We start from the raw sequence: 57,671 nt of genomic DNA, 5'->3' as shown, positions 1-57,671 counted from the left end.
TTCATGCAGTCCGGCAACCTTCGGTTCTAACTCGTCGAGTCTTGCCTGAAGCTTGTTCCTCACCTGTACTAATCTTTCCTCTTCCAACTTCCAATCGTTTGTTTTATCCATGAATAAGTCCACTCCCTTTTCCATTTATTAGGACCAAAAAAAGAGCATTGACAAATCGGAATGTCGGATGTAAAATTAAATTAGGAGAAATAATGATTCACCCTTTATATTCAATAGAAATGTCAATTGCGCTATAGATTATATCATGGCTTTTTTTCACGTTCAATGCTTTTTTCTGTTCTGTCTGAGTTGAAAAATAATTTATATTAAATAGATGTCCCTCGAGCTACACTGGGGGCATCTTTTTTTATGTCCTCTATCTAACAGATTCTAGGATTGGATTCTGATAGGATTAGGCAAAAGTTTGATAGAAATGTGGTACAGGTTGTTACATTTGTTATGACATAATAATGTGTAAATAGATCACCATACAGGTGGCAATAATAAACATTAGAAAGGATTTGAACATAACATGGAATATACGAAACTTGGTAACACAGGCTTGGACGTATCTCGATTTTGCCTGGGATGTATGGGATTTGGGGATGCCAGTAAATGGGTTCATGAATGGGTATTGAATGAAGAAAATTCTCGCCCCGTGATCAAAAAAGCGTTGGATCTAGGCATTAATTTCTTTGATACAGCGAATATATATTCTCTGGGTACAAGCGAGGAGTATCTTGGTCGGGCGTTAAAAGATTATGCAAATCGGGATGAGGTTGTCATTGCTACCAAAGTACACGGACAAATGCATAAAGGACCCAACGGTTCTGGCCTTTCCAGAAAAGCCATCCTGAGTGAGATTGATAAAAGCCTTAAACGATTGGAAACCGATTATGTGGATCTCTATATCATTCATCGTTGGGACTACAATACGCCTATTGAAGAAACCATGGAAGCCTTACATGATGTGGTGAAGTCGGGTAAAGTGAGATATATTGGCGCTTCAGCCATGTTTGCATGGCAGTTCCAAAAAGCATTACATGTAGCAGAGAAACACGGTTGGACCAAGTTTGTCTCCATGCAAAACCACTTGAACCTCATCTACCGTGAAGAGGAACGTGAAATGTTGCCTTTATGCAAGGAAGAAAAGATTGGTGTAACTCCCTACAGTCCTCTTGCTTCAGGCAGATTAACCCGTGACTGGTCCGTATCCACGCTTCGATCCGAGACAGACCAAATTCAGAAATCCAAGTACAATGCGACCAGTGATGCAGATCGACTTGTTGTTGAACGAGTTGCATCCATTGCAGAAAAATACGGTGTCCCTCGCACACACATTGCACTTGCGTGGTTGCTACAAAAAGACACTGTAGCGGCTCCAATTATCGGTGCCACCAAAATATCGCATTTGGAAGATGCGGTAGGCGCTCTTTCCGTTAAGTTGACCTCAGAAGATGTTACGTTCCTTGAAGAGCCCTATGTACCTCACCCTGTTGTAGGTGCTCAATAATCGCTTTTGTTTAAAATATAGAAGACCTCCTCTTTCCGTATCCGGAAGTTGGGGTCTTCTTTTTATATCGCGATTTATTTACGCCAAAATGTTGAACATTCTGCCTTATCCGCTATATTGAACTCAATCATTCGCTCAAGTAATGAATAATCAATCTCCTGTTTCCACTTCATCCGCACCAACTCTTTGGTATGATCATACCCCGCCTGAGTGATCTCTTCCGAAAAACGATTAATTCCTGCCTTCTCGGGAGCAACAGCCAAGTGTTGCTTGGATACACTAAAACCAATGATAAAGGTATCATGGTCGGTAAACATCGGTTGGTTCCAGGCTATTTTTTGTTTTAATTTCGGGAATTTTTCAGTAATCCAGTTCAAGACTTCTTCCGTTCGTGCCTGGTGTTCCGGGTTATCGATGCGTGCTATAAATTCTGCAAAGGTCTCCATTAGTTTCCCCCTATAACAAGAAATCTACTATTTAATTTGCCCCATTCAAACTCATTCTATCATGAATATCAAATTCAAACCCCCTTATCTGCCGATAACTCAACAAAAAATGAGCAGCCTGCTAGACTTTAGATATTTTCCTTTATCCAAGATCGCAACTGATCCGCATAGAAAGCGCGTTCATCTGGATCGGACTGAGAACCATTTGACAGATACAGTTGATCATTCACGTATCTAGGGTAAACATGCTGATGGTAATGCCACACGTCTTGATTGCCAGCAGGTTCATTATGTTGCCGTGTCGAAATCCCATCACATCCATATGTACTTTTCATTGCAAATGCTGTAAGCTGAGCCGCGCGGTGAATTTCAACAGCGTAATCCGCAGGGAGTTCAAAGATGTTTTCGAAATGTTGATTCGGAATAATAAGAACATGTCCTTTATTGTTTGGCCACCATTTGCCTGCTATAAATGCCGTTACCTTTTCATTCTGATAGATGATATCCATTTGTTTAGTTCCCTGATCAGGTCGCTCGATACCCCAAATACGACAAAATGGACATTCGTACCCTTCAGGCTGATGTGAAAATGATGCTGTCATCTTTCTCATTCCACTCCTTTCAAATTTTTCCAACTTGTTATTAGACGCAGATATCTTCTGTTCGTTGCGATATTCTGCCCGTTAGTTTAACGTCCTGTTTTAAACATGTATAACTTACTTGGTAAATTGTACAGATGGATCTATTCCCTTTTTTTATGATAATATTTCTAATGTTGTTTACATAACAAAACATTATGGGGGTTTATTTTAATTGCAGAAAAAGACAGTTTTAATTTCATTGAAAGAACTATTAATTCTCGTAGCTGCAGAATTTCACTTCACTGTTGCAAACGAAAATCAAATCAACGTTGCACGATGAAGAAAAAAGATTCTAAAATCGTCGTTATCGTTATCGTTGTCGTTTTATTGATTATTGCTTCAACTTTTGTTTTAATTGAGAACTCAATCATCAAGAAAGAAAATGAGGTTAATTCGAATTATTATACTGGTTTTGTTTCGAGAGTTCAGAAATTGTATGATACACTTTCTCAAACCAGTGAGGTAGAGTCTAATGGAGAAATTGAGCAAATGTTTGATGTTTATGCTTCCATTATTTTAGTGAATGACCGATTAACTCTTCTAAAAGAAAATGCTAAAAACTTCTCTGAACTAAATCTTCTTATCAATGACTTTTTAATATTTAGAAATGAATATGGTTATCTTGTAAAGGATCAATTAAAAGGTAATCGTGCAGATTCTGAAGTACTTATAAAAGTGGTCAAACAGATCAAATTATTCCTGAATGACTTGCCAATAGAGTACCAGAATTCCAAGGAATTTTCTGATAAATTTAATGCAGCTACTGATCATATTAAGCCTTTATTACATCTTAATTTTTAATCTATTTGAGCCGCCGTTGCGGCTCTTTTTCTGCTTATAAATATAATTTTAAAAGAATTGTTAAGATTAAATATGAACTTTCACCAAGAAGGCGAGCTATAAAGCGCCCCTACAATTAACAAAACAGAAAAGCAGCTGACCTTATCGGCAGCTGCTTACTTCTATCTTTTAACTAGCACACTCACACTTAGATTGTGCTGTTATCAATAACAAAGCGATATTTCACGTCGGAAGCCAATACACGTTTGTATGCTTCGTCAATCTGATCGGCGGAGATGACCTCAATATTAGGTACAATATCATGTTCTGCACAAAAATCGAGCATTTCCTGCGTCTCACGAATGCCACCAATCATGGAACCAGCGAATGAACGGCGATGACCGATAAGAGAAAAAACGTTAACAGCTAAAGGTTCTGCAGGAGCACCTACGTTCACAAGTGTACCATCCAGCGTGAGCAGTGAGAAATAAGCGTTAATATCAATATTAGCACTTACTGTGTTAATCATCAGATCGAAGGTGCCTGCAAGTTTCTCGAATGTTTCCGGTTCGCTTGTGGCAAAGTAGTGATCTGCACCAAATTGCAGTCCATCTTCTTTTTTGCTTAAGGATTGGGAGAGAACCGTTACTTCGGCACCCATCGCATGTGCAATTTTGACAGCCATATGACCAAGACCACCCATACCTACAACGGCAACCTTCTTACCTGGGCCAGCTCCCCAGTGATGAAGTGGTGAATACGTCGTAATACCGGCACATAGCAAAGGTGCAGCAGCATCAAGTGCAATGTTATCAGGGATGCGAACGACGAAATCCTCTACGACAACAATATGAGTTGAATATCCACCTTGCGTAGGCTCACCGTATTTGTCTACTCCAGCGTAAGTTTGAATATTTCCTTTGAGACAGTATTGCTCTTCACCTTTGCGACAGTTAACACATTCACCACAAGAGTCCACCATACATCCGACCCCTACTCGGTCACCAACCTTATATTTGGAGACTCCAGTTCCTACATCGGTTACAATCCCGGCAATCTCGTGTCCAGGAACGAGTGGATAATTCACAGGACCCCATTCACCGTGGGCAGTATGGATGTCAGAATGGCAGATACCGGCATATTTAATCTCGATTAATACATCATTGGTATCCAGATCACGTCGTTTAATTTCAGCACTTCTGAATTGTTGGTCTGGTCCGTCAACGGCTCTGGCTTTAGCTATAATCAATGGGATAACCTCCTAGTAATTTAAAGTTCAAAGTTATCTTACCCCCTCTAGTTAACTCTAGGTCAAATGTTTATCTTATTTTTTTATCTCCAACGTACTTTGACATCCAGTTATCCAACATGTTAGAATTCACTCGGATCAATCCTAGAGTTAACTCGAGGTCTACCCCAAGTAGAAAGGAATTCATTCTAAATGCCCTATTCAATCGGTGAAGTTGCCAAAAAATTAGACCTTACGGTATATACATTGCGTTACTATGATAAGGAAGGACTCATGCCTTTTGTAGAACGTACTACGAGCGGAACACGGTTGTTCAAAGATTCAGACATCGACTTTCTAAAGATCATTCAATGTCTGAAGCTGACCGGGATGCCTATTAAAGACATTAAGGACTTCATTGTATGGTGCTCTGAAGGGGACTCCACACTGAAGCAAAGATATGACATGTTTACGGAGCGAAAAGCTATTGTGGAAGCACAAATGGAGGAACTAAGAAGAACCATGGAAGTCATCGAGCACAAACGCTCCTACTATGAAACAGCTTTGGAAGCTGGGACCGAAGAGATTCATAAAATTAAACCGATAGAAAATGCCATCAACAATTGATGGTTTAAGCTTTCTCTTTTCTAAAATTAGCGACAAAAAAAGTAGCTTGAAGTCCTCTAACGGATTTCAAGCTACTTTTATGGGTACGTCTCTGCTCATCATTTCTCCAAAAGTTTCATCGATACATCGATAATCCGGTTTAATTTTTCCTTATCGGTCGAGGTTCTCGCCATGGCTCTGATGCCAACGGAAATATTGTGCAGGTACTCTGCCATTTCCTTCGCATCATGATCAGAGGAGAATTCTCCCTCTCGCTGTCCCCATTGAATAATCTGCTCGAACATTCGCTCAGCTTCGCTAAACGATTCAAGAGATCGGGTGTCCACGTCCGGATCACGTGTGCCTAACTCTACCGCCGAGTTCACGATCAAGCAACCCGATGGTGTATCCTCTGCTTCACTGATCATAACATCGAAAATTTTATGCAGTGCTTCCACTGCCGTCTTGGATGCCTTGATTTCTGCAAGTAATGTGGTGCTGACCTTACCGCTGTAACGATCCATTGCCTGCAAGAACAGCGAATGTTTGTCGTCAAATGTATCATATATACTTCTGCGATGAATTCCCATATGCTCAACCAGGTCACTCATCGACGTTTTCTCGTAACCTTGTTCCCAGAAGATCTTCATTGCTTTATCCAACACTTCGTTCACTTCAAACTCTTTACTTCTAGCCATTCGACTTCCCTCCTAAAATCAATCTAACACATCGGGAACGATCAGTAAATAAAAGATGCAGATACCTCTTTTCATTCTCATCTGATCATGTATTAGCTGATCCGTAAGTGTATATCTTCTGTACTTGTTGTATATCATGACCTGTGTACTTGTGAATATGTAACCAACAATCAGGTGTCTTATCCATTCACATCAAATGTTTGCCTATTCCTATCCGTTTTCTACCGCCCAGGGTCTATATACGATAGAATGTAACTTATTATGTTGTGTCGAAAAAGGAGAACTATGTATGTCTGATCAAATACATGAACAACAAAACGAATTAGCCACACTCATTGACCGTTTGTCTGACAAGGACGGGGTGCACCCTACGGCTATCCCCTCATTATTTTTAATCCGCGAATCCGTTGTTACTGAACCTATATTTAGAGTGAATGAACCATCCTTCTGCATTATCGTACAGGGTGAGAAAGAGGTCCTGCTGGGACAGGATCGTTTCCGATATGGTCCAGGAAGTTATATCGTGGCAACCGTTGACTTGCCGGTTAGTGGACAAGTGATTCAAGCCTCGTCTGAGGCTCCCTATCTGGCCCTGAAACTTGAATTCACATCCAGTGAGATTCTGGAAGTATTGAACCATTCTGATTTCCCGGCAAGACCGCGGAAAACGACGAGACGTGCGATGTTTGTCAGCCAAGCTGAGCCGTCTTTGCTGGATGCAGTCGTCAGGTTAGCCCGTTTGTTGGAAGATCATTCGGAAGATATCCCACTACTCGCTCCTTTGTTCAAAAAGGAGATTCTCTATAAAGTTCTGAAAGGCCCCCATGGGATTGCCCTGGAACAAGCTACCATGGAGGGAAGCCACACCTATCGAATCAGAGACGTTATTGAATATATTATGAATCACTCTGATAAGAATTTTCGGGTTGAGGATCTGGCGGATTTGGCGAATATGAGTACTGCTTCGCTGCACAGACACTTTAAAGAAGTGACTGCCATGAGCCCGATTCAGTTTCAAAAACAACTGAGGCTGCAAGAAGCTCGCCGCTTGTTATTATCTAAATCCACCGATGCAGCAGATGTAGCATTTCAGGTAGGTTACGAGAGTCCTTCCCAATTCAGTCGTGAATATTCTCGCATGTTCGGATTTCCGCCCAGAGAAGATATTAAACGCTTGAGAGGCAGAGCCGATGAAACGACTACACTCTATTGATGAAGACTGGCTATTATGTTTCTTTACCTTGTCTAGTTTAACCCAAAAAAGGACTCCTTCTGTTTTGTCAGAGGAGTCCTTTCTTATTCATGTATTAATGAAGATCATTAGATGATTAACATTAGATGATTAACATTAAATCATTAGTACATTAAAAGCCAGTTGTATATTGTTTTGGAACGTCCGTTGCCTTACGCAAAGCAGACGCTGCTTCCAAGGCCCAGTAAGGATTTCTTAACAGACCTCTGCCAACTGCAACAAGATCAGCTTCTTCATTGCCGATGACTGCATTTGCCAACGTAGGATCATCGAGTCTTCCAACAGCAATCACGGGCACATCAAGAGCCTCTTTGATTGCTTTAGCGAGAGGTACTTGATAAGCCGCGTGAGTTCCTGGTCTGCCCCATGCAGCGATAGGTCCTTCGCCACCAGATGAGATGTCAAATACGTCAACGCCTGCCTCTTTATATGCCTTGGCAAACTCGGAACTTTCGTTAATGCCATAGCCACCTTCTACATATTCTTTGGCTGAAATACGCATCATCAAGGGCATATCCTCGGGCATCTCTGCCTTCGCAGCCTGAATAATCTCCCGGCCGAATAAAGTTAAATCTTGACCATATTCATCTTCTCGCTTGTTTGTTAGTGGAGAATGGAATTGATGAATTAAGTAACCATGTGCACCATGAATCTCAATTGTATCAAAGCCCGCTTTTACAGCACGAGCTACAGCACTCCGGAATTTTTCAACCATTCCTTTAACTTCATCCGTTGTGAGCGCTCTAGGTTGCTTGGAATTCTCATCAAAGGCGATCGCGGATGGAGCAACTGGAACTTCGGCATCTTCTGCTTTGCGGCCCGCATGAGCAATCTGAATACCGACCTTGGCACCATAACTGTGACACGCATCGACGATTCGCTTCAGAGCTGGGATCTGTTCATCCGACCACAGTCCAAGATCATAATCTGAGATCCGGCCATCCGGTTCCACATCTGTCATTTCAATGATAATGAGACCTGTTCCTCCCACGGCACGACTAACGTAGTGCATATAATGCCAATCTGTTGCAATACCATCTTTTTGCTCAACTGAATATTGGCACATTGGAGCCATTACGACACGGTTTTTAAGCTCTAGGCTTTTAAAAGAATATGGACTAAACAAATCTGTCATCAAAATAAAACTCCCCTTTTCATGAATCACGTATAATAAAAATGCATGCGCAAGCATAGAATAAATGCCTACGATTAATAACTCCGTATGATTTAGAACTCACATGTATCTTTTACTTCATCACATAAAGACATGCAAATCCATGCTTTCGCAAAATACGGACAGCCTTTTTGGATTGAAGCATACCAGGTGACATTATAATTACGTTATCTTCTCGAAGAAGGTATTTTTCCCATGTGAAAGCAAGGCGTCCCAGTGAGATGTTAATCGTATCCGGAGTAGGATTAGCCATATAATCCGTCGCATCTCGAATATCGATCACTTTATACTGCCGAAAATCACGCTCATGTCTGAGAAATACATGATAATCTATATATTCAAGGTTGCGCAGTGGCCAAAATTGACGTACAACGATGAAGATACCTAATATGAAGGTCAAAAGCATCAACATAATCATTGTATAGCCCTCTCTTAACTCATCAGATATCGTCGAAAATTTTGTTTTGGATCAGAGCCCACTTAATGCCTCAGATATTGTATCCTCACCAGCGATTAGATCAAATGAACGCTTGTAGGTATTCTTCTCACTCAAACTGGCCAAAATCACATGAGCTACATCTTCACGAGCGATGTTACCGGATGTAATATTCTCAGAAGCAGAAACTTTACCTGACCCTGGTTCATTCGTTAGAATCCCTGGACGTATAATGGTATATGTTAATCCACTGATCTCTAACAATTTATCAGCATAGTGTTTCGCTACATAATACGGAAGGATGTTATCATGCCAGTTCTCACGATTATTGGCTTGAATCGCACTCACCATGATAAATCGATCAATACCCGCTTTTTGAGCCGCTTCAATAGTTTTCCCGGCACCATCCAGATCAATGAGGAGTGTTTTATCATATCCCGTTGTACCACCAGAGCCAGCTGCAAATACAATTGCGTCACAACCCGTTGCAGCAGCTACAAGTGAGTCAACCGTACCTTCCAAGTTGGCAAGCACCGTTTCCACACCCTGTGCTGCAAATGAATCTACCTGTTCTTGTTTTCGTACCATGGCAAGAACCGTGTGCTCTTCACTATTCTTCAAAAGATGAATAAGCTGTTGACCAATCTGTCCATTTGATCCAACGACGAATACCTTCATGTTCAATACCTCCTTTATACATGAATCACCGCATCCACATTAAATTCATGCGCGTGCATTTAATTTAATGGATATTTTATTGAGTGTCAAGTCTTCTTATAGGGTAAATGATTACATTACCCTATATTCACCCTAGCCTTAGAACAATTCTTTAGTGAGGTTCTCTAATCGAGTCTCAAATCCATCCTGTTCCAATTCAGTTTGCAAGACCTGATTAAACGTTTGAAGTGCTTTCTTGTATTTATTCTCTCCAAGCTCCGTAATACGAGTGTAAATGCCACGCCGGTCATCTTCACATGCATGTCTTTCCAGAGCCCCACAGTCTTTGGCTTCCATCCTAACGACGAGCCTGGAAGTAGCACTTTGGCTCAACCCCACTAGTTCTTGAAGTTGCTGTAGGCGTAATTCCTTACCCTCCGCATTATATATGAAGTTTAACACATAAAATTCCTTCAAAGATAAGTCATATTGTTGAAGCAGAGCTTGTTCCAGCTTCTCGTTCAGATGGGTATGAATGTTAGAGAAAGCCAACCAAACATTCAAACGTTCACTCTTTTGCTGCAATCTAGATCACCCCACTTGATATTTAATGTTCATCAGCTGTTATCCTATTGTATCAAGCTTAATTACATTGGTCAAAATCCATCCAAGATCGACGTATATAACATTCTAATCTCATAAGAAGAGCATTTCCCCATCTTGTAACGATGTTTGGAAATGCTCCAGTATTACCATTTATGCAGTAATCTTACTTCGCCGAAAGCAGGCTATCAGAAATAAATTGCAGCTGACCTTCCAACGTTAATGGATCGTTGTATGAGTCTGAGGTCGGGTCAAGCTGGAACACATGATTTGCCTTCACCGCAGGCAAGTTCTTCCATAATGTATTGTCATATACGATCTTGGGATCGGTTTTATCTCCTGACCACGGGCTGGTAAAGATGATATCACCTGCATACTCCGGTAATAGTTCCATGGAGATTGAAGCCCATCCAGTTCCGCTGTCAATCGCTTCAGCTTGGGCCTTGGCTGGTGCCTTGAGACCAAACTCCCCGTAAATAATTTCACCGCCTCGACCATAGTTATGACCAAATACAAATAATCCTTTGGCATACGGATTCAGGATGGAAACGGTGCGATCGCCTACAGCTTCCTGAACCTTGGGCTTCAGTTCGTTGATCTTCGCTTCCCATTTAGCATTCCAAGCTTTAGCAGCGTCTTCTCTATTGGTGAGCTTGCCCATTTCAAGCATTAGATCCTTGAAATTGCGCTTACCATAAGCAATCTGTACAACAGGCGCAATCTGCTCCAGCTTGTCGATGCCCTCTGTTCCAGTGTATACGATAAATAGGTCAGGTTTTAAACTGATTAGTTTCTCTGGTGTAGGCTCTTGACCCAGATCACTGGTGCCCGCTGCTGCAAGTTGATCCTTGATATATTTGTTGTTCATCGCTCCTGATAATGCGCCAACTACCGGTGCATCCAGGGCAACAAAGTACCCTGTCGAAAATGATGTCAAATCAATAATGCGCTTAGGATTCTTCGGTACCTGTACTTCGCCTGCATCCGATTGATATGTAACAAGTTCCTCTTCGGCAGTTGCCACTTTATCAGCGGAAGAAGCTGAATCCGAGTCCGTCTTGGTTTCTGTCTCCGCAGCTGCATTCGTGCTGTCCCCGGTTGTACTATTGGTCGTGGCAGACTGACCACATGCACTAAGTACAATCAGCAAGATGAGTGCCATCATGATCCATATTGATTTTATCTGTTTACGCAAAATAAACCCACCTTTTCGTTGATATTGATAATCGTTATCAACGATATCATGCTCTGCAGGATTTGACAAGCTATGTTTATTTCCCTCTCTCTATGAACTCTAACTTGCAAGTCACCAACTTAAACAGCTATCATCAATAGAGTAGACAAGTCATTTTTATTAAAAAGAGAGATCATTGGAAAGCCAATGAAACGTATTCAAGGAGGACAACATGGAAGAGATTATATTGTGGTTAAAGTATTTATTTTTAGGTATTGTTCAAGGTGCAACGGAGCCGATTCCCGTCTCCTCAAGCGGTCATCTGATCATCGCCCAGAAACTGATGGGCATCAAGCAGAATGGATTGTCATTTGAGATTTTAACAAACACAGCATCACTTATCGCTATTATTTTTATTTTCCGGGAAGATATCAAAAAATTGATTATTGGTGCATTAGGTTACCTGCGTACTCGTAAAGAAGAATATCGAGCAGACTTCATGTTTTGCTTATACATAATTATTGGTACGATCCCTGCTGCTGTCGTTGCGGTCCTGTTCAAGGACCGGATTGAAGAAATATTCTCGTCCGTATATACCGTTTCCATCGCGCTATTAATCACCGGGGTTGCCTTGTGGCTTATTCGTAATCTTCGTGGTCGCAAGCAAGATGGTGATCTGTCTACGAAAGATGCATTGTTGGTAGGACTGGCTCAGGCGGTCGCTCTTATTCCGGGCATAAGCCGCTCAGGGGCAACTGTAATTGCGTCCATCGCTGTCGGCATGAAACAGGAAACCGCTTTGAAGTTCTCCTTTATGCTGTACATTCCCATAAGTATTGGTGGACTCATTATGGGTGTATCCGACATTGCCAATGATCCGAATCGATCACAACTCGCTATCCCTTATCTGATCGCATTCATCACGACACTTTTTGTCACCTATTTCTCCATGAGATGGTTTATGGGCATTATGGCCAAAGGCAACCTGAAATACTTTTCGTATTACTGTTTTGCCGCAGGAACATTGTTGCTGATTTTCTTATAAAAAAAGTCCACACACCAAAAGGAGCAACCAGAGATGGTTGTTCCTTTTGTTATATAGTGGCAGAGCCTTAATGACCTGTAGCAAGAGCTACACCGTCAAGCGCGTAGCCTTGTTACTTCTGTTAACCAGCTCTGTAGCCACGAACATGACACTGAACAGAATCAGCAGGATCAGGGGTACCATTGACATTCCCCATTGGCTGGCTATGAGTCCCATACCTAACGGGATGAGTGTTGAACCTGTATAGGCACTGGCCATTTCAAGTCCAATTACACTTGGGGATGCCTTCTCGCCGAAGCGTTCCGGTGTCGCATGAACAATGCTCGGGTAGATCGGTGCTCCGCCCAATCCCACGATAAATAAAGCACCTGCGGCAACCCAGTACGGTACCGGCATAACCAGGATAACCAATCCGAAGCATCCAACGATTCCACCATATCTAATGAGATTTTTGCTGGATACATGAGTCGAAAGAAAACCTGAGATTACACGGCCCAAGATAATGCCAATGAAAAATAGAGAGGAAAGTGCTGCGGCAGTACCTGGAGAAACTCCTTTGCTAACAATGAAGAAAGAAGCCATCCACAGACCGGCAGCAGTTTCGGAACCATTGTAACAGAGCATCGCAAGCATCGACATTTTCACGCCGGGGATACGTATGGCCTCACGGTTGCTTACGCGTTTCTTCTCATCACCTGAACCATCTACTCTTCCCTTCTCAAAAATCTTCCATAGAGACAAAGTTGATAATAAGATCACCACGATCCCAAGCAAAATCAACCCCACAGTAACGTATCCTGCACGCCAGTTGTTTGCTTGATTCAGCCAATATGCCATAACGAGTGGGCCTGTCACTGCGCCAATTCCCCAGAAACAATGCAACCAGTTCATATGCTTGGCCTTGAAATGCAAGGCTACATAATTACTTAGTGCCGCATCCACCGAACCTGCACCTAAGCCGAGAGGGATCGCCAGAATCAGTAAAAACACAAAATTCTCAGAGAATGAGAATCCCAACAGCGCGATCGTTGTTGAGAGGATACTGAATAATGTGACTTTACCCGTTCCGAACCGGTGTAACAATCGGCTGGCGGACAGACTGGACACGACTGTACTAAATGAAATGATTAGCGATATGTAACCAGCCATTTCTGTTGTCGCATGTATATCGTTTTTCATAACGGACCAGGCACTGCCAAGTAAAGCATCAGGTAATCCCAGCCCTATAAATGCGAGATAAATAATGATTAACAATAACGTGACCATCTGGGTGTCTCTCCTCAGTTTGTTTAATTTCTGATTCTCGTCGAACCACCCATATAATAATATTGATATCTCTATCTGTAATCTTCCTATATTTTGACTCGTTATATCAGTATTCTGATATATTTTTGTTATCCTACATCACTGGTTCAAAATAGGAATTTCTCCAAGCAAATTCTTCAAGTTAATGGCATCCCACGGCATATGCTCAGTTATTCCTAATCCAACTACATCTGTTTCTTCAGACAGTTCTTTGATCAGATGAAGCAAGTGAGGTATTTGCATGGTTCCCGCTGGTGAAAACACATAAGGTTCCCCTGGTTTGGCAAATAACAATGAACGGAACATGTTAGGATCAAGCACATCCAGATCAAGATGAATTGCCAGATGTTTGAACCCAGTCTCTTTAATCCACTTCTTAATCGAATCCATGCCATGGGTTAATTCTTCAGTTCCAGCCGTTCGGATACCCAATCTTTGAATTACTTCGGTTTCCTGTTCCGTGGGGGTTGTCAACCCGGCCATGAAGACATGTTCAGGCTTCAAGGGGACACTCACATGTTTGGCAAACTCCGGATCTCCTTCCCCAAGAAGGTTCCCAAGCGGTAAAGTATGACCGTTATCATAGCCCTCGTATCTAACCAAATCACCATGTGCATCAATCCATATCAAACCAAGTTCTCCGCCATATCGTTCATTTAAATAAGCAAACGGGGCTTGTTCAACCAAACAGTCACCGCCAAACATGACAATGCGATCGGGCTGGTGAGCTTGAATAATATGCTGGGCAGCCTGCAATTGCTGAAGTAGCTGTGTTCTGCCTTTTATCCCGTTCTCGCTTACCAGAGATGTTCCATCATAAGCCTCAACAGGAACATGAATGAGAGGTTGATCATTGTCAGGTGCAAGCCATGCAAGCAGCTCCGCTCCAAAAGAGTAGTTAGGATTATCTCCACCTTGCCATTGTGGCATAAGTAAACGTATTGTTTTTTGAGTCATCGTAAATCCCCTTTACTTCAAAGTAAGGTTAGTATAAACTGAGCCCAAACAAATAAATAGTACGGTCTTTTAGGATAGGTACTACCCGGAAGGATAGTGTGAATGATGAGTATGGCTGAATACCACGGTAAAGTTAAAAATATTCAAGATACCCCTTTTGGATACACGTTGTCCGTTATTGGTGGCAAATGGAAAATGGTGATTATGTATCTTCTGGCTGATAACCAGCCTGTCCGCTTCAATGAACTTAAAAGACAGATCGGCGCCATCACGTATAAAACGCTGAGTTCACAGCTCAAAGAATTGGAAGCAGATGGTATGGTGGAGCGGAAAGAATATCCCCAAGTCCCTCCTAAAGTCGAGTACCGTCTGACAGCCAAAGCTGAAACGTTATTGCCCGTTTTGGAAGGACTATGCGAATGGGGTGTCCAACATCAGGAACCTTCGATCAATAATAGCGCAACGGATTAAACGCTTTTGTCTGTATTTTCAGATGAGATAATTGGAGTAAATGCAGTATGTTAAAATGCAAAAAGTCGCCAATCGGCGACTTTTTTACTTTTATCTTGTGTTCCTCTGTCCGTTCAGCAAATAAAAGCTGTAATTCGTAGAATTATACTTTTTCGTGTACCAGATCTTTCTGGTAGGCCAACACTCTGTCCCAATTGCCACTGAAAACAGGAATTCGGTAATACCCTACACGCTCATACAGCGCTGCAGCTTCTGGCTGCAAGGGCCCTGTTTGCAGTTTCAGATTGGTATAACCAAGTTCGTTCGCAAGACGCTCTGCCTCGGCCAATATCGCCTGGGCAATCCCCTTACGGCGGTAACCACTGCGTGTATACATGCGTTTAACTTCTACAGATGTATCATCAAGGGGTCTAAGTGCTCCGCAACCGACCGGATACCCGTCGATCCTGGCAACGATAAAAGCCGCACGTGGCACCTCAACGTCTGACAGTTGAAATCCCGCCGTTCCATCACCGCCATATAACAAACCGAGTTCTTCACTCAGTTCCTTGATCAATAACAGCGAATCTTCGCTCCGAATATCTTCAGCTGCTGCATGCACGATATGTGTCATCCCACATACCCCCTTTATCTTATTGGACTTATTGGTTTAAATGATATATCTAAATTATCATTCCCAACAGCAAGCGTCAATTCCCCAATTCATTGAATATTTCTATAAGTACACCCTATAAATACCCGAACGTATCTTATTGCCGTCTTTATTCGTTTACATAAGAAATATAACAAGCAACGATGTATATGAATTTCAACTCTCGGAGGTCTGATATTATGGAAATTTCAAAGGGAATAACGATGCTTCAGCTTAATTTCGAGGGGAATATAATTCACCCTGTTCTGATATGGGATGAAGAAATGGTTGTGTTAATTGATACCGGATTCCCTGGACAATATGACGATTTGCGTATCGCACTCGAAAAGATTGGTGTGCCGATCAGCCGACTTAAAGCAGTGATTTTGACGCATCAGGATGTGGACCATATCGGGTGTCTTCCCGAGATTTTGCAGGAGTGTGGCTCACAAGTCAAGATATATGCGCATGCGCTGGATAAGCCATATATTGAGGGACAGCTCCCTCTTCTCAAAGACGGTCACCTTGAGCATCCTCCAATGGGCAAAGTAGATGAAACGGTAACTGATGGTCAGGTACTGCCGTTTTGCGGCGGAATTCGTGTTATTCATACACCTGGTCATACGCCAGGTCATATCAGTCTATATTTGATGGGCAGCAAGACGCTCATCGCCGGAGATTCAATGTATAGTGTAGACGGCAGGCTTGGAGGCATTCATGAACCTACTACGCTGGATATCGAAACGGCTCGTTGCTCCTTGAAAAAGTATATGGAACTCGACATTTCATCTGTGATTTGTTACCACGGTGGACGAAGTCATGTGAATGTAAATGAACAGATCTCAGAACTTACTCAAGGGTTATAAATAGTAAATTTGCTGATCCGCGAATGGTTACCGTCTAAACCCAGAAACCATTCTTAGCATAGTCTTCCTATTGTTTTGCAAACTGTAAAATGGCTGTAGCCGCACGAATTCGCAGCTCTTCTTCTTCACTGTGTAACGCTTCTCTCAGCACCTGGAGAGCTATTTGAATCGTGGCTTCATCTACCCCTGTTGAGAGAGAGTTGGTTGCTTCGGCTGTTATACTGACTGCAAGACCTCGATCCAGCTGTGCTTGTGATATGGGATACTCAAACTTCGCAAGGATGGCTGAATCATTTTGCAGTGCCTGCACTTTGTCATTCAGCTCAGCGAGAGGAATACGACCCAACCATGTAACTCCCCGACGGTGACAGATCAAGTCGTTTTCTGTGCCAGCGGAATCGTCGTAATAATAATCCCCGATATCCCCAACATACGTCCATTCATCATCGCTAATTAATACATAATCTCCATCCTGCATGAGGTTAGCAAACATATGTAGTGTCGCGTGTGTGCTCGCCAATTCTGCTTCATCCAAGCTATAGTGTTGAACTAACTGTTCCTTCCATAACTCCGGGGGCGTTTGCTCCAGATCCCCTGTACCTGACCAAGCAATACCAATATAATTGTCTTCCAGAAATGATGCTACTCTGTTGATCCCATGCACAGTCGACTGGATATGATACAGGTTCATGCGTACCGCCTTCCTTTCAATCATTCGTATGAACGTAGTTAACCATTGTAACATTAGTGGTGTCTATTTCAAACGTAATGATCTCTTTCCCATATGGGGGGGTTATGTGGACCGTAGAAAGTTCTGACTTCCAGAACGGTTCGAAAGTTATAACCACCTTGTGTGCGCCTTTTAAGTTCCAATACGTGGATATCATATAGCCCGTAGCTAGGTACCGGCATATGATTTTCCTGATAATAGTTGGTAATCTCACAGGCAATTTACCATACTCATCCACCTTTTTACTTTCTATTATCCCGAGCGAATGCAAAAGCATACAAAATATGATTACGATCTATTATTTATCCTTAGCTGAGTTGGAAGGTTATTATGTCATCGGAGTGGCAAGTGTAAATACTCGTTAATTCAACTTATGTAGCATACTCCTTTGGATATAGCCTCAGGCTATAACTAGGTATAATTTAATGGAATTACATTATAACTCTGAATCTGTGATAAATTTTGTGTAACATAAAAGCAGAGGGGTTTTAAACGATGACAAAAAGCAGTGTATTGGGATATCCGCGTATTGGTGCTGATCGGGAATGGAAGAAAGCGTTGGAAGCGTTCTGGGCAGGTAAGCTGGAGGAAACAGAATTTCACGCACGTTTGCAGGAGATTCGTATCGATCATTTGCGCAAGCAACAAGCAAAAGGCATAGACATCATTCCGGTTAATGACTTTAGCTATTATGATCATATCCTGGATACGGCCGTGATGTTTGGCATTATTCCTAAACGTTTTGCTTATGATGGTGGTTCCGTTCCGTTGTCCGTATATTATGGCATTGCCCGGGGAACAAAAGATGCCGCAGCAAGTGAAATGACAAAATGGTTTAACACCAACTACCACTACATAGTACCTGAACTGGACGGGGCTTCCCCAACTCTGACGGAAAACAAACCACTTCTCGCTTATCGTGAAGCAAAAGAAAAACTCGGCATTGAAGGTAAACCGGTTATTGTTGGACCGCTAACCTTCCTGAAGCTCTCCAAAGGTTATGATAAATCCGAGACAGATGCTTGGTTGGACCGCTTGCTGCCACTTTACACTCAATTGCTTCAAGAACTTGCAAGCGAAGGCGTTCAGTGGGTGCAGATCGATGAACCTATCCTGGTAACCAAATTAAGCAATGAAGACGTACAGCGTCTGAATAAAATATATAAAACATTTGCCGCAGCCGTTCCAGGCCTGAATATTATGTTGCAAACGTACTTTGAATCTGTCGAAAACTACAACGATATTGTTGCACTGCCAGTTCAAGGTGTAGGACTTGATTTTGTACACGGACTCTCTGGTAACACACAATCCATTCGGACATCCGGTTTCCCGGCAGACAAAGTGCTCGGTGCAGGTATTATTGATGGACGTGGGATCTGGAAAGCTTCCCTTCAAGCAAAACTGAACTTGCTGAATGAATTAACTGAGTTCGTGACACCTGAACGTATCATCGTGCAATCATCTTGCAGCCTGCTGCATGTGCCAGTTACAACAGAACGTGAGGTAAAACTTACACCCGAACTGAAAAATGCTCTTGCATTCGCAGATGAAAAGCTGGATGAGATTGTTCTTTTGAGTGCAGCCTTATCTTCACCAAGTGCAGAGATTACCACCAAAATAGACGAAGCAGAGCTTCCTCTTCAGGCGCTTCAGCAATCCGAAGACCGAAATCGCACCGCTGTACAGAAAGCCGTTGCTTCCATCAGTGTCCAACAGCCAGAGCGCTCCCGTCCTTTTGCAGAGCGTCATGAAGCCCAACAGGCCAAATGGCAATTGCCACTCTTCCCGACAACAACGATTGGTAGTTTCCCACAATCTGCTGAAGTCAGAAAAGCACGTCAGTTGTGGCGCAAGGGTGAGTTGAACAACGAACAGTATGCTGCCTTCATCCGGGATCAGATTGATATCTGGATCAAGATTCAAGAAGAGATCGGAATTGACGTACTGGTGCATGGTGAGTTTGAGCGTACCGACATGGTTGAATTCTTTGGCGAGAAACTTGCCGGTTTTGCCTTTACACAGTTCGGCTGGGTACAATCATATGGTTCCCGTTGCGTGAAGCCACCTATCATCTTCGGAGATGTTGCGTTTACTGGTGAAATGACGGTTGAAGAAACGAAATATGCCCAATCGCAGACTGAGCGTCCTGTCAAAGGCATGTTGACTGGCCCGATTACCATCATGAACTGGTCATTCGTACGCGAAGACATTGCTCGTGAGCAGATTGCCTATCAATTGGCGTATGCGTTGAGACAGGAAGTCGAAGCACTTGAACAGGCAGGCATTGGTATGATCCAGGTTGACGAGCCGGCTGTTCGTGAAGGGCTTCCTTTGAAAGAAAATGAACAAGCTGATTACCTGGCTTGGGCAGTCAAAGCGTTTCGTATCTCCACGTGCACGGTGCATGAAACGACTCAAATTCATACGCATATGTGCTATTGCGAATTCCATGACATGATTGATTCCATTGAAGCTATGGATGCGGATGTTATCTCCATTGAGACATCCCGTAGTCACGGTGAACTGATTCATAGTTTTGAAGAAAATACGTATGAGCTCGGTATCGGTCTTGGCGTATATGATATCCATAGTCCACGTGTTCCGAGTGTAGATGAAATGAGCAGCATGATTGAACGTGCCCTGCGTGTTCTTGATCCGAAGCTGTTCTGGATTAACCCGGACTGCGGATTGAAAACCCGTGGACAAGAAGAAACGGTTGCTTCTCTGCGCAACATGGTTGATGCAACCAGAATCGCTCGTACCAATCACGCTTCAGCTGCTGTATTGTAATCGGCTGCGAAGCAGCATATCTTCAAAAGCAAAAGTAGCAAAGGCGGACACCCCTTCGTTAGATGGGTGTCCGCCTTTTTATGTTATATTTTTGTAGTTACTTTTAACATACATTCATCTACTCCAAATTTGGGCGATCTCGAGCGTTCCTGCCCCTTTTCTCACCATCCAACGCTTACAACTAGATACTCTCTTCCAGCCATTGCTGCAATGGGATATCCTCGGTCAGTTCGCCAAGCAATATATGACGGAACTCCCCTTCCTTATCAATTACCATCGTTGCGGGCAAACCCGTAATACGATACATACCTGATATATTGCCCGTCACATCAATGATTACCGGAAAATCAAACGCCTGCTTATCCATGAACTCACGAATCGTGCCCTTCGATTCCCCCACGTTAACAAACAGGGTTTCCACGTCGTTCTGATAGTCCTGAGCAATCTGGTGAACGAGTGGCATCTCCCTTACACAGGGTGTGCACCATGAAGCCCAAAAGTTAATCATGACGGCTTTGCCACGATAATCCGATAGCTTGACTTGTTCGCCTGCTGAATTAACCGCTGTAAACTCAGGAGCCACGGCACCAGCTTCAATGGCGTTACCTCGCCGAGATTCGGGTGTCGATACATTTTCGAAAATGGCCCATGTACCTGCTAACAATGCGATCACACCAATCAAAATTGTAAGTGTACGTCTGCTTTTAAAACTCTTTTTCTGCAATATACTCACCTTCACTTTAAACCAAGACTTTGATGAAATGCTGCTTGGAGCGAACCGAATTGATCACAAAAGTCATGAGTGGAGCCCTCTCCAACATTACGTCCATGGTTCATGAATATTACCTGATCCGCAATATCGTCTGCAATCTCCAGCTGATGAGTCGAGAACACGACCATGTGACCATCCTGTTTTATTCCCTTGAGCAGCTGAGCTAATTCCTGCATCCAAAATGGGTCCAATCCATTTGTTGGCTCATCCATGATGAGCAGTGGTGGTTTGGACAGTACAGCCTGGGCAAATAACACACGTTGGCGCATGCCTTTGGAGAAAGTCGTAACCCGGTTTTTCTTTTGATTTTCCAAACCTACCATGGTCAGTACTTCCTGTACTCTCTCCTTGGGAACTTTCCTCAGAGAAGCCCAGAACAGAAGCATTTCCTCCGCACTCAGTCCCTGATTAAATTGATAATCATCCGGCATATATCCAATCTGCTCTGAATAACGCTTGCGCTCGTTCAACCATCGCACATTGTTCACCGCAACCTCACCGGAGGTAGGCCGAAGAATTCCTGCGATCATTCGCAGAACCGTGCTTTTCCCTGCGCCATTCCCTCCACAGAGGGCAAGCACTTGGCCAGAATTCATGTGAAAGGAGATATCCTCAACAATCGGTTGCTTTTTAATGGATTTGCACAATCCCATCACTTCGAGCCCCGCTTTATCCATGAGAACGCCCCCTCTCCCAGATCGCGTATACCGCCAGGACAGAGCAGGTGATCCAGAACAGGCATATCCCGATGAAGATCCAACTGCCACTTGGTTGCTGCACCCACTCCACCCATCGATAATATTCTGGTCCCAGTATGGAGCCGCCTCCCAGTTTGATCACGACATACAAACGTACCAGCTCGGCCGGATTGATAAGTGTTAGTATAATCAACAGCGGTTTGACCCAAAGATAAGGCATTAATCCCAGCACAGAGAGCAATAACGTCGGCCATCCAATGACAGCGAAGAACCATACGGTCACGGATATGGTTAACGCCTGCCACCGATTGCGCGACAACGAACCGATAAATAGAGCCAGCGTCAGGAATAACAACACCAGTCCACAGGAAAAGGTCAGAAAGAGAAGATATGTCACGGCATCCAGTGGATTCCCGATTACTCCGCTAATGACCCCCATCAGGCCGTATCCAAACGCAACAATGGTGATCAAAACAATCGACAGCCCGAGATACTTGCCCACAATAAAAGACATCGTGTCGATGGGATACGTGGATAGCAGCTGCCAGCTGCCGTCTTCCTTTTCCGATGTTAATGAAAAGGAACCGAGGAATAGCGTCATTAATGGCAAAAGGTAGAGAATGAGATTTAACATCGAACCTGTGGTGCCCGAATATCCCTCAACCAGATTCTGTGAATTCAGAAGTAACAAGCTTAAGCTAAATGTGCAAAAAAGAATCAGAAACGAATATGCCCAAGGATTGCGAAATCCCATTTTCACTTCTCGTCTTGCAATCTGTATCATATCTGACATCATTGATCACCATTTTCTATTGTCATACCTAGTGGCCTGACTCTTCTTTCATCTCACCTTCCTGGTGTGTTCCTTCACTTTCAGCTTGGTCACCATGTCCCTCATCATGCCCATGTTCACCCATCATGTCCATATTTTCTGTATTCTGTTTCCAGTCATGCGAAGCAAGATCCTCAGCGGTCATAACCGTCCCCACACCTTGTTCTGCAACGAATGCTTCAGCTGAAGCCTTGTCCTTAAAGTTAAGAATTCCATAGGCCATAGGCGTCCGCAATGAAGCATCGTATACATACGTGGCTTTGCTGTATTCAATCCATTCTTTGTCATTATAATCACGCACATAGTCCATACCGATGTTATCTGTACCATTTTGTGTTTTCCACTGGTTCATGCAGCCGATATCATCGAACTTGTAATTTTGGCCGTCTTTCGTAGTGAGCTGTGTTGCATATGCATCGTCCTTCACCTGCATTTTACAGATCGCACAGATATCCACGTCTTCATTGATCGGCAATGCCGCGTATTTTGTTCCACAAGCGGTTAACAATAACATGCCAAACATAAGTACCATGAACATGGACCATCTTCTGGTCAAGCGTTTGTTCATTTTCGTAATACCCCCATATAGATGATTATAAAAGTTGCCATACCCAACAGAACTAGTCCTATTATCCAAACCACAGGGTTACCTGTAGCTATGTCCACTGGCATGTGCAGATCAGATCCCGTATCCATGCTCATTCGTGGCGACTTATCGGTAGTCCATTGTTCTCTGCCTTCTGTAAACAAGTCACTTAGAAAGACCATGCCCGGCGATTGGAAAAAGAGCTGATACGCAGAATTTCGACTGACCAGTTGCTCATAAAAAGGATTAATAGCATAGGAAATTTCACTGATCCCATCCTGATTCAAATCGAGCCCCTGAAAGGAGTCCCAGTAATTCTCCATCATGATATTATTCGGGCTATCCAGCGCTGAAGCTTCAATAACATTGGATACCAATTGGTTACCTGTAAACTTATTAGCTTCTGCCAGAACCAGCTGGATACCAACAAAATTCCGAAGCACCGCATTGCCGCGGAACTCATTGTCCGAGGATTCTGCAATATTCATGCCGACACGATTACCCTCCACCACATTGTTATGAATTGAGGATTGATGCACGTCATACAACAGAATGCCTTGGGAATGAACATTAGTACTCTGTTTACGAAAAGAATTGCCCGATATAACCGTATTTTTGACGCCCATGATCATGGCACCTGTCATGTTTTGCTCTCCGGTATTGTTCATGACAGAAGAGCCGTCAATGTACATACAGTGGATGCCGTACCTTGTATGTAACAACCTGTTATTTCGCACGGTAGACCGGCGACTGTTCTCCAGATAGATTCCATCCCTCATGCCAGTGATCTCATTGGCTTCAATATAGCTATCATGGGAGTTGTACAGATCAATGCCATTGCCCTTCTGGCCACTGGAAGCAGAATCAGCCCCCATCCATGTAATGTTGTTCCGTTGAATCGTTGCATGACTCGAATTCCGAATGATCATCCCGTACCCCTGAGTCTGAATATGCAGATCCGTGATTTCACTGTTTTTCCCTTCAACCTGAATCGCTGCAGTCTGTTCATTCGTATCATGTTCAATTGTAAAACCGCTCAATTTCACCCCATCCGAGCGAATGATTATCGTAGAGGTGGCTTCCGCATTAACAACTATAACCGTAGGATCACCCTGAATGGTGATGTTTTTGTCAATCGTCACGGGTCCAGAATAACGACCTGATGTAAGTTCAATGACTTCTCCAGGTGCAGAACGGTCAATCATAGGCTGAAGGGGAATGAGCTCACGTTGTCCGGAGGAGGCCATGATTGCACCGTGCTGAAGAGATAGTAGGAGCATCATCATTCCGCTTAGAAAAATTAAACCCGTAACCCAACTCTTCTTACAACTGTTGAATGCACCCAATCCTGCCCAAGGATTACTCATGATTCAAACCATGCAATTCAGGCTTCTTGTTCAAGTTGCTTATTGCTGTGGCAATGTATTCAACGGGTCTTACGTTAATCCAAAATATACGTTGGTTGTACACACCATCCCTCCATTCCACTTAAAATCAACTCTCCATGTTCCTCATCCATTGAAGCAACGTAATAAATGAAGCGTTACCACAATCCTGATCACAGTGTACTTAAAATGATATTTATTCCATATAGCTCAATTAGGCTATAGACGCTACATTTTTGTGTCGATATTGTGATGTAAATCAAAAAAAAGCCGCCATATAGGCGACTTCTAAGTAACATATTATTCAAATGGATAGGTCCAAAATGTTTCTCTGCCAAAACGTTTCTTGATTTCTTCATTATTCAGCTCACGATTTCCTACAAGCTCTGCTGCCTGGAATTGTGAACGATGGGCACGAATGGACGCCATTTTCCGATCCAAAAATTCGGATACGTCAACAAATACATCCGGTTTGCCAATGTACTGTTCCTGATTATTAGCGAACGCAACGCAGTGAACAATCGGACGTTCATCCACAGGAAGTTTAGCGATTGTACGTATAACAGCGGCTCCTGTTGCATCATGATCAGGATGAACACTGTACCCTGGATAGAACGTAATGACCAGCGTGGGGTTTAACTCTTTAAGTAGCGACATGATGGTGTCTTCCAGTAACTGGGGGTCTTCGAACTCCAGCATTTTATCGTGGAAACCGAGCATTCTGAGGTCCTGAATACCAATCGCTTCAGAAGCTTCGATGAGTTCCTGTTTACGGATGGCAGGCAACGTCACTCGGTTGGCAAATGGAGGAATCCCCATGTTGCGCCCCATCTCGCCAAGGGTTAGACAAGCATAGGTTACATGGGCACCGCCATCTATGTATTTGGCTAACGTTCCCGATACAGAGAAAGCTTCATCATCTGGATGTGGATATACCACCAAGATGCGCTCATGCTCATTGTGTGTAGTATTCATGGTTATTCAATCCTCCGCTTTCATCAGAACATCTCTCGGCTTAATTGTAACGCCACAACCAGTTTACCTTGGCTGTCGTGACCGGCGAGAATCAGTCTTTCTTGTTCCTGCTCATCAATATGTGTAAGACCTTCGGCGTAAAGCCATCCCTGCGTTGTTTTCAGACCAACACGGTATGGACCTGTACCTGAAATGGACCCCTGCGTATATCGTATGGCCGCATTAGTAATGAATGCCGATGCTGGATGTTTTGTACTGTCCATGTGTTGTGCGTAAGCACCTGACGTAAGTTCTAGATGTACGTATAAGTCCTGATCAGCAAGATTATTGATCCGGAGCTGAATATCTTGAGGTTTAATTGGTTGCATAGCGGCCTCCTTGTCTAATGTAATTGTACGAATTTCATTTTAACATAACCAGAAGAGAATATACATGGAGTGGCCCTATCGCCTCTTATATAGTGTTCTCATGATGATGCCAGTTTGAAAACAAGAACAGATTTGCCCGTTTTTTTCTCTTTTTATTCATGGACCATATCTATATTATGAAGTGTAGGCAAAAACGTCCGTGATGAAGAACCTTTAATCTTAAATGAATCTTGCTCCAACATGTTTGGAAAGGAGTTTAACTCAACTTGAAATCTCTAATACAACTACTTCATTTTGGCTATCATCAGGCCATGAGCTGTATATTTCCCGTAGCGATCTTTGGAACACTGGCCCTGTCCAGCGTAATTCCTATTCCTTTCCTTCATCGGTATGATGCCATTCTGCTCGTATTACTTGCTGTGCAGTACCTGATGTATCGAAGCGGCTTGGAAACCCGGGATGAAATCAAGGTCATCTGTGTATTTCACATTATAGGCCTGGTGCTGGAGATTTATAAAGTATGGATGGGATCTTGGTCTTACCCTGAGCCAGCATACACCAAAATCCTGGGTGTCCCTCTGTATAGTGGATTCATGTATGCAAGTGTAGCCAGTTTTATGTGTCAAGTGTGGCGAAGACTGCGAATGGACATGACCGGATGGCCTGGTTTTGCACCTTCCATGCTGCTGGGAGCAGCCATCTATATTAACTTTTTCACTCATCATTTTATTCCCGATTTTCGCTGGTGGCTGACGGCGCTTGTATTTATTGTCTTCTGGAAAACCTGGATTATCTACCGGGTACGAGCAACGACCTATCGAATGCCGTTATCACTCGCTTTTATCATTGTCGGTTTCTTCATCTGGACTGCCGAGAATATCGCTACATTTTTCAATGCCTGGAAATACCCTGATCAGCATGATGCCTGGCAACTGGTTAGCTTTAGCAAAATTAGTTCATGGTTCCTCCTGGTCATCATCAGTGTCATCATCGTTGCGCAGCTCAAATATGTGAAAGCCAATCGAACCGCAGATGATTCAAAGTCCAGTTAACTATTTATTCTCTAACCGTAAAACAGCAGCAATCTTAGACTCGTACCTAAAGTCTTCGAATGCCGCTGTTTTTTTACTGTGCCAATACACCTCGAGATATACATTACATATGTCCCCCACCTGATCGGTGACACTTTCATTTGACAAAAGCGACATTGGTGTCATAAAATGATCAAAAAGCGACATTAGTGTCACTTTTCGAATTTATTACATTGGGAGGAAGCTATGACTCAGAAATCGTTGTCCAAAAAAATGATGATCCTTGCAGGTGCACATCAGGTATTTGTGCGAAAAGGATTCCATGCTGTCACGATGACAGATATTGTGGAGCAATGCGGAATTAGCCGCGGCGGTCTCTACCGATATTTCAACTCTACAGAGGAGATATTCAGAGCCTTACTGATGGAGAACAACAAACAGACGCAAGAAGCTTTCTCAGCTCAGATGAAAGCACATATGCCATTTCAGCAGATCATGGTTGCATTCTGGACAAGTCAACGGATCGAGCTAACTGAAATCCATGACAGTATTATGACCGCTGCGTACGAGTTTTTCTTGTCACACCGCAATGCAGAGGATCGTGAGTTGCTGCACCGCCAACAGGATCATAGCATCACGGAGCTCAGTCGACTGATCGACTATGGGGTCCAACGTGGTGAAATACAGGTTGAGGCAAGCCGCACGGCTGCTGCTCATATTGTTATTTTCCTGGAGGGACTAAGAGTGCTTGCCCTGTCTACCGATCTAACCGAAGATTTTATTCGCGAACAGCTTGATTTCATCCAAATTCATCTTTATGAAAGAAGTGTGTAAGATGAAGATCGCCATCTCCGTTCAGAATGTAACGAAACATTTTAAGAAAAATGAAATGATACTAGGCGAAATCAGTCTGGATCTCGCTGAAGGTGAATTTACAGCCATCATTGGCCCAAGTGGCTCCGGAAAATCCACGCTGCTAAATCTAATGTCAGGACTGCTCAGACCCTCGAACGGTCACGTCTTCATCAATAACCAGGACATTACTGAACTGAACGAGGATGCACTTGCCGACTTTCGCAGACTGCATCTGGGGCACATTTTCCAACACTACCATCTGCTCTCTCATCTTACGGTTCGAGAAAATATATACATTGGGCTCTCTGGAACTAGTGAACACCACACGGTTGAGGAGCTTGCTGCACTTCTGGGGATTGAGGGCATACTGAATCAGTTTCCCGGTCAACTGTCTGGTGGGCAACAGCAGCGGGTAGCCATCGCACGTGCATTAATTAAGAGGCCTCGTATCTTGTTCTGCGACGAAGCCACGGGTGCATTGGATGAGACGAACAGCAAAAATGTGATAACCCTTCTTCATCTTGCTCGGCAGCAATATGGAGTGACCATTGTGTTCATCACCCATAACCCTGAAATTGCCAAGACTGCTCAGCGTGTAATTACAATCAAGAACGGCTCCGTCTATCAGGATCGATTGAACGAGCACCCAATTACTGCTGCGCAGATGCATTGGGCATAGATATACTCACAATGGGAAGGCGGAAGACTAATGCGCTATCTTAACAAGCATGTGTACCGTGTATTGAAGCAAAACCGTGGATACACCATCCTCTTGTTTCTCATGGTAGTGCTGACTTCGTTTATGTATTTTTTTGTGGAATTCTCGGTGGATCGTAATCAGGTTCATATTCAAGAATACGCTGAGACACAACATTTGGAGGATTTCCGCTTCCAATTGCAAGAAGATGCAGATCGTTTACATGTTTTAGAGGAGATACATACAGAAGCTATTATCGAAGAAAAAAGATTCAAAAAAGTTACACAAGACAGTACAAATTATTATCTACTATCTCCACCCAAGAAGCTTAATGTACCTTATCTATCGGAAGGCCGACTACCGGTAGCTTCTACGGAAATTGCCCTAATGCCGCAGTATATGGATAAGCATGCCCTGACTATAGGAGATTCGATTACCATTAAAAACCGTGATCTCACTATTGTTGGTTCCATGTTTTTGCCAGACTACCAATCGTTTATTCCTTTTAATGACCTGAAGCAGGATTACAATCAAGCGACATTTGGAGTCGTTACCCCTGATGTGTACCATGAGATAAACGGACAGGAAGAGCGCTATTATGCAGCTCAGTTCAAACCAGGTGTGGACTCCGGCTCAGCTGAAGTGCGTATAAGTAGTGATCCCGCCTTCTCATATTTGGCTTTCGATTCTGGACTTGAGAGCAGCACCGAACCACTGACCGCAATTGATTCCAATCAAAGTCTGGCCCCGAGCTTTCTCTTCTTGTTTACACTCATTACTTTGTTTATCTTCTACATGTTCTACACCCGTTTCGTCCGTCTTCACCGTCAAGATTTCGGTTGCTTCAAGGCAATGGGATATACGGCAAGACAGATCAGCCACGCATCACTCGTTTATTCACTGATCCTATCGACAGCAGGAGGACTCGTCGGGATGGTTTTGGCTTTCTTCGGTTCCTCTGTCCTAATCCATATGTATGCTCAAATGTACTCCTTCCCCTTCTGGGAACGAGGCCTTGAACTCCGTTCTATCTTGTTTGGGCTTTTGATTCCTATCATCGGAACGGTGCTGGTCACCTGGATGTCTATCGTTCCTTTTTTGCGCCAAGAGACCTTTCATGTCATGCATAACACGATTAAGCCTCTTCCGAATGGAAGATTAACCACAGCTCTTCAATCCGTAATTAGCCTTTTGCCGGAACGATTAAGGCTTCCTCTGCGCGTCGTGCTTCGCAAATGGAACGCCATTTTCTTAAGTGCAGCAGCAATTTTTCTGATGACCTTGTTATTTATCATGAGTTCTTCGTTGTATCAATCAAGTGGTGCCGCCCTGGAATCACAGACGACAGGCATGCACTACAGGTACGATATCCGTTATCCCAATCTGAAGGAAGATGAAGTAACATCGCATAGGTCCAGCATGTACTACCTCAGACAGTCCGTACAGCTCGTGGAAGTTGATGGACAAAAACTCTCAGGAGAGTTGGTCGGCATGGATGATCAGGGAACACAGGTGCAACTTATGAATCATGACAACACCCCCATTCTGCCTGCTGAGCTGGATGGTATCGTGGTGAGTGAGGCGACCAGTTCGATGTATGACATCCAATCCGGAGATACCGTTCAACTGATTATTAATCATCAACCACATAACGTCTCAGTCCGTGAGATTAGCCGAAATGGTGAAGCAGATACGATCTATACATCCAAAACACAATTAGCGAGGTGGATGAACGTTAGCCCCTCCATGCATAACGGGGAATACAGTAACGATAGTTCTCAGGATTTAAATGCACGAGTGGTCACTGCCGAGGACAAGTTAGCTGCTCTGCGTAGCGATGCAGTATCGAGCCAATCCAGTGCTGTCATTAATCAAGTGGCAGGGATTCTTGTCGGTTTCCTGCTGATATATCTAGTCATTCTGCTTAACGTTCAGGATAGCCATAAGGATATGCATATCCTTCGATTGCTTGGATACAACCATCGAGACATTAATCGTATGCTCATTGATGTATACAAACCGCTATTTGTCCTGCTGTATCTGATTGCTGTACCCGTTGCGATCCTGGCAGCACGTGCAATCTTGCGCATGATCTCATTACAGACCGGGGATTATATCCCGTTCCAGATTCACTGGTGGATTCTTATCCTGATCCTCATACTGATATTGCTTCAATATCAGTTGGTCGTCTCCTTATTTAAAAGAAAAATGTTCCAGCAGTCGCGAGTCAAGGAGTTCGCCGATAGCCTTGGCAGTTATTAGATTGGTTAGATCCCTATGAAAAATGCCGCCAGATGGCGGCATTTTATTCATTATTTATCCCAAACATTTTTCTCTCCAGAGTGAGTTCCCCACCAACTTCAATTTCAAGCTCATAGATGCCATTATCATCAAGTTCACATAAGCAGGCACTTCTGCTGATCATCTCGCATCCGTTCACCCATTCAGGAATATGAAGCTTCGTATTGATCCGCCGGTCCGCGACAAGTTCTGCCCGGAAGAAGCCCGAGCTCCGGTTCCATGTACAGGACATTCGACCTCCTGGTATGCACCAGTCATGAATGGAACCCCGTACCCACCGTTCTGGCAATGCCGGCAGTAACTTGATCCACTGTTCTGACACATAGAGCAGCATTTCCTGTACTGCATTAACCCAGCCCATATTGGCATCCAGCTGAATCGGAGCAGCGGGCATGGACATACATACCCCCATATTACGCCAGTCATTATGCAAGGTATACCCATTACTCAGTACACAGGAGCGCGCAAGAATATCGAGACTTTCCAGCGCCCGCTCACCATTGCCAAGTCGAGCATATATAGACGACATATGTGCAAGGGACCAACCACTCTGAGCACCAAGCCTTCTCTGATCAACTGCTGTCTCGAACGCTTGGAAAAGTTCTGGCTGTTCTTCACGGGTGACCTCCTGTCCTGGAAAAACAGGATACAGGTGTGAAAGATGACGATGATCACGTCGATCTTCAAACGCAGGATGCAGCCATTCTTTCACAGCTCCCTCCGCTTCAATTAGATAGTCGGGCATATGCTCCAGCATGGCTTCCCAGCACGGAATCTTAGTCGCATGCACTCCAGTTAGTCGACTGGCTGCAATGACATGCTGTAGCAGTTCTTTAATAATGGCAATGTCCATGGTGGCGTTAATGGCTGTAGGCATAGGGTGGGCCAGTGGCTGTCCATGCTTAGGCATAAAATTCTCAGGTGTATTCTCTGGCGAAACAGACGGGTATATCTTATATTTGCCGTCTTCACCCAGCACCAGAAAATCTTCATAGAACTGAAGGGCCTCCTTCATGAAGGGCAAAGCTTCCTCCAGCAGAAACTGCTTATCCCCAGTGAACTGATAATGTGCATAATAATGTCTGGCGATCCATCCCGCTGCTCCCGTCCAGTTCATGATTACGGGAACAATCTGGTTAGGCACCCCGATACCCGGTGTTGTTCCAGCGGGAATGTAAATTCCTCGGCAGCCATATAACTTGCGAGCATTGTCCCGAAAGTCATCCATTAATCCGTTGTAATAGCGGAACAACGAACGATTCAGATTGGATAAACCACCTACGTCAGTGTGCCAATACATCATTTGCACATTCTCATTAGCCATATTGTGGCCCCAGATCAAGCGATAATCACCACCCCACAAGCCGTATAATCCAAATGGCAATCCGCTATGTTCAGAGGTTCCGCTGATAAACAGATACCGACCATAGGCCCACATCTTGCGCACGAACCCTGTAGGTGCTTCACCTTCATAGGCTTCCAGAAGCAAGTCTTCATTACAGCGTCCGTCATCTGTTTTATCATCCAGATCAAGCTCAGCGGACCGAAACAGCGGTTGATGCAGTGAGATATGCCGATCCAGCAACGTATTGTAGTCGCTCTCAAGCGATGCGAATTCCTGCTTCAACCGTGTCCATTCCTGCGCTCGTCTGCCCGTAGTAAACATTTTAACAAGCACAAGCACTTTTCCAGAGGTCTGGAAATGAAGTTGCCTGCTAAGCATGTCTTTGTTAGTTTCGCTTTCCTTTTGTTGATCATGACTCGCACCAGGTATTTCGTTCAATTGGATCAGTCGCAGCACCGCTCCGTAGTCCTGTCCATCGTCATTTCGCCCCCCATAGCACAGGTAGTCTCCACTATCATCCCGATCAATTCTTATCGTTATAGACGACTTTAGTATGTTGAATTCGTCATCTTCTCTTACCCGGTCGCCCTGCGGGAATTGAAGGCCTATCGTCCCCGACAGCAATGAATGCTCAGCCGAACCTGTTCCCTGCGCATTTGCTCCATCTTTCACTCTATGAGTCTCGATCTTATAGACAACACAATCGTCTGCACGCGAGACGAACAGACTTCTTGTATAGTTGTCACTTCCGTCCTGCCAGCGCACATGAACTTCCCCTGTGTCCATATCCAGTTCCCGCCGGTATTTGCGAAAAGCGTTATTACACTTCATTTTCACCGTCATTGTAGCCAGTGGATATCGGGAAGACAACTTGGACGCGTAACCTTCTGCTTGCAGTGTACGGGTCAGATGCCAGCTTGCCTCTAAATATCGTTCCTCATCCATTAACTTACGAGTTTCTGATAAGGTATGACTGACATCGGGCAGCTCATCTTTGCGCCCCCAATGCCATAATTCACTGTGCTGCAAGAGCACAGTTTCCGTCTGAATTCCGCCTTGCACTGAAGCACCAAGCTTACCGTTTCCGGAAGGAAGCGCTTCTCGCCACAACCCTTGCCACCAGGAAGAAGGATATTTCAGCAACATCTTGTTCCTGTCCGGCCGTATGCCTGTAGTGTCTGTGTGATCAGTGTGTTGGTTCACGCCTTTTCCGCCCCAAGTCTCTCCATCTCAATACTGGCTAGCAAGAACGGGGCTACGCCCATCTGTACATCGCTAACAACCTGTTCACTGATGTAATATTCATAAGAACCGTCCCGATACTTCTTCCCACCGAGTCCGGCACCATGACAGATGTGGTGAAGATGCACCCCTTTTTCATCTTCAGTGACTAACTGCTTCAATATTCCAGCATAGGCATGATCAACGACTTCACGGTCCAGTTCAGCCAGATAATGTAACCGGACGCCTTTCGCGAGTGCATAGGTCAACATACAGGAAGCAGAGGCTTCCAGATAATTGCCGGCTCTTCCGTTCTGATCCATCACTTGGTACCAGAGTCCACTATCATGATCCTGAGCATGGGCAATCGCGTATGCCATTCGTTCAAATATGCCCATAATCTGTCCGCGCTGTGGGTGATCCACTGGAAAGTGCTCCAGTGCATCTACCACGGCCATTGCATACCATCCCATGGCCCGGCCCCAAACATGAACGGATCGACCAGTATCTTGAGCGCACCAGCGTTGTTCCCTGCTCTCATCCCAGGCATGGTGTAGTAAGCCATTACGCGGATTACGGGTCTTTCGCTCGATCAACAAAATCTGTCGTGCCACTTCATCGAAGCTCTCGGGATGATCGAAGGTGCTCGCATATTCCGCCAAAAAAGGTGAAGACATATAAATGCCATCCAACCACATCTGAAATGGATATATTTTCTTATGCCAGAATCCACCTTCACTTGTCCGTGGTTGTCCTTTAAGCTGGTCAACCAGGTGCAAAATTGCTTTAGCATATTTTTCATTGCCGGAATTCTTCCACTGGTTGAACAGATTTTTGCCTTCATTGATCATATCCAGGTTGTAATCATTCAACTGGTAGGTCCGAATAGTGCCGTCATTCTCGATGAGGTCATCCATGTGACGCTGAACAAGTTCCGCGTAGCGGGATTCTTGATTCCATTCGGCGGCGCGTTCCAGTGCCATCAACGTCATCCCGCCCACATAACCCCATTTGCCTGCAATCTTGGGATGATTGCCATTCTGGCATTCGGAAAGCAAGGTATCTGCTATTTTGACAGACATTCTCCGTTCTTGTGTCACTGACTTTGTCGAAGTTCCAACCATATCGAAATCCTCCTTCTGATGGATTATGCCATCTGTACCGTTCATTCGAGGTTCAACGTTCTGATGATTACATCAAAGGATTAAGACCTTCCCACTTCACAATCCAGCTACCATCCCGTGGAAATCCCGGATTCACTTGTTCTCCCGCCCCTACCCAGCCGGCGGCCATCATGGCGACAGCGGTTAGGAGACCACCGTTCCCGGGAAGATATGCCCACAACCCTGATCTCTGATAGTTGTGTCCATTAGGCAAATACGTGTTCTTCGTGGCATCCATCATCAGGAAATCCACTGCAAGCTCTGGTTCATTCAATCTGGCTGCTGTCATCGCGCACATCGGAAAATCCCACCCCCAGGCGGATTCCCAGTCCCAGCATTCTTTGACCCTGAGCAACGTATTTCTCATGATCTCCGGATCGATTAATGAACCTGGCAATAGTCCAAGTGCTCCAACCATCGAGGGATGATCATGGTTTTTAACGGTGTAAGTGTCCGGACAATTCTCGTGTGCGAGATAAACTCCGTTCTCATGTCGAGGTTTAGCCATGTGCGAAGCCACTCTTCGCCAGTCTGGATTGGCTGGATGATTCAAACGCTCTGCCCAAAGGATGGCTATCTCCAAACCGAATTTCCAGTACTCCAGTTCATAGGGCGGATTCAAACTATCGTTCATGGCGTGATTCTCCTGCGCAGGGATAAGCGGCGGACCTAACACATACACTTGCCTTTTCCCATCCCAATGGGCATAGGACACCATAAAGTCAGCCGCTTCAAATACAATATCCTTATACCTTGTTAACATAGCAGGGTCAGGCCGGGACAGATAACACATCTCCGCTAGTGCCATGGGATGTGGTTGCTGCCAGATCAATCCCGGAGCTACTGGCGACGGAGTCTGATGCCCGTTATAACCCACCATTTTGGGCCATCGCGCACCGACATAACCTTGAGAGCGTGCCAGTTCGCGTGCTTCTGGCAGGATGGTCAGGTACCAGTCCATACTCTTGCACAACAGATCGGTCCGATTCCAGAGCGGAAAATGCGCTGCATGCCACCAATGCATCTCCAGATGCATTTTGCCGAACCAGCTGTTATACATATATCCGGTCTCTTGCGGTGGCATGGACCCACCACTGTGCACCGCACTCAGGAACTGGGATAGGACCACTCTACGCTCCAGTTCAGCGGCACGCGGATCTGAACTGCCTTCAAAATCAATCACTCCGCCATCATTCCAGAACTGATTCCAGTGGACCGAGCTTGATCGCAATACTGTATCTGCTGGCAAGGTTTCCGGTTTATGTGCAGCAAAAGATACACTGCACGACCAGATGTCCAAGTCTGGTACGGCCTTGGGAGATAGTGTGAATTCATGAGTTCCCGTCTGTTCCAGTTGGCCTGCGTCCCAGATCCATTCCAATGTATACTCATCTTCATCCAGCACACGTTTTAATGATGCAGAAGTCGAAGTGGCCGATGTCAGCACAGTAGAATGTCTGTCATGTTGCTTCCAGTCGGGGAATACTGATTTTGACCAGCTCCGGTGTGTCATATCGGGCGCTGGAAATACAACAAACAGTTGCAGACGCTGCTTACGGATTAATTCGGATTGTACACAAATGGCGATACAATCGAGCCGTGGGTCACAGGCTGTCTCTACACGTACTTCTTCCCCCTGCACGGTAAATTCACTGTGCAGAATTCCGGTCCATAGATTCAATTCCTGACGTACTGGGACGACATGGGTGACGTCCGTCTCCTGACCATCTTCTCCTAGCAAACGAAATGAAATGCGTCCAAGCTGAAGTCGATGCGGGTTCTGCCTAAGCCAGTGATAGGCTTCTTCCTTGTCTTCGGGCTTCATGGGGTATGGCACTTTGCGGCCATATGTCTCAAATGCCTGATAGACAATATCCTCATCTCCGAATACATGATGACCGCCCGTATAATGCCAACCCCAGTTGGATTGTGTACCAAGAGGTATTTCATACAGATCTGGATACGTTTGAAGTCCCGTAAAATCAGCACTGAATGCAAATTCTCCATTACCTACAGATAAAGGCGATCTGGGCTCAAGCTGTGTTAATACCGGATGATTCCTGGTGACGACCGATTGTCGATCCATCAATGGCTCTGCCTCCTTGTCATTCTATGGGTTCAAGTATGGATCAAGATTCCTGTAGCACACCCCTGCGGCTTCGCATTATCTCCCTGTACTTGCCCGGTGTAATGTCTTTGTATTTTCGATACACACGAATAAAACTGTTCTCATGCTGATAACCCACCATCGTTGCGATCTCGGAAATTCTATAATCCGTATCCAGCAATAGTTCACAGGCACGTTCCATGCGAAGCTTAGTGAAATATCCGTGGATGGTATCGCCCATTTCCTGCTTGAACAACTGACTTGCCAAACTGCTTCCGATCCCAGCATGCTCGGCAATCTCCTGAATGCTTACCGAGTCTTCCAGATGGTTGTTCATAAATGCAATCATCTGTTGGCACAGTATGAAATCCTTGCTAAGCATAAGGCTACCGAACCAATCAGCCAAACCTTCGATCTGGCTTCGCAGCACTTCACAGACAGCCTCCAGATGCATGGTCTGCATATCCACCATTTCGAGTCCGCAACCTTCTGTCTCGCGCTTCAGGCGAGTTCGTTCAAGTGTAGCTGCAACAGCTTCAAGAAAGGCCAGCGCTGATGAAGGGTGCCATTGCTCGTGCGTCATTCGACCAACTATCTTGTCAAAAGTCCTCAGGGCTTCTTCACCCCTGCCTGCTTCGACGGTCTCCGTCAGTTGAGTCATGAATTCAAGTTCTTCCAATGTATTCTCGGTCGGTTGCAGACCCGAGATCTCTTCAAACGAAATAACTCGTTCATACCCCAAGTAGAATCTGTAATCCAGCGCACTCTCCGCCTCATGCATGGCTCGCTGAAGTCGCATGAATCCGTCGTGCCCCCCGCTTACGCCGCTCGACACCTGAAACTTGAGCAAGCGAGGAATCATGCCAATCGTCTCTCGTATTGCTGTGGCTACGCTCTTGCTACCGCCAGAATGAATCGGTTGAAGCATCACGAGCATCCGGTCTCTGCCCAGATCGGCTGATAACACCCGCCATTGTCCAGACAACAGTTCAGCTATGATATTACCAATGGCAAATTTCAGCAGGGAGTGATCTGACTTCGTAAAACGCTCACACCAGGCCTTATAATTATCAATCGACAACATGGCAATAGAGAGTGGCTCATCGCTCCAATCCTTGAAATAACGGCACCATTTCTCGCTAATTTCCCGACTTCCTGTCATATGTCCGTTATAGATATCCGTCAGAAATTTGGATGAAGCTTCCGGAAGGGTCTGCCTGAGATTGATGGCCTGCTGAGCATGATCCGTTAGCAGTTGCCCCGTTATTTTCTCCAGATCAATCTGCTCCGGATGGATTCTCTCCTGGTCGTACCCGCTGAGCAGTTGTCTCATGCGTCTTACCGGTCTAAAAGCAGCTGCATTGTAAACTGTGATCGTAACCGCTCCTGCTACAAGAGCCAACAAAGATACGATAAAAACAATATTGCGGATCTTCTGTGCATTAGCGAGGAGACTGTCTTGTGATATCACGGACAGATAACGCCATCCGGTGTACGGTGAAATGGTCTGTGAAGCCAGTAAAAGCTTACCTTCATGTTTAAACTCGCCAAGCTTTTCACCATCCAATTGGGCGAGTACATGACTGACCGCTTCCTCTCCGACGGCATAATTGCCGAGATCATATAAAGGCTGGTTGTTGGTGTCGAGGATGAACCGATGGCTGTCAAGGTCGGAGACGGATGAGAGCAGCATGTGCTCGAACATCTTCTCTGTCTTGAAATTAACTGCGATAATCCCTTTCAACTCGCCAGCGATCATTATTTTTCGGTAAAGTGTAATTTGCGGCATGGACACACCAGACGATGTGGAAATCTCACGTTGCTTGACCAGCATGGGACGATCTTCAAGTTCATCGGCAACGCTAACCCAATCCGAATCCGGGAAATTAACTTTGCTGGAGCTGTAGCCTTGTGGGAACGCAACAATGCTCTCCCGATTCATATCAAAAATGTAAGCGCTCTTAATAAAGGACGTACTACTGATTAAGGTTTCCAGAAATTGTACCAGTTCCGTAATATTGCGGTATGATCCCTGTACTTCATTGGTGAGAAATCGGTATACATTACTGTTCAGTGCAATTTTCACCGCAATCTGATCACTTTCCCGGATCACTTCATCAATATCATTCATGCTGATACGCAGCATCTGGTGTTGCGGCTCACTTAATTCCTGCTGTAACACCGATTTGGAAGAATAATACGTCGTCATCCCCACCCCAATAATAATCATGAAGACAACAACAGTCAGAATCAGCAGCAGCCGGGTCTGGGTATTGGTGACATTGAATTTTAGCCACTTTAAGAAGGAAAGGGTCACAATTATCCCACCTCATATGCAATATACCGATATTATACCGTTCCCATATGCCCAATACGACCCGGTCCAACAGCCTATTTTCTCCCTCTAAAAAGATGATTTCTCCAATTTCTCCGGTGTTCCGACCCTTTCCGTAGCGAAAACCGGCGTGTTTGTCTGCCATTCTTGCATGGCAATAGTTTCAAGCCCAGCAAGAAGTACAATGCCGATCCCATGGGTATCATTCAGATTCCAACCCAGTTCATGCTTATAATAGTGATTCGTGAAGGAGTAGCTGGAGCCACGACATACGCCGTATACATTGCCTCTTTTATCAATTGTGCGCTCTGAAAGCCCCTTCCACCCTCGCTCCACCGCTTGTGCATAGGGTTTCGGATCTAACAGCCAGCCCATTCGAACACCCCGGGCATACGCATAGATGAACATGGAGGTACAGGATGTTTCCTCATATGATTCGGGGTCCGTTAATACCTGATGCCACAATCCGTTTCTGCCCTGCAATGGCAAGTACCCTTCACACAATTCCCTGTAGAACTGAATGAGAACTGTATAGGATGGATGCTCATGAGGAAGGGCCGTCAGCAGCTCCGATATGGAGAACAGCACCCAGCCGTTGCCTCGGCCCCAAGGGGTCCGTGTTGGCTCACCTCGCTCCACATCGAATACATGTGACATAATTTGCAGCTCTGGAATGTACAGATACTTTTTATACAAAAGAACCTGTCTTGCCGCTTCATCCAGCAGCTTATCGTCACCCGACCATTCGGCGTATCTACACAGGAACGGGATGCTCATATACAGATCATCACACCACATCGTGTTATCCATTGATCTGGAGACACCAATCTTGCGGTATAAAGTGCCATCTTCCAGACGGGACTGTTGATGCAAAATATAGTCAGCGATATGAGCTGCCGTCTCTGAAACGCCGTCCAACTTGCGTTCCCGATCGGCAAGCAGCATGGTGGCGCCGAAAGATCCACAGTCGTCCAGGCTGTCGATATGGGAGAGCTGATTATTCAGCCCAGCTGCACCATAACGTTCTCTGTCCCATAAGGAGTAGCTGAAACGTGAAGAGGCAAATTCAATGTGATTCAGCACGTAATCTCGAATATCCGATCGTTGACCCACTTTGCCAAGCTGAAGCAATCCGTATAACGTGACGCCCAGGGGATAGTTCCATCGGCCGAACCATTCATTTTCCAGAAATGGACGTACCTCTCCGTATGGCAGCTCTGTTCGCCAGTATACGTCTTCACCTGTTCCGCTACGAGTAGTCCGCTTCATCTTCTGGCAGGAAGCCAGATCAATCTCCTGTTCCGCTTGAAAAGGACCCAGGTACAGCCACTTGCCTCTATGCCCTTTCACATCCAGTGCGGGTGTCAACATCTCATCTGTAGTTGCATCCATACGGAATCCCCAATCCCGGTCTCCACATACACAGTTCGCTGTCAGATCTTGCACAGCAGCAGATAATGGCAGTTCGAAACGGAAAAGTCCGGCTTGCTCTTGATGGAATACCACCTTACCCTCCACCCAGAACTCAATCGGGCTGTAGGCCTCACCGGAGATTAGCACAGTCTCCTTGCCACAATTGGTACCATTTATCTTCGTCCATGCATACGCAGACATGCCGCTGGTCAGTCCATACATCCGTGCCAACTGCCCATAAGGCGATGCCTTCTCGGGGTCTTCCTCCCGAGGCAACCAGTTAACGCCAGTGGCCTTCTCTCGCATGGGGCCAGAAGGAATTTCCTGCAACGGAAAATCCAACGGCTCGCTGTAGAGCCAGCCTTCTTCCCCATCTCGTTCGAGCGAAGGTACAATGAAGTGAAGTGGTTTGTTCTTCCGGGAGCCAGTGCCAAACTGGCCACCTCCCCCATTTTCGCCTGATTTGAATTCAAGAACGAAGTGATTCCAGCCTCTGACCAGCCCACATTTCAGTTTCAGAACAGGTATCGCTGGATATTCCTCTTCAGGTGCAGAACCATAGATCAGCACGCCATTATGAAACAACCTAACAGGTCCGAAGCAGGTGATATGAAAAACAAATTCCTGATCACTGTCACTCCACAGTTTGGCCCATGCATAGACCTGTTGTCCTTTGCTCATGTGGGGAAATAAATCGCCCAGCGGGAAGACGTAGCGGTGATCATCGGACTTGCGCACAAGTCCTGGCCTACTCACTCTGTAGACCGGGGGATGCGGAGGATTGGCGCCAATATACCTTCCCGCAATGCTCATCAGGGCGTGCATATCGTCTTCACCACTGTGATAAGCCATACTCTCCTCCGGTTCAAAATACACAGGTCTGCTCATGTCACTTCTCCCTCCCTTTGTGTGTGGGCACTCTGCTGTTCCAACCACCCTGCACTTCATCTATGGAAATAGGCCGATGCTCTTCCACAGATCGCCACACTGCTTCTCCAGCGGCAACGGAATAAGCGCCGTCTTCAGCGCCAGACAGAATTCGGTAAGGGCGTTTCTTATCTTCGCCGAGGAAAATATCCTCCAGCAGCAGTGGATCTCCTCCTCCATGTCCGCCTTCACGATGAACAACATGGATCGTTTCTTTTGAACCAAAGAGCGGAAAGTAATCGATCGTCTGGACGGGTGTGGGAAAAGGCGTCCGGGCCGGCATATGATACTCCAATGTTTCTAGCCTGCCCTTCGTACCATTTATCGCCAAACGGTACCCTTCGTAAGGAAGTGAGAAATTGACCGAATAACTCATCAGCGCGCCGCCGCTATATTTCACGGTTGCGGCATACGTGTCTTCAATCTCAATGGTTGAATCGAAGATACACTGGTCGGGACGGTATGAAGTGTACGGAAACTCCTGCTGGCTTGTTGTACCGAGCTGGTTCAGATGGTCATCCGGTACCCGGATCTGACGACTGCGGGACGTCCAGCGGGAATAATAGGCACAATCTTCTGAGACATGACATGTTCGGCAATGTCTTCCGTCCTCCTGTGCCGGATTCCATTCACCTTCAGCCCCGTAATAGTTCAGTGCTCCATAGGCAAAAACTTCAACTGGCTTTTGATTGATCCACCACTGGACCAGATCAAAGTGGTGGGTACTTTTATGGACCGACAGACCGCCCGAGAATGCCCGTTCACGGTTCCACCGTTTAAAATAACTGGAGCCGTGATGGGTATCGATATACCAGTTAAGGTCGATGGAAGTGACGCGACCGAGTTTCCCCTCCTGAATTAATTCCTTGATACGCATGTGGATCGGCATATACCGATAATTGAACGTTACGGTAACGTTGCCCTTACTCCTTGCTTCTGCTTCCAGAATGCGTCTGGCATCAGCGCCTGTAGTCGTCATCGGCTTTTCGGTGATAACATCGAGATCCCGCTCCAACGCGGCGACAATATAGTGGGCATGAGTATCGTCCCTGCCAGCCACGATGATACAGTCAGGCCGAGTCTCATCAACCATGACCCCGAAATCCGAAGCTCCATATACCGCTACTTCTGTGTGCTCAGGAAAACGGGCGCGATAGACTTCGAATCGTGCAGGATCGGTGTCCAGCAGGGCGACAACCTCTGAATTATGAGAGAACAGCTCATGAATTGGTTTTGCAAATTGTCCCAATGCTCTGCCGCTGACCCCGCATAGGGCATATCTCTTTTTCATTTTCTCACCTTCTCATACCATTCCTGTACACGCTGGGTGACCACTTCGCCCCCGGAAGCATTCCATTTCTTCACATATTCATCATAAGCCTCGATCGGCAGCTCGCCGATGACAATCTTGGTCAATACCTCTTGAAACAACTTGTGAGACTGGATATCAGGAAAACCTTCATACACAAAGGCTGGCAGACCGTCACCTGCAATTTGCCGTGCATCGGCAGTGCTGACTTCGAACATGTCTTTGACCATTCGCTGCTGATCTTCCGGATATGTCTCTTCAATCCGCTTGTTCATGTCTTCTGCTGTGGTCAGATTCTTCATACCCAAGGCAAGCGGTTTGTTGTCAGCAGGTGGAAGAATGACTTTGCGTCCATCCTTGACTTCATGCTGCTCACCTTCAAGACCAAAGCGACCAAACTCATCATTTTCAGGATTATAGAAGAAATCCAGCAGTTTCAGCGCATTTGGCGCATTATCCTGTTTGGTGGCTGGGATCATCCATTCCGGTTCACCCATGCTTTTCTGGGTGACAAAAGCTTCAAACCCTTCGGCTTTGGGCAACGGCATTGCTGCAATGTAGGCATCTGGAGCCTGGGTCAGCATCGCATTGTACCGATCTCGCACATTTGCAGGCAAATGATACCAGCTGCCTACGAGGTTATTATTGATTTTGGCCTGCCACACTTCCCCTTTGTTCAGGAAGGTTTCATTGTCCAGCAGTTTTTCCACATATAACATGCGAATGAACTTGATTGCTTCCCGCATATTTGGGGTAGTCCCTGCGTACTGGATTTTTCCATCGTATTCATCCCATTCAGGATACCCTTCCCACATCGCCACACCATACATCGCGAACAGATGGTCCATCCATCTGCCGAATTCCCTGCCACTTGTTGGCAGTTCATCCGGTTTACCGTTGCCATTCGGGTCCTTGTCGCGGAAAGCCGTGAGCAGCTCGACATATTCATCAGTGGTCTTTGGCATCTCCATGCCCACCTTATCCACCCAATCCTGACGAATTAACGGTGCACGTTCAGGCACAAGGAATACCTTGGGCACATAATAGATTTTGCCGTCAGGGGAAGCAGAGCGTACTATATCCCAAGCTTCCTGAGGAATACTTTCCCACACATGCGGTGCATATTCAGGTAGCAGTTCATCCAGTGGTAACGCGCCTCCCTGCTGAATCAGTGTCTGCTCAATGCCTCCAATCGGACGCAGGATATCTGGCAGTTCATCCGAGGCAATCATCAGGTTTAAGTATTCGGATGGCTCCGAACCGGGAGGCGTTGTAATGAGTTCATACTGGACTCCCGTCTTTTCAGCAATGTATTTCACATGTGGATTATCCGCAGTTGGCAAGCTGCCAACGCCCATATGGCTTTTGAATACTTTGACTTTTACAGCTCCACCACTGCCTTCGCCGTTACCAACGTCATTTCCGGAACTTGTAGTAGCAGAGCCACAACCAGCGACCAACAGCATGGCTAGACTGAGCATTAGCGGCATCATCTTACGACTCAGTTGTTTTCTCATGGAATCATCCCCCTGAACATGGTTTATTCTTTCAGTGATCCGAGCAATGAACCTTTCACAAAATACTTCTGTAGATAAGGATACACCAAAATAATGGGAACGCTTGCAAAAAGTATCGTCGCTGCCTTTAACGTGGTTGTATTGAAGTTGTAATCCCCAAGAAACATATTTACCTGGGCCAGTTCCTCCGGGCTGGTTAAATACGCTCGCAGCTTCATCTGCAAAGGCCAGAGCCCTGGATCACGTAGAAACAGTACCGCCCGCTGGAACGTGTTCCAGTATCCCACCGCATAGAACAGACTGACCGTAGCCAGAACCGGCTTGGATAGCGGCAAATAAATCTGAAACAGGATCCGGAAGTCATGGCAACCGTCGATTCGGGCCGTGTCATCAAGTTCTTTGGGCAAGCTCATGAAAAAGGTACGCAGAATGACCATATTAAATGTGCCAATTACACCAGGAATAATCAGGGACCAGATGGAATTCATCATGCCCAGCTCCCTTACCGTCAGAAAGAATGGAATCATCGGGGCATTGAAAATCATCGTAATTACGATGCCCAGCATCACTTGTTTGCGAATCATGAATTCTCTGCGCGATAACGGAAAAGCGGTCAACACTGAAAACAACATACTAAGCGCAGTACCCACTACCGTAATGAATACGGTTACACCGAACGATTGCCATAAGCCTGAGCTTTGTAGAATGTGTTTCCATGACGCGAAAGTAAAGCCGACGGGCCACAGAAATACTTCTTTGGAGTCTGCCGCAACCGGCGAACTCAGGGAAACGGCAAGCAGATGTAGCAATGGAAGGAGCATCGTAAAGGCCGCAAGCGTCAGGAAAATGTAGTTGGCGGTTTGGAACAGCTTTTCTCCAATCGTCTGCTTGATCATTACCACAACCCCTCTCCTGATTTTCTCGCTAGCCGATTGAAGACCCAGAGCAGAATAAAGCCAATCACCGACTGAAATAGACCAATCGCTGTTGTTACGCTATATTGCCCTTGCAGGACACCAGAGCGGTATACGTACGTTTCAATGATATCCCCTACCGAGTAGGTCATCGGTGTCAGCAGGTTATAGATCTGATCAAAGCCAAGTTCCAGGAAATTGCCGATATTCAGCAGGAACAGGGTTAAGATCGTCGGGAACAACGCAGGCAATGTAATGTAGATCGTTTGCTTCCAGCGGTTCGCTCCGTCCATCACTGCCGCTTCATATTGCGTGGGATCAATGCCACTTACCGCAGCGAGATATATAATCGTTCCCCACCCTACCTCTTTCCAGATGGAGGACAGGACAACAATAGGTCGGAAATATTGCTCCTGCTGCATATACAGGATCGGCTCGAACCCGAACCATCCACGGACAGCGTTTACAAAACCACCCGAGGCTAGCACCTCAAACACGATCCCCCCGACAACAACCCAGGAGAGAAAATGAGGCAGATAAAACAGACTCTGCAAAAAGCGTTTGGCAAGCATTTTTCTCACTTCGTTGAACAATAGCGCTAGCAGGATGGGAGCAGGAAATCCGATCACCAGTTTGTATAAGGCAATCAGAGCTGTATTCCGAAGCACGTGATAGAAATCCTGATACGTAAAAATAAATTTGAAGTTATCCAGGCCAACCCATGGACTACTCCATATACCTTTCATAATCTGAAAGTTCTGAAATGCAATCACGCTTCCGCCCAGTGGAATGTACTTGAAAATAATATAGAACAAAATGCCGGGCAGGATCATGACATACAACATCCAGTGTTTTCGAATGTTACGCAGATAACTTGGTTTGACGGGTTTGTTGACTGTAACCCCGGGTTGCAACGTTGATGTTTCGGACAGCTCAGCCATACGATCGCGGGCCCCCTTTGACAGAATGATGGTGAATGACGAGCAGGCTCCTCTGTTCACATGTTAAGGGAGAGCGGGGTCAGCAACAATCGTTCAATCAGCCATAGCATGAGCCAATCGCTTGCGTGACGCGGGTTTGCAGGATCGGTTCATTCACTGGCGGAATGGTTGGTACTACATTGGCAACAAAAAAAAGCCGCCAAGGGCGACCTCTGAAGCGATTATGGTGTTGTTTACTTTTCACTTTATGTCCTTAATAGTCCATATCTCATTTCCCCAGAGTTAACGATCCGCTGTCATTGGCATCTTTAATTTGTTCATGGGTAATGAGTTTCCCTTCTTCGTTAAATCCCTTAATAATATATGGGATAGCCGCTGACGGAGGAAGGAAAACATACCAGATTAGATGTCCATGACTCACCTCAACCAGTTTCGCTTCGGTCTCAATCACTTTTCCACCTTCCTCAGTCTCTACATATAAACGTTTAATGGATGAATCTTTAATATTACCAAATAACATCGGAAACGGTGCCGATACTTTTTCCAACTTCGGTATGCTCATATAATGCAACGCATACTTGGATTCATCTGATTCATTAATGGAATATCCTCCACCCCATACCCATTTCCATCCGAAAATGTTCTTGCGGGTATACTCCATCTGAAGATTACTGTTGTTTTCCCGATCCTTTTTTTGTGTGAACAAAATCATGCCACCGTTTACAGCCTCCTGATGAATGAATTGGGAGGTATAAAACTCACCTCTAAATTCCTGAACTGCCCTCTCAGGACTGTTCGCTATAGGAATATGTATAGGTTCACTTAATCCCCAAACCTTGGATATCCGTTGATCGGCTAGCCCGCCAGCACGTTCATTCATATACATATATGCCAAGATTGACAGGGGCGATAGTAAAATTACCATTGCAGTGATTAGCAGCAGAATTCTCCTGTTACGCTTGAACATCTCCATGTACACTCCTTATGATAACGATGAAATATTAAATACAATCACTCTGATATTACCATAATTAGCATGTGAGTTCTTGTTTGAGTATAATTCGTACAATTAAAAAAGGCCGCCAAGGGCGACCTTTCAAGTCATTCATCGAAGCTATTCTCCCAGAAAGATTACTTCGGTTTCCAATTCAACTTGGAACGTATCATATACTTTCTGCTGAATAAATTGGATCAGATCCATATAATCCTGGGCAGTAGCGTGATCCACATTTACGATAAAACCTGCATGCTTCATGGAAATTTCAGCGCCTCCGATGCGCGTGCCCTGCAAGTTACAATCCTGAATCAGTTTACCGGCAAAATGCCCTTCGGGTCGTTTAAATACACTTCCACAAGAAGGGAACTCAAGCGGCTGCTTGGATTCTCTCAGGAACGTTAATTCCTTCATTTTGCTCGCAATATCTTCCTTGTTTCCTTTTTTGAGCCCGAATTCGGCCTCCAGTATGATATAGTGATCCATCTTGAAGAGACTATTTCGATAACCAAACTTCATCTCTTCTCGCGGGATCTCCAACACTGCGCCATCTTTGGTGATCACAGTCGCACGTTCAACTACATCAGCGATCTGACCGCCATAAGCACCAGCATTCATGTATAGTGCGCCCCCCGTGCTGCCGGGAATGCCACAAGCAAACTCCAAACCGGTCAAGCTGTGCTCCAAAGCAAGTCTGGATACATCAATGATATCAACGCCGCTTTGCGCAATCATGCTGTCCTCATTCACTTTAATTTGATCGAAGTGGCTAAGAGAAATCGTTACTCCCCGGATGCCCCCGTCTTTAATAATAACGTTTGAGCCTTTTCCAATGACCGTCAGAGGTAACTGATGTAAGTTGGCAATTTCCACGATTTTAGTGATTTCGTCTATCGTTGTTGGATGGATGAGAATATCTGCGTTGCCACCTATTTTAATAAACGTGTGATTTTTTAGCGGTTCATTGAATTTCACTTTTTCCAAAGGTATCTGATGCTCAAAAATATTCATGATTTTCTCTCCCTGAATTCATAAAGAAATGATTGCACCATCGCGAAAATGAGATGCTCCTTCTTTATTATATGCTAAATAGGAGATTTTGTTTGAAATTATGTTGTTTTCATTATAATTAATCGCATTCTCTTTAGATTTTGAAATTTTCCGTGAGTTCCTGAAGACGTTATGCCATGCGGGCCAGATAAGAAGAAGATGAGCTGATCTCCTGCATGGAAGCAAGCTGTTGCTCTGTTGCCGCAACTACATGATTATGAGAGTTCTATGTCTGTTTGAGTCAGCTTGACCGATAGATCCCATAAACGAAGAGCTTGCTCAGGGTCGATAGCATACTTCTTGACCCCATAGAAACCTCCATCCTCTGGAGCCATTTCACTGATGTCACAATCCTCACAGTAGACACCGCCTTTTCCCTCAAGCTGAGGTGAAGTTGCTGCCCAGACTTGCGTCGCTGCCCCCTGCTCAGGTGTTTTGAACGCAGGGTTAGCCACTTGTCCAGATTCATCAATCCAGCCCAGAGCAATCATTTCCTCTTTTGGCATATGACGCTGTAGTGGTGTCATAATTCCGCCTGGATGAACGGAGAAAACCCGTACGCCATGCTTAGCACCTCTACGATCCAGCTCAACGCTGAATAAAATCGTTGCTGTTTTGGACTGTCCATAGGCAGGGAATTTCTCATAACCTTGCTCAAATTGGATGTCATCCCAACGAATCGGTGAGAAATGATGTCCCGCTGATGCCAAGGAAACAACACGTGCTCCCCCCTGACTTGCGAGTGCTGGCCACAACAGATTAGTCAGGGCAAAGTGGCCCAGATGGTTTGTTGCAAATTGAGCTTCCCAGCCAGGACCAACCCGCGTCTCCGGACAAGCCATGATGCCAGCATTAAGAATCAGCATGTCGATGTTCCGATCACTCGCCAGAAACCGCTCGGCAAAAGCACGAACGCTGGATAAATCAGCGAGGTCCAGTGCATCTATTTCAACACCTTCCAGACCAGAGAGTGCTTCCTTCGCAACCGCTGGACGACGCGCAGTCACCACTACCCGGGCCCCCGCATTGACAAGCGCACGTGTCGTCTCCAACCCAAGGCCGGAATATCCACCCGTTACAATAGCAAGCTGTCCTGACAAGTCCAGATCTCTCAATACATCCTGCGCTGTACTGTTATGGTTGAAGCCAGAACCCATTTTATGTTGTAAAGTTCTGGTATTATTTTCCTGTGTCATTCTGTTCATCTCCTTGGTAATATTTCTACTTCTTCAAAGTCTACACCCTAGAGCGTACTCTAAGTCAAATGGAAGTGAATACATCACCTCGCAACTTTTCCGTGCAATCTGCATAAGTAAAAAAGCCGCCAATTGGCGACTTTCGTTGAAAAGTTTATAGTCATCTAAGTTACGAATCACCCTGAACGGTGGATAACGAAACAAGGACCGGGCTGGCGAAATCAGAAGCCTCTTCTCCTTTTGGATTATGAAGACGGAATAGAAATGCATCCCCTTCTTCTGATTTCCAGACCATATAATCGCTAATGCCTTTTTCACCAGAGGCCTGAAGATAGAGCTCGGCATAACCAAGCGGGTGTTCTACCAGTTCTCCACTATAATCGGATACCTTACCGGCTTTTTCTAATTCTTCTTTACCCGCTGTCTCCAGTTCTGCCAGATTATACTCCGAAGGCAGTGGTTCAATATCCACATAATAGTCAGCGTTACTAGTCAGTGACAGACGGCCTTGAGCAGCATCAAATGTGAATTTCTCAAATACGTACAAGGAAAATCCTTCTCCTTGTTGCAAGGTCGCTTCTAGTGATTGATTGCCATCTGCGGTCAACATTTCAAAACTTTCGGTCTGTGGGCGCTCTGTTTCATTCGCTTCTTCTGTTCCATCTGTTTCAGATGGTTGTTCATTTCCTGTTGAAGGTGCTGGAGCAGATTCACCTACTGGCATTGATGGTTGAGGGCTAGGCAAAGGTCCATTACTACCAGAGCAAGCTGCAAGTGTTAGAACTATAACGATTAACGAGATACTCATCATAATAGAACGTGGTTGAAACATCAGGTTCATTCCTCCCTGTCTATATTCTGCGCTTACATGTTATTACCCATGGCAGAGACTCGGAACCCATAGGTCCAACCTATGAGTTTATCCATAATCAGTATTTCCCTTGATCCCTTCCAGTTTGTAAAATATGGAGAAAACCTCAAGGAGTGATGAGCACATGGAATTCTCAGTAAAGCAGCTGTTTGATAAGGTAGCCCAAGATTATGATGTGCAGCGAAAGCAGCTTATCCCTTGTTTTGATGATTTTTATGGAATGGCCCTGGATCTAATGGAAAGCCCGCTCGATTCTCCACGTATTCTTGATCTGGGTGCAGGAACGGGACTGCTCTCCGGATTGGTCCTGCAAAAGTATCCCAACGCGCGATTAACCCTGATCGATATTAGTGATCAAATGCTTGAAGCAGCACGTCGAAGATTTGCTGATGCAAACCAAGTACAGTATGTGATCGGGGATTACTCCAAGTACGATTTCACCAGTTCCTACGATATGATTATTTCCTCCCTGTCTATTCACCATCTGACCCACGCTGACAAGAAAAAGGTGTTTGAAACTGTACATAGGCTGTTAGAACCAGGTGGATGCTTCATCAACGCAGATCAGGTTCAGGGAAGAACCCTCGATACGGACACCTATTACCGCCAGCGCTGGTTAGAATCGATTCATCAAAGTGGTTTGTCTAAGGAAGCCATCTCGGCTTCGATCGAAAGACGCAAGGTGGATATCAATGCCACACTGGAGGATCAATTGATGTGGTTGGAGGAAGCGGGGTTTCGTGTGGCAGATTGCATGTACAAATACTTGGACTTTGCAGTGTTTTATGCGCAAAAATAAAAAAAGACCGGATTATGAGCAAGTTATGCCTTGATCCGGTCTTCATACATATTTTTCATTCTGAATCACTTATTTCAGCGATGCTGGCAGCTTAACGCCGAGAAGTTTGCCTTCGGCTTGGATGATGATTATTCCATTTGTCTTCAATGTCTTATTATGCAGATCTCCCCCGGTAGCGACTCGAAAAGCTGGCTGACCCGTCATCATGTTGAGGGCAAGCAGGGTGCCGTTACGTTGCGCTCGATACATTCCTTTACCATAAACATCAATCTGAGAAACCGGGGCATCACCATGCCACTGAACTTCCTGACCATTAGCCAGCTTAATGCCTTTAAGTTCACCTGTCTCGAGGTTTTTGTACACCACCCGTTCCTGTACAATGCCAAGTAAATCCGTTTTGTCCCCGTAAGGTTGGTGAAACGTTCGAATTGGCGTAGTTTTCGACTTGGTTGTATTCAACGAGTACTCCGCTATGTTGTCCCCCTGCGCAATGTACAGTTTGTCTTTATTGACAAGTATACCTCCTCTACCATTCATATACGGTGGGTCACCCGGCATGGTCCACCTATACTCCTGACTTCCTTTCAACACACCGGTCTTCAGGTTGTACGCATTAACTTTCCATTTGCGTTCAGGTGAAGACTCATCATCTTCCAACATTGGAGAATAAAAATCCACCGAATACACAAGTCCGTCTTTGATCTGAATAGCTTCCCCCTGACCAAAATGACCCCATAACTTCTTGCCCGTTTTCTTGTCATACGCATTAAGTTGAACGGATGTAAGTGCCCCTTGGACAAAAAAGGTTCTCAGTACAATACCATTAGACTCTTCAAGATATTCAGTACCGTGACCTTCGCCTAATGGCTCATCTGCCTTCCAGCGCAGTTTGCCTGACTTGATATCCAGTGCAAACGTTGTACTTCCTTTAATAACATAGAGGGTATCCGCGCTTGGAATCAGAGCTTCTGTACGTTGAACCGTATCAATCCAGGTGGATGCCCCTGACCGCCATTTTGCTTTGCCTGTCTTCGCATTCAAGGCATATGGCTTGTGATCACTGGTCAGTCCGTAGAGGACGCCGCCTTGATAGGTAATATAAGGTGTCAATTCTTTGCCGTAAGTCCACAACCGTTTACCTGTTGTCGCATCAAGTGCAACCAACTTCGATCCAGCAAACGTGAATACTTTGCCTTCTTCTGCAATGGCATTAGCTCCGATGTACGTCTCGTTCATATTCAAATAGTTATCTACTTTTGCTGTCCAAGAAGGTTTCAGTTCTGGTACAGTGATTCGCTGATACGAATACCAGTTACGAATAGATACATCCGATGCTTCAGCATGTGCCTGAGATGGCAACACGCCGATGACTCCGTGAACCATTAATATTCCTGCAGTAAGGCCTGCAACGATGGGCCTGCCTGCTCTTATTTTCCATTGTTTCGTTGTTTGACGTTTATGTCTATTGATCATAGATAGTAATTCCTCCTGTTAAAAATGAGCCTGATATATAACTACATAAATATAACGAGCAGTGAGGTCGAATTGTTACCAGATTGTTAAATTATTCTAAAAAAATCAAAAAAAAGCCGCCATAAGGCGACTTTCTGAATACGACATTATTTATGTGACAAGTTGAGAATGTGACTTTGTAACGCAGTCCCTGCTTTACTTTAATTCAATCTGGAATACATCACCGGCATCCCCACCAAAAACGATAAAACCACTTTTCGGAAGCTTCGTCGATTCCTGATTGGTTGCTACAGAGAAGTCAACCATTTCCCCTTTATCATTATACACTGCGTAACCTCCGGTCTCCGGAGAATCCACCGTGATGGATTTGTTACTCGATCTGGCGTCGATCGCATACCACCGGGCTTGACCGTTTGCCGGAATAGTTGTAATTCCTTTTTTCCCACCAAAGATTGGAGTAATCGCATCCTCGGCAATGTATTCTTGCCCATCCTGGATCAAAATCTCGGCGCCATTCTTCGTGTAAAATTGCAGATCAAACGCGTCTCTTCCGTTCATCACAGGAATCTGGGCGATATTCTCTGCGTTGTTTGCATCCATGATTTGCGTGCCATTAGCATAGCCATTTTTGGCATCAACAGACAGGTTCTTGATCAGCATCGATGGAAGCAGATAAAAGATCGACGTTATTTTTTCATCCAGTGCATAATACTTCGAGCCGTCACGAGCTGTCCATTTCTCTTTCGTTGCTGCGTCAAGCGCATTATGATCCAGTTTTTGATAATCATACGTGTTCATTGCCGTTTGACCTATGCCAGGTAACGTAATCATACCCTGAACTTTAACATATACCTTGTCATTACGTTCCTTCACAAAACTAGCTTTCACACTGCCATCCGCACTTGTAAAATGTTCGTCGCCTGTGTACACATAGTTCTGCTCAGGAATAATTCCTCCCAGCAAAGCAGGCAGTTGCATCTCACCATCCTTAATCGCTATATCCAATGTCTCTCCTACCGTACCATAGAGACCGGAGTACGAATTTAATTCTGTTGGCATCTTCACTTTGACAGGTGGTGAGAATTTCTGATCAGGCTGAACATCGTCGATGATGCCCTGATCCTCGAGAACGTCCAGCAGCACTTTGCTGGCAAACATCTGATTGTAGACGGAAGATCCGCCAGATGATAGAACCGCCATTGAAATATCATGTTCGGGTATAGTGATTAACACGGCGTGGTACAACATGGTATCCCCGCCTTTGGCAAGCGCGGTAATCCCATAATCACTGAAAGGTGCAAGGTCAACCGAATCCCACCCCAAGCCATAATTGATCGTATTTTGCTCATCAGATACCCATATGCCATTACGATATTCATGAGATTGCATAGCCTTCACAGCAGATTCGGACAGAATATCCGGTCTGTTCCCCATTAAAACCTCTCCGAATTGACTCAATTCTTCTGCGGTAGAGTACACTCCGCCTGTGCCGATAATGTTTGCATTTTCGGTAGGCATCTTCATCTCAAGTGTAGGCCAATAGGTTTCGGATAATTGCGCTCTGTCAAAGGAATCTAGTGGTGTCTTCGTTGATTCCAACTTCAACGGCTCACTGATGTACTTGGCGATATATTCGCTGTAGCTTAATCCACTCACCCGTTCAACCAGGATTTCAAGCAATTGAAAACCGTCATTGGCGTAGACGGAATATTCGCCAGGTTTGGATTTCAGTTTTTCGGACTGAAGTTTAAGCAATAACTCATCATGATTGCGGGTGTCATTATCGTCAAACAACATGCTGTTTCCATAATGTGTACCGTAAAGACCGGATGAATGATTCATCAACATGCGCGGTGTGATTTGAGTATAGCGCGCATCTGCCATTTTAAAGTCCTTGATATACGAAGTAAGCGGCTCATCCAGATCTACTTTACCGGAATCGACAAGCTTCATGGCGGCTGCCGTAACAACCATTTTGCTAACCGAGCCTATGCCATACATGCTATCCTTGTCTACTGGCTTCTGTGATGCCTTATCGTGCAGTCCTACACTATCTGATAAAATGTATTCTCCTTCATCCATGATCGCATATTGCACACTGGTGACACCGTACGTTTGCACCATCTCCTTGGCGATCTGCTCCGCCCGTGCCTCAATCGTTGTACTGTTATTCGCCTCTGCGCTGACATCTGCCAGCGGTGTAATTACAAGCACCGCTGTACATAAAAGACTAATTAATTTTTTCATCCCATGTCCTCCCTCAAATGTTCTTATGAATGAATTCATCATATCCGGGAAGAGACTGTTCGAACGTAAACGGACCCTGAATGGAAAAAAACAACCCCTGAACGGCAGGTTCAGGGATTGTCGGTGTGGAACGGAAGCACGACCATGTTGTTAAACTTCCGATGCTGTTGCTCTATACTCATATGTCCACCATATTTCTCGCACATTCTCGATATATTGGTTAGACCGATTCCATGGTACTCCGGATTAGGCTTTTCACTTTTCAAGTCAACTATCGGCTGCTCCACATGATTCATAATCTGGATGACAAGTGCAGATGATGTGGAGTGAATGGCAATGAGGATATATCGATCCTCGGCCTGTCTAACCTTCTTGGAGGCTTCAATTGCGTTATCAAGCATGTTACCCAGCACCACACACAGATCATATCGATCGATCTGGATATGTTGCGAGTGGAGCTGGATTTTGGTGTCAATTTTGATCCCGTTTGCCTGCCCCATAGCCAAGGTATTCGTAACGAGTGCATCAATGACCAGATTGCCGGAGTTCACCCGCTGATACGCACCTTCAATGGTATTTAATGTAGACTTGATATGGTCACCTGCCGCCGCCAGTTCGTTACGTTGGATACATTCATCAATATACAGAAACTGCTGATTGATATCATGGATGATGGATTTAATGTTTTTGAAACTGTGAACGGTCTTCTCATAGTTGGCATCCTGGTAGTCCATCTGACGCTGTAACTGGGTGTTTTCATGCGCAAGCTGTACCTTTTCCACCATATTATCGAATACATATACAATGAACACGTTGAGAAATAGAGAGCCTAGTACAGAAAAGACGTAGAATATGTTTTTTTCACTATATATGGAGGCCACATTGATCTGATAGATTGTAATAATGGGTACGATAAGAAACAGCAAATAATAACGATAATGCACGGCAAAACTTCTGCGTTTAGCCACTAAACGCACAATTTGAATAACAATGAACATCATACTGCAACCAACCAGCATCACCTTGGAGAGAATCCAGTGGTTTTCTCCGTTGAACTGTTCCCATGAAATGAATTCTGTGGATTCCAAAACTCCGAGAATATATACAGCTATCGTATTTGCCATTGTAATCAGAACCGCATACAGGATGGTAAAAACAAGCTTGATTTTGAACTCCACTTCATAGGATTGTGCCAGACTGAAGATTAATAACAGAGCAACAGCAGTAGAAACGATGTCAGAGAAGGAAGAAACCAAATAAAAATAATCCAATAAGATAAAAACGATGAAATAGATCGCTCTGCGCGGCTTTCGCCTGGACTTGCCCAACACAGAATCAAAATAAAAATTCGCCTGAAATGCCATAAGTAAGGTCACAAAGATGATGGAAAAGATCATATAGCTATCCATATCACTGAATCCTCATGATCATATATTTGGTGTAGGCATCCTTGATTTCTTTTACCTTGGATCGACCTATGGGCAGTTCCGTTCCATTCAACATAACGACTTGAGTGCCGGAAAACTTCTGAACATGCATCAGGTTGATAATAATCGAGCGATGAATCTGTAAGAAACCATGGTCTTTCAAACCAGTAGCATAGCTGGATAAAATGCCTTTGGTCTCATGTACATTTTCCTGTGTCACAAAATTCAACTTGTTCTTGATTGTTAAACTTTTGACGACCTCAATCCAGAGAATATCATCATATTTCAGCAGCAGTTCATCATAGTCTGATTTGATTAGTACATACTTTTTGTCCAATGCCTGAAAATATTGACACAGCTTAATCATCTTTTCCTCGAAAACTTGCGGCTGGATTGGCTTGATCAGATATTGAAAGGTGATGACATCAAAGCTCTCCACCATATATTCCGGGTAACTGGTCAGAAACATAATCTGTACATCCAGAAACTTCATGTTTCTGATCTCTTTAGCGGTCTGAATCCCGTTCATTCCGCCCATCTCCACATCCAAGATGAGAATATTGAATGTGTCCCCAACCTCTCTGTAGTGCGAGAGCAGTTGTTCACCAGATGTGAATAGGCTAATTTGAAAATCAAAATTGGTTTTTAGAGATAAGGAGACCAGCATCGTTTTCACACGTTCTCGTTGCTGCTCCTCATCATCACAGATTGCAATATTGAACATGGGGAACATCCGCCTTTCATCGACATCGACTCTGAATTTCACTCTCGAATATACTATTTTAGCATAGGTTTCGGAGTCGAATTGGGATGAAATGCAATATTCCGACCCTAAAACGCAGATCAACAAAAAAAGTCGCCACATTGGCGACTCTTGAGCTTGAAACCTTCTCCAGCGAGACCTATGAAAAGTCCGGTCTGTTATTCTGTTTTTTTGGGCATAGCATGGCGGTAATATCGTATTACCTTGCGATACATCGTCTTGTCCTTTAATTGATTGAATATATATGGGTCAGGTTTGACATTCACTTCAATAATCCAGGGTTTCAGACTGTGGTCAAGGCCGATATCTACACCAATTTGCTTTAGATACGGGTACTTTTTTTTCATATGACGAGCTATGCGCAGGCTAAGCTCATTCATCTCATGAACCAGTTCATTCCTGCGTTTTGTTGATGCATGTGATTGTAATAGCTTGTGAATATCCATCGGTGTACCACCACTATGATAATTGGTTACGATTTTCTTTGGATGACCCAGTCGGCCGATGATTCCGGTCGCTTCCCAATGTTTGGTCGGGCTTAGCTGTATCATGACTCGGATGTCAAAACGTCTGTTATTGTGCTTAAGAAGATGGATTCCTCTCTGTATCAGATAACTTCTTTTATTCACCAAACGAGTCAGACTGTTATAAAACGATTCAAAGCTGTCAAACGTCAGGCGTTTTTGCTCTATCTGATAGACAAAATGTTGATGACTTTCCATCTCGGCCTTAATAACACCCATCCCGAAAGTACCTCTCTCGGGTTTGACATAGACCATTCCATATTTGCTGATCATGGATTTCAGATTCGTTTTATTATATTTCTGTGTGTCGGGTATAAACGGTTTAATTAATTCATTATTAATGATCAATTTTGTTTTTAACCACTTGCTTCTTAACGGCTGCAATTTATCAACTCCCATGCGTAAACTCTCCCTTCAGCAACCGCATCGTAGCCCGCTGTTTGATCAAGATCCTGCATGCATTATATGTATTACCGATAAAGGAGCCCTCAACAAAAGCCCCTATTCGTAAAAATGTATATTTGCACATGCCCTGACCAAAACACTTTTGCACACATACCATATACTGAGTCATCACGATTTGTGCAAGGAGTGAGAAGATGTCCGTCCAGCCTGGAATCCAGTTGAATAATGCACCTAAG

Annotated in this window: 53 protein-coding genes (2 of these 53 cut by a window edge); 14 read left to right on the top strand and 39 right to left on the bottom strand. The window is 44.9% G+C overall.

What is annotated here, in order from left to right; translation table 11 throughout:
* A protein-coding gene (gene helD, locus NZ043_RS23825; RefSeq protein ID WP_339309393.1) for an RNA polymerase recycling motor HelD crosses the window boundary here: on the bottom strand, positions 1 to 111 show its start. 2,304 nt of this gene lie to the left of the window's left edge; only the first 111 of its 2,415 coding nucleotides appear in the window; the start codon lies at positions 109 to 111; its stop codon lies beyond the left edge, outside the window.
* Positions 112 to 523: 412 nt separating this feature from the next.
* Between helD and NZ043_RS23820 the strand changes: the two genes are divergently transcribed.
* Positions 524 to 1,504, top strand: a complete 981-nt coding sequence (locus tag NZ043_RS23820; RefSeq protein WP_339309392.1) for an aldo/keto reductase — start codon at positions 524 to 526, stop codon at positions 1,502 to 1,504.
* 74 nt (positions 1,505 to 1,578) lie between these two features.
* Here NZ043_RS23820 and NZ043_RS23815 read toward each other — a convergent pair whose 3' ends face one another.
* Positions 1,579 to 1,950, bottom strand: a complete 372-nt coding sequence (locus NZ043_RS23815; RefSeq protein ID WP_339309391.1) for an iron chaperone — start codon at positions 1,948 to 1,950, stop codon at positions 1,579 to 1,581.
* 128 nt (positions 1,951 to 2,078) lie between these two features.
* Positions 2,079 to 2,552, bottom strand: a complete 474-nt coding sequence (locus tag NZ043_RS23810; RefSeq protein ID WP_339309390.1) for an HIT domain-containing protein — start codon at positions 2,550 to 2,552, stop codon at positions 2,079 to 2,081.
* Positions 2,553 to 2,867: 315 nt separating this feature from the next.
* Here NZ043_RS23810 and NZ043_RS23805 point away from each other — a divergent pair, with 315 nt between their 5' ends.
* Positions 2,868 to 3,392: a hypothetical protein gene (locus NZ043_RS23805; RefSeq protein WP_339309389.1), complete on the top strand. Its 525-nt coding sequence runs from the start codon at positions 2,868 to 2,870 to the stop codon at positions 3,390 to 3,392.
* A 187-nt stretch (positions 3,393 to 3,579) separates the two neighbouring features.
* On the opposite strand, the gene NZ043_RS23800 is transcribed toward NZ043_RS23805, so the two are convergent.
* The gene (locus NZ043_RS23800) at positions 3,580 to 4,620 is read right to left on the bottom strand and encodes an NAD(P)-dependent alcohol dehydrogenase (protein WP_253508327.1); all 1,041 of its coding nucleotides are present in this window, start codon (positions 4,618 to 4,620) and stop codon (positions 3,580 to 3,582) included.
* Between the two features lie 192 nt (positions 4,621 to 4,812).
* Here NZ043_RS23800 and NZ043_RS23795 point away from each other — a divergent pair, with 192 nt between their 5' ends.
* Positions 4,813 to 5,226, top strand: a complete 414-nt coding sequence (locus NZ043_RS23795) for a MerR family transcriptional regulator (RefSeq protein ID WP_339309388.1) — start codon at positions 4,813 to 4,815, stop codon at positions 5,224 to 5,226.
* 98 nt (positions 5,227 to 5,324) lie between these two features.
* Here NZ043_RS23795 and NZ043_RS23790 read toward each other — a convergent pair whose 3' ends face one another.
* Positions 5,325 to 5,903, bottom strand: a complete 579-nt coding sequence (locus NZ043_RS23790; RefSeq protein WP_133384723.1) for a TetR/AcrR family transcriptional regulator — start codon at positions 5,901 to 5,903, stop codon at positions 5,325 to 5,327.
* Between the two features lie 289 nt (positions 5,904 to 6,192).
* On the opposite strand from NZ043_RS23790, the gene NZ043_RS23785 reads away from it, so the two are divergent.
* Positions 6,193 to 7,116, top strand: coding sequence for an AraC family transcriptional regulator (locus NZ043_RS23785; protein ID WP_339309387.1), 924 nt, complete (start codon positions 6,193 to 6,195; stop codon positions 7,114 to 7,116).
* A gap of 151 nt (positions 7,117 to 7,267) precedes the next feature.
* Here the strand turns inward: NZ043_RS23785 and NZ043_RS23780 are convergent, their stop codons facing one another.
* The 5 genes from NZ043_RS23780 to NZ043_RS23760 form a co-directional block, all read right to left on the bottom strand.
* The gene (locus NZ043_RS23780; RefSeq protein ID WP_339309386.1) at positions 7,268 to 8,290 is read right to left on the bottom strand and encodes an NADH:flavin oxidoreductase/NADH oxidase; all 1,023 of its coding nucleotides are present in this window, start codon (positions 8,288 to 8,290) and stop codon (positions 7,268 to 7,270) included.
* A 112-nt stretch (positions 8,291 to 8,402) separates the two neighbouring features.
* The gene (locus NZ043_RS23775; RefSeq protein WP_339309385.1) at positions 8,403 to 8,747 is read right to left on the bottom strand and encodes a hypothetical protein; all 345 of its coding nucleotides are present in this window, start codon (positions 8,745 to 8,747) and stop codon (positions 8,403 to 8,405) included.
* A 51-nt stretch (positions 8,748 to 8,798) separates the two neighbouring features.
* Positions 8,799 to 9,443 (bottom strand): SDR family oxidoreductase, encoded by a 645-nt coding sequence (locus tag NZ043_RS23770; RefSeq protein ID WP_339309384.1) that lies wholly within the window; start codon positions 9,441 to 9,443, stop codon positions 8,799 to 8,801.
* A 138-nt stretch (positions 9,444 to 9,581) separates the two neighbouring features.
* Positions 9,582 to 10,007: a MarR family transcriptional regulator gene (locus tag NZ043_RS23765; protein ID WP_017688556.1), complete on the bottom strand. Its 426-nt coding sequence runs from the start codon at positions 10,005 to 10,007 to the stop codon at positions 9,582 to 9,584.
* A gap of 184 nt (positions 10,008 to 10,191) precedes the next feature.
* Complete coding sequence (locus NZ043_RS23760) at positions 10,192 to 11,220, bottom strand: ABC transporter substrate-binding protein (protein WP_339309383.1); 1,029 nt, start codon at positions 11,218 to 11,220, stop codon at positions 10,192 to 10,194.
* 211 nt (positions 11,221 to 11,431) lie between these two features.
* Here NZ043_RS23760 and NZ043_RS23755 point away from each other — a divergent pair, with 211 nt between their 5' ends.
* Positions 11,432 to 12,244 (top strand): undecaprenyl-diphosphate phosphatase, encoded by an 813-nt coding sequence (locus tag NZ043_RS23755; RefSeq protein WP_036608062.1) that lies wholly within the window; start codon positions 11,432 to 11,434, stop codon positions 12,242 to 12,244.
* Positions 12,245 to 12,331: 87 nt separating this feature from the next.
* Here NZ043_RS23755 and NZ043_RS23750 read toward each other — a convergent pair whose 3' ends face one another.
* A complete protein-coding gene (locus NZ043_RS23750; RefSeq protein ID WP_339309382.1) occupies positions 12,332 to 13,510 on the bottom strand; it encodes an MFS transporter in 1,179 nt (392 codons plus the stop codon).
* Between the two features lie 138 nt (positions 13,511 to 13,648).
* Positions 13,649 to 14,506 carry an arginase family protein gene (locus NZ043_RS23745; RefSeq protein WP_339309381.1) on the bottom strand — a complete coding sequence of 286 codons (858 nt, stop codon included), beginning with the start codon at positions 14,504 to 14,506 and terminating at the stop codon, positions 13,649 to 13,651.
* A 105-nt stretch (positions 14,507 to 14,611) separates the two neighbouring features.
* Between NZ043_RS23745 and NZ043_RS23740 the strand changes: the two genes are divergently transcribed.
* Positions 14,612 to 14,977, top strand: a complete 366-nt coding sequence (locus tag NZ043_RS23740) for a helix-turn-helix domain-containing protein (protein WP_026081085.1) — start codon at positions 14,612 to 14,614, stop codon at positions 14,975 to 14,977.
* 142 nt (positions 14,978 to 15,119) lie between these two features.
* On the opposite strand, the gene NZ043_RS23735 is transcribed toward NZ043_RS23740, so the two are convergent.
* Positions 15,120 to 15,590 (bottom strand): GNAT family N-acetyltransferase, encoded by a 471-nt coding sequence (locus NZ043_RS23735; RefSeq protein ID WP_074095010.1) that lies wholly within the window; start codon positions 15,588 to 15,590, stop codon positions 15,120 to 15,122.
* A 218-nt stretch (positions 15,591 to 15,808) separates the two neighbouring features.
* Here NZ043_RS23735 and NZ043_RS23730 point away from each other — a divergent pair, with 218 nt between their 5' ends.
* Positions 15,809 to 16,474 (top strand): MBL fold metallo-hydrolase, encoded by a 666-nt coding sequence (locus tag NZ043_RS23730; protein ID WP_339309380.1) that lies wholly within the window; start codon positions 15,809 to 15,811, stop codon positions 16,472 to 16,474.
* Positions 16,475 to 16,541: 67 nt separating this feature from the next.
* On the opposite strand, the gene NZ043_RS23725 is transcribed toward NZ043_RS23730, so the two are convergent.
* Positions 16,542 to 17,165: a hypothetical protein gene (locus NZ043_RS23725; RefSeq protein WP_339309379.1), complete on the bottom strand. Its 624-nt coding sequence runs from the start codon at positions 17,163 to 17,165 to the stop codon at positions 16,542 to 16,544.
* Positions 17,166 to 17,699: 534 nt separating this feature from the next.
* Between NZ043_RS23725 and metE the strand changes: the two genes are divergently transcribed.
* The gene (metE, locus tag NZ043_RS23720) at positions 17,700 to 19,994 is read left to right on the top strand and encodes a 5-methyltetrahydropteroyltriglutamate--homocysteine S-methyltransferase (RefSeq protein ID WP_339309378.1); all 2,295 of its coding nucleotides are present in this window, start codon (positions 17,700 to 17,702) and stop codon (positions 19,992 to 19,994) included.
* A 181-nt stretch (positions 19,995 to 20,175) separates the two neighbouring features.
* Here metE and NZ043_RS23715 read toward each other — a convergent pair whose 3' ends face one another.
* The 7 genes from NZ043_RS23715 to NZ043_RS23685 all read right to left on the bottom strand — a co-directional run bounded on the left by NZ043_RS23715 (position 20,176) and on the right by NZ043_RS23685 (position 25,610).
* Entirely contained in the window at positions 20,176 to 20,727 is a 552-nt protein-coding gene (locus NZ043_RS23715; RefSeq protein WP_339309377.1) for a redoxin domain-containing protein, read from the bottom strand.
* A gap of 2 nt (positions 20,728 to 20,729) precedes the next feature.
* The gene (locus tag NZ043_RS23710) at positions 20,730 to 21,443 is read right to left on the bottom strand and encodes an ABC transporter ATP-binding protein (RefSeq protein WP_339309376.1); all 714 of its coding nucleotides are present in this window, start codon (positions 21,441 to 21,443) and stop codon (positions 20,730 to 20,732) included.
* Positions 21,436 to 22,257 (bottom strand): ABC transporter permease, encoded by an 822-nt coding sequence (locus NZ043_RS23705; RefSeq protein ID WP_339312847.1) that lies wholly within the window; start codon positions 22,255 to 22,257, stop codon positions 21,436 to 21,438. The genes NZ043_RS23710 and NZ043_RS23705 overlap by 8 nt, the downstream gene beginning before the upstream one ends.
* 28 nt (positions 22,258 to 22,285) lie before the next feature.
* Positions 22,286 to 22,864, bottom strand: coding sequence for a nitrous oxide reductase accessory protein NosL (locus NZ043_RS23700; protein WP_133384709.1), 579 nt, complete (start codon positions 22,862 to 22,864; stop codon positions 22,286 to 22,288).
* Entirely contained in the window at positions 22,861 to 24,249 is a 1,389-nt protein-coding gene (locus tag NZ043_RS23695) for a NosD domain-containing protein (RefSeq protein WP_339309375.1), read from the bottom strand. The genes NZ043_RS23700 and NZ043_RS23695 overlap by 4 nt, the downstream gene beginning before the upstream one ends.
* Positions 24,250 to 24,567: 318 nt before the next feature.
* A complete protein-coding gene (bshB2, locus tag NZ043_RS23690; protein WP_036608086.1) occupies positions 24,568 to 25,242 on the bottom strand; it encodes a bacillithiol biosynthesis deacetylase BshB2 in 675 nt (224 codons plus the stop codon).
* A gap of 23 nt (positions 25,243 to 25,265) precedes the next feature.
* Positions 25,266 to 25,610, bottom strand: a complete 345-nt coding sequence (locus tag NZ043_RS23685) for a YojF family protein (RefSeq protein WP_017688572.1) — start codon at positions 25,608 to 25,610, stop codon at positions 25,266 to 25,268.
* A 266-nt stretch (positions 25,611 to 25,876) separates the two neighbouring features.
* Between NZ043_RS23685 and NZ043_RS23680 the strand changes: the two genes are divergently transcribed.
* From NZ043_RS23680 to NZ043_RS23665, 4 genes are all read left to right on the top strand, one after another.
* The gene (locus tag NZ043_RS23680; RefSeq protein ID WP_091030684.1) at positions 25,877 to 26,662 is read left to right on the top strand and encodes a DUF817 domain-containing protein; all 786 of its coding nucleotides are present in this window, start codon (positions 25,877 to 25,879) and stop codon (positions 26,660 to 26,662) included.
* 225 nt (positions 26,663 to 26,887) lie between these two features.
* Positions 26,888 to 27,475: a TetR family transcriptional regulator gene (locus NZ043_RS23675; protein ID WP_339309374.1), complete on the top strand. Its 588-nt coding sequence runs from the start codon at positions 26,888 to 26,890 to the stop codon at positions 27,473 to 27,475.
* 1 nt (position 27,476) lies between these two features.
* Positions 27,477 to 28,175, top strand: coding sequence for an ABC transporter ATP-binding protein (locus tag NZ043_RS23670; RefSeq protein ID WP_339309373.1), 699 nt, complete (start codon positions 27,477 to 27,479; stop codon positions 28,173 to 28,175).
* Between the two features lie 30 nt (positions 28,176 to 28,205).
* On the top strand, positions 28,206 to 30,455 hold the full coding sequence (locus NZ043_RS23665; protein WP_339309372.1) for an ABC transporter permease: 2,250 nt from the start codon (positions 28,206 to 28,208) through the stop codon (positions 30,453 to 30,455).
* A 43-nt stretch (positions 30,456 to 30,498) separates the two neighbouring features.
* Here the strand turns inward: NZ043_RS23665 and NZ043_RS23660 are convergent, their stop codons facing one another.
* From NZ043_RS23660 to NZ043_RS23600, 13 genes are all read right to left on the bottom strand, one after another.
* The gene (locus NZ043_RS23660; RefSeq protein ID WP_339309371.1) at positions 30,499 to 33,042 is read right to left on the bottom strand and encodes a glycoside hydrolase N-terminal domain-containing protein; all 2,544 of its coding nucleotides are present in this window, start codon (positions 33,040 to 33,042) and stop codon (positions 30,499 to 30,501) included.
* Entirely contained in the window at positions 33,039 to 34,184 is a 1,146-nt protein-coding gene (locus tag NZ043_RS23655) for a glycoside hydrolase family 88 protein (protein ID WP_339309370.1), read from the bottom strand. Before NZ043_RS23655 ends, NZ043_RS23660 begins: the two co-directional genes overlap by 4 nt.
* A gap of 67 nt (positions 34,185 to 34,251) precedes the next feature.
* Positions 34,252 to 36,309, bottom strand: coding sequence for a glycoside hydrolase family 65 (locus NZ043_RS23650; protein ID WP_339312845.1), 2,058 nt, complete (start codon positions 36,307 to 36,309; stop codon positions 34,252 to 34,254).
* Positions 36,310 to 36,352: 43 nt separating this feature from the next.
* Positions 36,353 to 38,647, bottom strand: a complete 2,295-nt coding sequence (locus tag NZ043_RS23645; RefSeq protein ID WP_339309369.1) for an AraC family transcriptional regulator — start codon at positions 38,645 to 38,647, stop codon at positions 36,353 to 36,355.
* An 87-nt stretch (positions 38,648 to 38,734) separates the two neighbouring features.
* Positions 38,735 to 40,966: a glycoside hydrolase family 88 protein gene (locus NZ043_RS23640; protein ID WP_339309368.1), complete on the bottom strand. Its 2,232-nt coding sequence runs from the start codon at positions 40,964 to 40,966 to the stop codon at positions 38,735 to 38,737.
* A 1-nt stretch (position 40,967) separates the two neighbouring features.
* Entirely contained in the window at positions 40,968 to 42,296 is a 1,329-nt protein-coding gene (locus NZ043_RS23635) for a Gfo/Idh/MocA family oxidoreductase (RefSeq protein ID WP_339309367.1), read from the bottom strand.
* Positions 42,293 to 43,831 (bottom strand): extracellular solute-binding protein, encoded by a 1,539-nt coding sequence (locus NZ043_RS23630; protein WP_339309366.1) that lies wholly within the window; start codon positions 43,829 to 43,831, stop codon positions 42,293 to 42,295. Before NZ043_RS23630 ends, NZ043_RS23635 begins: the two co-directional genes overlap by 4 nt.
* Positions 43,832 to 43,854: 23 nt before the next feature.
* On the bottom strand, positions 43,855 to 44,724 hold the full coding sequence (locus NZ043_RS23625) for a carbohydrate ABC transporter permease (RefSeq protein WP_083679484.1): 870 nt from the start codon (positions 44,722 to 44,724) through the stop codon (positions 43,855 to 43,857).
* A 2-nt stretch (positions 44,725 to 44,726) separates the two neighbouring features.
* Positions 44,727 to 45,686, bottom strand: coding sequence for an ABC transporter permease subunit (locus NZ043_RS23620; protein ID WP_091016421.1), 960 nt, complete (start codon positions 45,684 to 45,686; stop codon positions 44,727 to 44,729).
* 268 nt (positions 45,687 to 45,954) lie between these two features.
* On the bottom strand, positions 45,955 to 46,653 hold the full coding sequence (locus NZ043_RS23615; protein ID WP_339309365.1) for a hypothetical protein: 699 nt from the start codon (positions 46,651 to 46,653) through the stop codon (positions 45,955 to 45,957).
* 147 nt (positions 46,654 to 46,800) lie between these two features.
* Positions 46,801 to 47,691 carry a UDP-N-acetylmuramate dehydrogenase gene (gene murB, locus NZ043_RS23610; RefSeq protein ID WP_339309364.1) on the bottom strand — a complete coding sequence of 297 codons (891 nt, stop codon included), beginning with the start codon at positions 47,689 to 47,691 and terminating at the stop codon, positions 46,801 to 46,803.
* A 254-nt stretch (positions 47,692 to 47,945) separates the two neighbouring features.
* A complete protein-coding gene (locus NZ043_RS23605) occupies positions 47,946 to 48,926 on the bottom strand; it encodes an SDR family NAD(P)-dependent oxidoreductase (protein WP_339309363.1) in 981 nt (326 codons plus the stop codon).
* Between the two features lie 169 nt (positions 48,927 to 49,095).
* Complete coding sequence (locus NZ043_RS23600; RefSeq protein WP_339309362.1) at positions 49,096 to 49,758, bottom strand: hypothetical protein; 663 nt, start codon at positions 49,756 to 49,758, stop codon at positions 49,096 to 49,098.
* A gap of 163 nt (positions 49,759 to 49,921) precedes the next feature.
* On the opposite strand from NZ043_RS23600, the gene NZ043_RS23595 reads away from it, so the two are divergent.
* The gene (locus NZ043_RS23595) at positions 49,922 to 50,596 is read left to right on the top strand and encodes a class I SAM-dependent methyltransferase (protein ID WP_339309361.1); all 675 of its coding nucleotides are present in this window, start codon (positions 49,922 to 49,924) and stop codon (positions 50,594 to 50,596) included.
* Between the two features lie 69 nt (positions 50,597 to 50,665).
* Here NZ043_RS23595 and NZ043_RS23590 read toward each other — a convergent pair whose 3' ends face one another.
* The 5 genes from NZ043_RS23590 to NZ043_RS23570 all read right to left on the bottom strand — a co-directional run bounded on the left by NZ043_RS23590 (position 50,666) and on the right by NZ043_RS23570 (position 57,429).
* Positions 50,666 to 52,069 carry a PQQ-binding-like beta-propeller repeat protein gene (locus tag NZ043_RS23590; protein WP_339309360.1) on the bottom strand — a complete coding sequence of 468 codons (1,404 nt, stop codon included), beginning with the start codon at positions 52,067 to 52,069 and terminating at the stop codon, positions 50,666 to 50,668.
* 195 nt (positions 52,070 to 52,264) lie between these two features.
* Complete coding sequence (locus NZ043_RS23585; RefSeq protein ID WP_339309359.1) at positions 52,265 to 54,316, bottom strand: serine hydrolase domain-containing protein; 2,052 nt, start codon at positions 54,314 to 54,316, stop codon at positions 52,265 to 52,267.
* A 110-nt stretch (positions 54,317 to 54,426) separates the two neighbouring features.
* On the bottom strand, positions 54,427 to 55,725 hold the full coding sequence (locus NZ043_RS23580) for a GHKL domain-containing protein (protein WP_339309358.1): 1,299 nt from the start codon (positions 55,723 to 55,725) through the stop codon (positions 54,427 to 54,429).
* Position 55,726: 1 nt separating this feature from the next.
* Positions 55,727 to 56,467, bottom strand: a complete 741-nt coding sequence (locus NZ043_RS23575) for a LytTR family DNA-binding domain-containing protein (RefSeq protein ID WP_105598657.1) — start codon at positions 56,465 to 56,467, stop codon at positions 55,727 to 55,729.
* Between the two features lie 197 nt (positions 56,468 to 56,664).
* A complete protein-coding gene (locus tag NZ043_RS23570) occupies positions 56,665 to 57,429 on the bottom strand; it encodes a YheC/YheD family protein (RefSeq protein WP_105598656.1) in 765 nt (254 codons plus the stop codon).
* Positions 57,430 to 57,629: 200 nt separating this feature from the next.
* Between NZ043_RS23570 and NZ043_RS23565 the strand changes: the two genes are divergently transcribed.
* On the top strand, positions 57,630 to 57,671 hold the 5' portion of the coding sequence (locus tag NZ043_RS23565; protein WP_339309357.1) for a DUF6492 family protein. The gene runs 768 nt beyond the window's last position; the window shows 42 of its 810 coding nt (coding positions 1–42); it begins with the start codon at positions 57,630 to 57,632; its stop codon lies off the right edge, out of view.

The sequence above is a fragment of the Paenibacillus sp. FSL k6-2145 genome (assembly GCF_037976585.1).
In the GTDB taxonomy this organism is placed as follows: domain Bacteria; phylum Bacillota; class Bacilli; order Paenibacillales; family Paenibacillaceae; genus Paenibacillus.
Note: the sequence above shows the minus strand (reverse complement) of the source record. Positions and strands in the feature narration are given on the sequence as shown.

What these genes read in the sequence shown, in the direction of transcription:
- NZ043_RS23820 (WP_339309392.1), top strand. Translation starts at nt 524, where the DNA reads ATGGAATATACGAAACTTGGTAACACAGGCTTGGACGTATCTCGATTT.
- NZ043_RS23815 (WP_339309391.1), bottom strand. Translation starts at nt 1,950, where the DNA reads ATGGAGACCTTTGCAGAATTTATAGCACGCATCGATAACCCGGAACAC.
- NZ043_RS23810 (WP_339309390.1), bottom strand. Translation starts at nt 2,552, where the DNA reads ATGACAGCATCATTTTCACATCAGCCTGAAGGGTACGAATGTCCATTT.
- NZ043_RS23805 (WP_339309389.1), top strand. Translation starts at nt 2,868, where the DNA reads ATGAAGAAAAAAGATTCTAAAATCGTCGTTATCGTTATCGTTGTCGTT.
- NZ043_RS23795 (WP_339309388.1), top strand. Translation starts at nt 4,813, where the DNA reads ATGCCCTATTCAATCGGTGAAGTTGCCAAAAAATTAGACCTTACGGTA.
- NZ043_RS23790 (WP_133384723.1), bottom strand. Translation starts at nt 5,903, where the DNA reads ATGGCTAGAAGTAAAGAGTTTGAAGTGAACGAAGTGTTGGATAAAGCA.
- NZ043_RS23785 (WP_339309387.1), top strand. Translation starts at nt 6,193, where the DNA reads ATGTCTGATCAAATACATGAACAACAAAACGAATTAGCCACACTCATT.
- NZ043_RS23780 (WP_339309386.1), bottom strand. Translation starts at nt 8,290, where the DNA reads ATGACAGATTTGTTTAGTCCATATTCTTTTAAAAGCCTAGAGCTTAAA.
- NZ043_RS23775 (WP_339309385.1), bottom strand. Translation starts at nt 8,747, where the DNA reads ATGATTATGTTGATGCTTTTGACCTTCATATTAGGTATCTTCATCGTT.
- NZ043_RS23770 (WP_339309384.1), bottom strand. Translation starts at nt 9,443, where the DNA reads ATGAAGGTATTCGTCGTTGGATCAAATGGACAGATTGGTCAACAGCTT.
- NZ043_RS23755 (WP_036608062.1), top strand. Translation starts at nt 11,432, where the DNA reads ATGGAAGAGATTATATTGTGGTTAAAGTATTTATTTTTAGGTATTGTT.
- NZ043_RS23750 (WP_339309382.1), bottom strand. Translation starts at nt 13,510, where the DNA reads ATGGTCACGTTATTGTTAATCATTATTTATCTCGCATTTATAGGGCTG.
- NZ043_RS23745 (WP_339309381.1), bottom strand. Translation starts at nt 14,506, where the DNA reads ATGACTCAAAAAACAATACGTTTACTTATGCCACAATGGCAAGGTGGA.
- NZ043_RS23740 (WP_026081085.1), top strand. Translation starts at nt 14,612, where the DNA reads ATGAGTATGGCTGAATACCACGGTAAAGTTAAAAATATTCAAGATACC.
- NZ043_RS23735 (WP_074095010.1), bottom strand. Translation starts at nt 15,590, where the DNA reads ATGACACATATCGTGCATGCAGCAGCTGAAGATATTCGGAGCGAAGAT.
- NZ043_RS23730 (WP_339309380.1), top strand. Translation starts at nt 15,809, where the DNA reads ATGGAAATTTCAAAGGGAATAACGATGCTTCAGCTTAATTTCGAGGGG.
- NZ043_RS23725 (WP_339309379.1), bottom strand. Translation starts at nt 17,165, where the DNA reads ATGAACCTGTATCATATCCAGTCGACTGTGCATGGGATCAACAGAGTA.
- metE (WP_339309378.1), top strand. Translation starts at nt 17,700, where the DNA reads ATGACAAAAAGCAGTGTATTGGGATATCCGCGTATTGGTGCTGATCGG.
- NZ043_RS23710 (WP_339309376.1), bottom strand. Translation starts at nt 21,443, where the DNA reads ATGGATAAAGCGGGGCTCGAAGTGATGGGATTGTGCAAATCCATTAAA.
- NZ043_RS23705 (WP_339312847.1), bottom strand. Translation starts at nt 22,257, where the DNA reads ATGTCAGATATGATACAGATTGCAAGACGAGAAGTGAAAATGGGATTT.
- NZ043_RS23700 (WP_133384709.1), bottom strand. Translation starts at nt 22,864, where the DNA reads ATGAACAAACGCTTGACCAGAAGATGGTCCATGTTCATGGTACTTATG.
- NZ043_RS23695 (WP_339309375.1), bottom strand. Translation starts at nt 24,249, where the DNA reads ATGAGTAATCCTTGGGCAGGATTGGGTGCATTCAACAGTTGTAAGAAG.
- bshB2 (WP_036608086.1), bottom strand. Translation starts at nt 25,242, where the DNA reads ATGAATACTACACACAATGAGCATGAGCGCATCTTGGTGGTATATCCA.
- NZ043_RS23685 (WP_017688572.1), bottom strand. Translation starts at nt 25,610, where the DNA reads ATGCAACCAATTAAACCTCAAGATATTCAGCTCCGGATCAATAATCTT.
- NZ043_RS23675 (WP_339309374.1), top strand. Translation starts at nt 26,888, where the DNA reads ATGACTCAGAAATCGTTGTCCAAAAAAATGATGATCCTTGCAGGTGCA.
- NZ043_RS23670 (WP_339309373.1), top strand. Translation starts at nt 27,477, where the DNA reads ATGAAGATCGCCATCTCCGTTCAGAATGTAACGAAACATTTTAAGAAA.
- NZ043_RS23665 (WP_339309372.1), top strand. Translation starts at nt 28,206, where the DNA reads ATGCGCTATCTTAACAAGCATGTGTACCGTGTATTGAAGCAAAACCGT.
- NZ043_RS23655 (WP_339309370.1), bottom strand. Translation starts at nt 34,184, where the DNA reads ATGGTTGGAACTTCGACAAAGTCAGTGACACAAGAACGGAGAATGTCT.
- NZ043_RS23650 (WP_339312845.1), bottom strand. Translation starts at nt 36,309, where the DNA reads ATGGATCGACAATCGGTCGTCACCAGGAATCATCCGGTATTAACACAG.
- NZ043_RS23640 (WP_339309368.1), bottom strand. Translation starts at nt 40,966, where the DNA reads ATGAGCAGACCTGTGTATTTTGAACCGGAGGAGAGTATGGCTTATCAC.
- NZ043_RS23635 (WP_339309367.1), bottom strand. Translation starts at nt 42,296, where the DNA reads ATGAAAAAGAGATATGCCCTATGCGGGGTCAGCGGCAGAGCATTGGGA.
- NZ043_RS23630 (WP_339309366.1), bottom strand. Translation starts at nt 43,831, where the DNA reads ATGAGAAAACAACTGAGTCGTAAGATGATGCCGCTAATGCTCAGTCTA.
- NZ043_RS23620 (WP_091016421.1), bottom strand. Translation starts at nt 45,686, where the DNA reads ATGGCTGAGCTGTCCGAAACATCAACGTTGCAACCCGGGGTTACAGTC.
- NZ043_RS23615 (WP_339309365.1), bottom strand. Translation starts at nt 46,653, where the DNA reads ATGTTCAAGCGTAACAGGAGAATTCTGCTGCTAATCACTGCAATGGTA.
- murB (WP_339309364.1), bottom strand. Translation starts at nt 47,691, where the DNA reads ATGAATATTTTTGAGCATCAGATACCTTTGGAAAAAGTGAAATTCAAT.
- NZ043_RS23605 (WP_339309363.1), bottom strand. Translation starts at nt 48,926, where the DNA reads ATGACACAGGAAAATAATACCAGAACTTTACAACATAAAATGGGTTCT.
- NZ043_RS23600 (WP_339309362.1), bottom strand. Translation starts at nt 49,758, where the DNA reads ATGTTTCAACCACGTTCTATTATGATGAGTATCTCGTTAATCGTTATA.
- NZ043_RS23595 (WP_339309361.1), top strand. Translation starts at nt 49,922, where the DNA reads ATGGAATTCTCAGTAAAGCAGCTGTTTGATAAGGTAGCCCAAGATTAT.
- NZ043_RS23590 (WP_339309360.1), bottom strand. Translation starts at nt 52,069, where the DNA reads ATGATCAATAGACATAAACGTCAAACAACGAAACAATGGAAAATAAGA.
- NZ043_RS23585 (WP_339309359.1), bottom strand. Translation starts at nt 54,316, where the DNA reads ATGAAAAAATTAATTAGTCTTTTATGTACAGCGGTGCTTGTAATTACA.
- NZ043_RS23580 (WP_339309358.1), bottom strand. Translation starts at nt 55,725, where the DNA reads ATGGATAGCTATATGATCTTTTCCATCATCTTTGTGACCTTACTTATG.
- NZ043_RS23575 (WP_105598657.1), bottom strand. Translation starts at nt 56,467, where the DNA reads ATGTTCAATATTGCAATCTGTGATGATGAGGAGCAGCAACGAGAACGT.
- NZ043_RS23570 (WP_105598656.1), bottom strand. Translation starts at nt 57,429, where the DNA reads ATGGGAGTTGATAAATTGCAGCCGTTAAGAAGCAAGTGGTTAAAAACA.